The organism is Neobacillus niacini (assembly GCF_046591715.1).
In the GTDB taxonomy this organism is placed as follows: domain Bacteria; phylum Bacillota; class Bacilli; order Bacillales; family Cytobacillaceae; genus Neobacillus; species Neobacillus niacini_L.
This window is the reverse complement of record NZ_JAWVNQ010000002.1, coordinates 173015-230685: the sequence shown is the minus strand read 5'-3', so window position 1 is coordinate 230685 and position 57671 is coordinate 173015. Positions and strand designations below refer to the sequence as shown.

General features: G+C 39.6%; 42 protein-coding genes and 2 riboswitches (2 of these 44 running past the window's edge). Of the genes, 17 read left to right on the top strand and 25 right to left on the bottom strand.

The features are described from left to right. From SFC47_RS08410 to SFC47_RS08385, 6 genes are all read right to left on the bottom strand, one after another. Nucleotides 1–1715, bottom strand: partial view of a cell wall-binding repeat-containing protein gene (locus SFC47_RS08410; RefSeq protein WP_411253832.1) — the 5' portion only. Its footprint begins 367 nt before the window's first position; the window shows 1715 of its 2082 coding nt (coding positions 1–1715); its start codon is at nucleotides 1713–1715; the stop codon falls past the left edge of the window. A 187-nt stretch (nucleotides 1716–1902) separates the two neighbouring features. Next, nucleotides 1903–2916 carry a UDP-glucose 4-epimerase GalE gene (gene galE, locus SFC47_RS08405; RefSeq protein WP_411253831.1) on the bottom strand — a complete coding sequence of 338 codons (1014 nt, stop codon included), beginning with the start codon at nucleotides 2914–2916 and terminating at the stop codon, nucleotides 1903–1905. A gap of 45 nt (nucleotides 2917–2961) precedes the next feature. Beyond that, nucleotides 2962–3831: a UTP--glucose-1-phosphate uridylyltransferase GalU gene (galU, locus tag SFC47_RS08400; protein WP_411253830.1), complete on the bottom strand. Its 870-nt coding sequence runs from the start codon at nucleotides 3829–3831 to the stop codon at nucleotides 2962–2964. A 138-nt stretch (nucleotides 3832–3969) separates the two neighbouring features. Continuing rightward, on the bottom strand, nucleotides 3970–6090 hold the full coding sequence (locus SFC47_RS08395; protein ID WP_411253829.1) for an LTA synthase family protein: 2121 nt from the start codon (nucleotides 6088–6090) through the stop codon (nucleotides 3970–3972). Between the two features lie 114 nt (nucleotides 6091–6204). Beyond that, nucleotides 6205–7353, bottom strand: a complete 1149-nt coding sequence (gene wecB / locus SFC47_RS08390; protein ID WP_411253828.1) for a non-hydrolyzing UDP-N-acetylglucosamine 2-epimerase — start codon at nucleotides 7351–7353, stop codon at nucleotides 6205–6207. Nucleotides 7354–7508: 155 nt separating this feature from the next. Continuing rightward, nucleotides 7509–11837 (bottom strand): bifunctional 2',3'-cyclic-nucleotide 2'-phosphodiesterase/3'-nucleotidase, encoded by a 4329-nt coding sequence (locus tag SFC47_RS08385; protein ID WP_411253827.1) that lies wholly within the window; start codon nucleotides 11835–11837, stop codon nucleotides 7509–7511. Between the two features lie 302 nt (nucleotides 11838–12139). On the opposite strand from SFC47_RS08385, the gene SFC47_RS08380 reads away from it, so the two are divergent. Continuing rightward, nucleotides 12140–13045 carry a nuclease-related domain-containing protein gene (locus SFC47_RS08380; protein WP_411253826.1) on the top strand — a complete coding sequence of 302 codons (906 nt, stop codon included), beginning with the start codon at nucleotides 12140–12142 and terminating at the stop codon, nucleotides 13043–13045. Between the two features lie 333 nt (nucleotides 13046–13378). On the opposite strand, the gene SFC47_RS08375 is transcribed toward SFC47_RS08380, so the two are convergent. From SFC47_RS08375 to SFC47_RS08365, 3 genes are all read right to left on the bottom strand, one after another. Continuing rightward, nucleotides 13379–18751, bottom strand: coding sequence for a 5'-nucleotidase C-terminal domain-containing protein (locus SFC47_RS08375; protein WP_411253825.1), 5373 nt, complete (start codon nucleotides 18749–18751; stop codon nucleotides 13379–13381). Between the two features lie 228 nt (nucleotides 18752–18979). Next, nucleotides 18980–20566 carry a hypothetical protein gene (locus SFC47_RS08370; RefSeq protein ID WP_411253824.1) on the bottom strand — a complete coding sequence of 529 codons (1587 nt, stop codon included), beginning with the start codon at nucleotides 20564–20566 and terminating at the stop codon, nucleotides 18980–18982. 149 nt (nucleotides 20567–20715) lie between these two features. Further along, nucleotides 20716–21615 carry a CPBP family intramembrane glutamic endopeptidase gene (locus SFC47_RS08365; protein ID WP_411253823.1) on the bottom strand — a complete coding sequence of 300 codons (900 nt, stop codon included), beginning with the start codon at nucleotides 21613–21615 and terminating at the stop codon, nucleotides 20716–20718. A gap of 371 nt (nucleotides 21616–21986) precedes the next feature. Here SFC47_RS08365 and SFC47_RS08360 point away from each other — a divergent pair, with 371 nt between their 5' ends. Beyond that, nucleotides 21987–22289 (top strand): DUF4359 domain-containing protein, encoded by a 303-nt coding sequence (locus tag SFC47_RS08360; protein WP_411253822.1) that lies wholly within the window; start codon nucleotides 21987–21989, stop codon nucleotides 22287–22289. Between the two features lie 137 nt (nucleotides 22290–22426). Then, nucleotides 22427–24109 carry a hypothetical protein gene (locus SFC47_RS08355; RefSeq protein ID WP_411253821.1) on the top strand — a complete coding sequence of 561 codons (1683 nt, stop codon included), beginning with the start codon at nucleotides 22427–22429 and terminating at the stop codon, nucleotides 24107–24109. 100 nt (nucleotides 24110–24209) lie between these two features. Here SFC47_RS08355 and SFC47_RS08350 read toward each other — a convergent pair whose 3' ends face one another. Both SFC47_RS08350 and SFC47_RS08345 read right to left on the bottom strand, forming a co-directional pair. Beyond that, nucleotides 24210–24356, bottom strand: a complete 147-nt coding sequence (locus SFC47_RS08350; protein WP_411253820.1) for a hypothetical protein — start codon at nucleotides 24354–24356, stop codon at nucleotides 24210–24212. A 39-nt stretch (nucleotides 24357–24395) separates the two neighbouring features. Then, nucleotides 24396–25073, bottom strand: a complete 678-nt coding sequence (locus SFC47_RS08345) for a copper homeostasis protein CutC (protein WP_411253819.1) — start codon at nucleotides 25071–25073, stop codon at nucleotides 24396–24398. Between the two features lie 256 nt (nucleotides 25074–25329). Between SFC47_RS08345 and SFC47_RS08340 the strand changes: the two genes are divergently transcribed. Then, entirely contained in the window at nucleotides 25330–26337 is a 1008-nt protein-coding gene (locus tag SFC47_RS08340; RefSeq protein WP_411254092.1) for a multicopper oxidase domain-containing protein, read from the top strand. Nucleotides 26338–26622: 285 nt separating this feature from the next. Here SFC47_RS08340 and SFC47_RS08335 read toward each other — a convergent pair whose 3' ends face one another. The 3 genes from SFC47_RS08335 to SFC47_RS08325 form a co-directional block, all read right to left on the bottom strand. After that, nucleotides 26623–26793 (bottom strand): hypothetical protein, encoded by a 171-nt coding sequence (locus SFC47_RS08335; RefSeq protein WP_411253818.1) that lies wholly within the window; start codon nucleotides 26791–26793, stop codon nucleotides 26623–26625. 46 nt (nucleotides 26794–26839) lie between these two features. Further along, a riboswitch (cyclic di-GMP riboswitch) is annotated at nucleotides 26840–26924 on the bottom strand. A 166-nt stretch (nucleotides 26925–27090) separates the two neighbouring features. Then, the gene (locus tag SFC47_RS08330) at nucleotides 27091–28275 is read right to left on the bottom strand and encodes a toxic anion resistance protein (RefSeq protein WP_411253817.1); all 1185 of its coding nucleotides are present in this window, start codon (nucleotides 28273–28275) and stop codon (nucleotides 27091–27093) included. Further along, nucleotides 28272–28928 (bottom strand): 5-bromo-4-chloroindolyl phosphate hydrolysis family protein, encoded by a 657-nt coding sequence (locus tag SFC47_RS08325; protein ID WP_411253816.1) that lies wholly within the window; start codon nucleotides 28926–28928, stop codon nucleotides 28272–28274. Before SFC47_RS08325 ends, SFC47_RS08330 begins: the two co-directional genes overlap by 4 nt. 420 nt (nucleotides 28929–29348) lie before the next feature. Between SFC47_RS08325 and SFC47_RS08320 the strand changes: the two genes are divergently transcribed. The 6 genes from SFC47_RS08320 (at nucleotide 29349) to SFC47_RS08295 (ending at nucleotide 35146) form a co-directional block, all read left to right on the top strand. Continuing rightward, nucleotides 29349–29708, top strand: coding sequence for a hypothetical protein (locus SFC47_RS08320; protein ID WP_411253815.1), 360 nt, complete (start codon nucleotides 29349–29351; stop codon nucleotides 29706–29708). 213 nt (nucleotides 29709–29921) lie between these two features. Beyond that, the gene (zupT, locus tag SFC47_RS08315) at nucleotides 29922–30734 is read left to right on the top strand and encodes a zinc transporter ZupT (RefSeq protein WP_411253814.1); all 813 of its coding nucleotides are present in this window, start codon (nucleotides 29922–29924) and stop codon (nucleotides 30732–30734) included. 234 nt (nucleotides 30735–30968) lie between these two features. Further along, nucleotides 30969–32357: a S1C family serine protease gene (locus SFC47_RS08310; RefSeq protein WP_411253813.1), complete on the top strand. Its 1389-nt coding sequence runs from the start codon at nucleotides 30969–30971 to the stop codon at nucleotides 32355–32357. A 200-nt stretch (nucleotides 32358–32557) separates the two neighbouring features. Beyond that, nucleotides 32558–32779 carry a hypothetical protein gene (locus SFC47_RS08305; protein ID WP_411253811.1) on the top strand — a complete coding sequence of 74 codons (222 nt, stop codon included), beginning with the start codon at nucleotides 32558–32560 and terminating at the stop codon, nucleotides 32777–32779. 200 nt (nucleotides 32780–32979) lie between these two features. Then, nucleotides 32980–33546 (top strand): glycerol-3-phosphate acyltransferase, encoded by a 567-nt coding sequence (locus SFC47_RS08300; protein ID WP_411253809.1) that lies wholly within the window; start codon nucleotides 32980–32982, stop codon nucleotides 33544–33546. Continuing rightward, nucleotides 33539–35146: an aminotransferase class V-fold PLP-dependent enzyme gene (locus SFC47_RS08295; protein ID WP_411253807.1), complete on the top strand. Its 1608-nt coding sequence runs from the start codon at nucleotides 33539–33541 to the stop codon at nucleotides 35144–35146. The genes SFC47_RS08300 and SFC47_RS08295 overlap by 8 nt, the downstream gene beginning before the upstream one ends. A 130-nt stretch (nucleotides 35147–35276) precedes the next feature. On the opposite strand, the gene SFC47_RS08290 is transcribed toward SFC47_RS08295, so the two are convergent. Continuing rightward, entirely contained in the window at nucleotides 35277–36764 is a 1488-nt protein-coding gene (locus tag SFC47_RS08290; protein ID WP_411253806.1) for a YifB family Mg chelatase-like AAA ATPase, read from the bottom strand. Beyond that, nucleotides 36749–37360, bottom strand: coding sequence for a transposase (locus tag SFC47_RS08285; RefSeq protein ID WP_411253804.1), 612 nt, complete (start codon nucleotides 37358–37360; stop codon nucleotides 36749–36751). Before SFC47_RS08285 ends, SFC47_RS08290 begins: the two co-directional genes overlap by 16 nt. 191 nt (nucleotides 37361–37551) lie before the next feature. Between SFC47_RS08285 and SFC47_RS08280 the strand changes: the two genes are divergently transcribed. The 3 genes from SFC47_RS08280 (at nucleotide 37552) to SFC47_RS08270 (ending at nucleotide 38869) form a co-directional block, all read left to right on the top strand. Further along, the gene (locus SFC47_RS08280; RefSeq protein WP_411253802.1) at nucleotides 37552–37995 is read left to right on the top strand and encodes a helix-turn-helix domain-containing protein; all 444 of its coding nucleotides are present in this window, start codon (nucleotides 37552–37554) and stop codon (nucleotides 37993–37995) included. Between the two features lie 112 nt (nucleotides 37996–38107). Next, nucleotides 38108–38557, top strand: a complete 450-nt coding sequence (locus SFC47_RS08275) for a DUF6376 family protein (protein ID WP_411253801.1) — start codon at nucleotides 38108–38110, stop codon at nucleotides 38555–38557. 30 nt (nucleotides 38558–38587) lie between these two features. Beyond that, a complete protein-coding gene (locus SFC47_RS08270; RefSeq protein WP_411253799.1) occupies nucleotides 38588–38869 on the top strand; it encodes a DUF3221 domain-containing protein in 282 nt (93 codons plus the stop codon). A gap of 142 nt (nucleotides 38870–39011) precedes the next feature. Here the strand turns inward: SFC47_RS08270 and SFC47_RS08265 are convergent, their stop codons facing one another. Genes SFC47_RS08265 through SFC47_RS08250 form a run of 4 tightly spaced genes read right to left on the bottom strand, consistent with a single transcriptional unit; the run spans nucleotide 39012 to nucleotide 42325 of the window. Then, nucleotides 39012–40175, bottom strand: coding sequence for an ABC transporter permease (locus tag SFC47_RS08265; protein ID WP_411253798.1), 1164 nt, complete (start codon nucleotides 40173–40175; stop codon nucleotides 39012–39014). Beyond that, complete coding sequence (locus SFC47_RS08260) at nucleotides 40132–40860, bottom strand: ABC transporter ATP-binding protein (protein WP_411253797.1); 729 nt, start codon at nucleotides 40858–40860, stop codon at nucleotides 40132–40134. Before SFC47_RS08260 ends, SFC47_RS08265 begins: the two co-directional genes overlap by 44 nt. Then, the gene (locus SFC47_RS08255; protein ID WP_411253795.1) at nucleotides 40860–42098 is read right to left on the bottom strand and encodes an efflux RND transporter periplasmic adaptor subunit; all 1239 of its coding nucleotides are present in this window, start codon (nucleotides 42096–42098) and stop codon (nucleotides 40860–40862) included. Before SFC47_RS08255 ends, SFC47_RS08260 begins: the two co-directional genes overlap by 1 nt. A 17-nt stretch (nucleotides 42099–42115) precedes the next feature. Further along, nucleotides 42116–42325 (bottom strand): hypothetical protein, encoded by a 210-nt coding sequence (locus SFC47_RS08250; protein WP_411253794.1) that lies wholly within the window; start codon nucleotides 42323–42325, stop codon nucleotides 42116–42118. 213 nt (nucleotides 42326–42538) lie between these two features. Between SFC47_RS08250 and SFC47_RS08245 the strand changes: the two genes are divergently transcribed. Further along, complete coding sequence (locus tag SFC47_RS08245; protein WP_411253793.1) at nucleotides 42539–43273, top strand: C39 family peptidase; 735 nt, start codon at nucleotides 42539–42541, stop codon at nucleotides 43271–43273. 26 nt (nucleotides 43274–43299) lie between these two features. On the opposite strand, the gene SFC47_RS08240 is transcribed toward SFC47_RS08245, so the two are convergent. From SFC47_RS08240 to SFC47_RS08225, 4 genes are read right to left on the bottom strand one after another with little or no spacing between them, the layout of a single operon-like run. Continuing rightward, on the bottom strand, nucleotides 43300–44079 hold the full coding sequence (locus SFC47_RS08240) for an energy-coupling factor transporter transmembrane component T family protein (RefSeq protein WP_411253792.1): 780 nt from the start codon (nucleotides 44077–44079) through the stop codon (nucleotides 43300–43302). Beyond that, complete coding sequence (locus tag SFC47_RS08235; protein WP_411253791.1) at nucleotides 44066–45685, bottom strand: ABC transporter ATP-binding protein; 1620 nt, start codon at nucleotides 45683–45685, stop codon at nucleotides 44066–44068. The genes SFC47_RS08240 and SFC47_RS08235 overlap by 14 nt, the downstream gene beginning before the upstream one ends. Then, nucleotides 45672–46253, bottom strand: a complete 582-nt coding sequence (locus SFC47_RS08230; protein ID WP_411253790.1) for an ECF transporter S component — start codon at nucleotides 46251–46253, stop codon at nucleotides 45672–45674. Before SFC47_RS08230 ends, SFC47_RS08235 begins: the two co-directional genes overlap by 14 nt. Beyond that, nucleotides 46254–46856, bottom strand: coding sequence for a YkoF family thiamine/hydroxymethylpyrimidine-binding protein (locus SFC47_RS08225; RefSeq protein ID WP_411254090.1), 603 nt, complete (start codon nucleotides 46854–46856; stop codon nucleotides 46254–46256). A gap of 90 nt (nucleotides 46857–46946) precedes the next feature. After that, nucleotides 46947–47045: riboswitch (TPP riboswitch) on the bottom strand. Nucleotides 47046–47320: 275 nt separating this feature from the next. Between SFC47_RS08225 and SFC47_RS08220 the strand changes: the two genes are divergently transcribed. Next, nucleotides 47321–49687 carry a penicillin acylase family protein gene (locus tag SFC47_RS08220; RefSeq protein ID WP_411253789.1) on the top strand — a complete coding sequence of 789 codons (2367 nt, stop codon included), beginning with the start codon at nucleotides 47321–47323 and terminating at the stop codon, nucleotides 49685–49687. A gap of 102 nt (nucleotides 49688–49789) precedes the next feature. Here SFC47_RS08220 and SFC47_RS08215 read toward each other — a convergent pair whose 3' ends face one another. Then, nucleotides 49790–55546, bottom strand: coding sequence for a DUF4350 domain-containing protein (locus tag SFC47_RS08215; protein WP_411253788.1), 5757 nt, complete (start codon nucleotides 55544–55546; stop codon nucleotides 49790–49792). Nucleotides 55547–55966: 420 nt separating this feature from the next. On the opposite strand from SFC47_RS08215, the gene SFC47_RS08210 reads away from it, so the two are divergent. Together SFC47_RS08210 and SFC47_RS08205 are read left to right on the top strand one after the other, a co-directional pair. Next, nucleotides 55967–57031 carry a HupE/UreJ family protein gene (locus SFC47_RS08210; protein WP_411253787.1) on the top strand — a complete coding sequence of 355 codons (1065 nt, stop codon included), beginning with the start codon at nucleotides 55967–55969 and terminating at the stop codon, nucleotides 57029–57031. Nucleotides 57032–57209: 178 nt separating this feature from the next. Continuing rightward, nucleotides 57210–57671: the 5' end (the start) of a molybdopterin oxidoreductase family protein gene (locus SFC47_RS08205; RefSeq protein ID WP_411253786.1), read on the top strand. The gene runs 1578 nt beyond the window's last position; 462 of the gene's 2040 nt are visible here — the first part of the coding sequence; the start codon lies at nucleotides 57210–57212; its stop codon lies off the right edge, out of view.

The window sequence follows — 57671 nt, the reverse complement described above, 5'->3', positions numbered from 1 at the left end:
TTTGATCCTCCAAGAATCACCGTTTTCTTACCGCTAAGATAATTTAACGCTTCTTTTGAAATATTATTTTGTTCCGTTAACACAATCGCCCAATTATTAGCCGCTGCAATCGGAGCTGAAGCTAACGCATCAGGGTAACTTCTTGCGGAAGCAACAAATACTCCTTCCACTGAGTCTAATTTTTCAACAATACGTAAATTGGTTTCTACACGTGTTTCGCCAGATATTCTTTCCGTTTGGATCCCAAGTGAGTGAATATCCTTTTCAACGTTAGGAGAAATGGCAACTGGTCCTCCGATGATAATGACCTTCGCTGCACCTAAACGCTTAAGTTCATCTTTCACTTCAGGAAGTAACGTATTGCTATTATTTAAAAGGATTGGCGCTTGTCCGTAAATCGCAGATAATGGACCAGCAGATAACGCATCCGCAGGTTCAACACCTGTTGTTAAAATAACCGTTTTTTCTGTGTTTTCTAATAATCCATTCGGATGCAGCATCTTTGAAATCGACACAGATGTTGCGTAGCGCGTCGCTCCATTCAATCTGTTTGTCTGGATTACCCTTGTCACCTGTTCATTTGGGAAGCTTGTCCAAATAATGTCTTTTGAATCAGCTCTAACCACTCTAGCAGTCTGTTTTTCTTTCGCAAATGAAATGGCTTTATTTAAATCAAAAAAGGTAGTGCTATGTCCTTCTTGATCTTGAACGTCATACTTTTGAGAAAAGAAATTGGCCCAAATGGTTTCACCATTTGCCTTTTCTACTACTCTCGTATTTGCATATCCAGCTGCATAGAAAATAGCCTCATCTTCATTGGCAAAAGTTTTTAATAGGCCTTGTGATTTGTGATAGACTTCAAAGTTACTATTCTCCCAAACATCCTGCTGGGCATCTTTATCAAACACTCTCACATTGCCGCTTAGTGTTTGTGCATAATTTATCGCTTCATTTTTAGTTTTATATGTAGCCTTTTTGGTGTCATTTTGATAGACCTCAAAGACTTTAAAATACGAAATGATTGAATTCGCAAGAGCCTGAGCTGCTTTTTGCTGATAGTCGGCAGTTTTAATTCTGCTTTCCTCTTCTCGATTGGTCATATACCCAAGTTCGACTAATACAGAAGGCATTTGCGCATTTCGAATAACATAAAAGCTTTGATCATTATGTATTCTTCTGTCAATCAGACCAAGTGTATTTACAACATTTGGATGAATTACCTCTGCAAACCGTTTACTATCATTTAGATATTTAACTTGGAGTGGATCATAAGGATACATCGGATCCAAGTTGTGATAATCATAGTAATACGTTTCATAGCCCTTCACATAGGGACTTGTTGGAGAAGCATTATGATGAATAGAAATAAAAATACTATTATCATTATTGCCTGTAATAAATCCGTTAGCAATATTCGTTCTTGCTCTGAGATCATCGCTTGAATTTGAGGCAAAGCCGACGTCACCATCACGTGTCATGAAGACTTTGATACCAGAGGATTTTAGCGCTTCTCTAACCTTCAATCCTACTGATAGATTAACATCCCTCTCACAGAGGTCCTTTCCGCTTTCCTTTGTATACCCGCAGGTACCAGAGAATTTACCGCCATGACCAGGGTCAATAACGACCATCTTCTCGGCAAAAGCACCAGAGGGGAAAAGGAAAATAGCGAATAAAATACACATTCCTAAAAAACTATAAAACTTTTGTTTCATTCCAAACTCCTTCCCATACTTTTACAAATATTTTAATCCTATTACATTATAACAGTAAATTCTACATATTTTTCTAAATTTTGCACATTAAAGGATTATTTTTTCCCCTCTATAAAACTAGCAAAAAAATTTTTTGGCCAAAGAAAAACCTTCCCAGAGAAGCAGGAAGGTTGATTAGAATAATTTTTTAACTTTCATAGCCATTTGGATTTTGACTTTGCCATTTCCATGAATCCCTGCACATTTCCTCAATACCTTTTTCCGCTGTCCAGCCAAGCTCAGTCTTCGCTTTCGTCGAATCAGCATAACAAACCGCTACATCCCCCGGTCTATTCTCGACAATTTGGTAAGGAATATCGATTCCAGAGGCTTTCTCAAATGCCTTAACCATCTCTAAAACACTGTAGCCATTCCCAGTACCAAGGTTATATGCCTCTACTCCCGCTTGTCCCATTATTTTTTCAAGAGCTTTCAAATGACCTTTAGCCAGGTCTACAACATGGATATAATCGCGGACACCCGTGCCGTCAACGGTTGGATATTGATTTCCAAAAACTCGCAGCTTCTCAAGCTTTCCTACCGCAACCTGTGTAATAAATGGCATTAAATTATTCGGTATGCCATTCGGATCTTCACCAATCCGGCCGCTTTCATGGGCACCAATCGGATTAAAATAGCGAAGTAACGCAATACTCCAAGTGGAGTCAGATACAAATAAATCACGCAGAATCTGTTCGATCATAAGCTTTGTGCTTCCATAAGGATTGGTTGTACTGAGAGGGTCAACCTCTGAAATCGGCATTCGTTCAGGCATACCATAAACCGTAGCAGAAGAACTGAACACAATATTTTTCACACCAAACTTATTCATGACTTCACATAGAATCAGTGTGCCAGTGATATTATTATGGTAATAATGAAGCGGTATCGCCACAGATTCTCCTACTGCCTTTAGACCAGCAAAGTGAATAACAGCCTCTATGTTATTTTCTGCAAATACTTCTTCGAGTTTAACTCGATCTAATAAGTCCACTTCGTAGAATTTAAAATCCTTACCCGTCAACTCTTTAACCCGCTTCAATGCTTCTGGTTTACTATTTGAAAGGTTGTCTAACACAACAATTTCATATCCGCTATTTAGCAATTCAACACATGTATGTGTTCCAATATATCCTGCCCCGCCTGTTACTAAAATGGCCATATGGGTAATTCACTCCTGTCCTTGTATTATCTTGATTTACTCTATTTATTTTTCAAGCTTTTGTGCCATAAATCTTAATAAATCATCACGCAGTTCTTCCTTCTGAAGAGCGAATTCAATCGTTGTTTCAATGAAGCCAAGCTTATCTCCAACATCGTACCTTTTTCCTTCAAACTCATAGGCAAAAACACGCTGAATTTGGTTTAATTTCTGGATCGCATCTGTCAGCTGAATCTCGCCGCCGGCTCCAATCTCCTGTTTATCTAAAAATAAGAATATTTCAGGTGTAAAAATATATCTTCCGATAATCGCTAAATTAGACGGTGCAGTACCTTTTTTCGGTTTTTCTACAAAGTTCCGAACTTGGTAAGATCGGTCAAACTGACCAATCGGATCAATAATTCCATAGCGGTCTGTTTCATCTTCTGGAACCTGTTTAACACCAATAACCGAAGAATGAGTTCTGTCATATTCATTAATCAATTGCTTCAAGCAGGGAGTTTCAGCTTGTACAATATCGTCCCCCAATAAAACGGCAAACGGCTCATTCCCAATAAAATTGCGTGCACACCAAACAGCATGCCCAAGCCCTTTTGGCTCTTTTTGTCGAATATAGTGGATATCCACCATTTTAGAGGCTTCTTGAACCTTTTCCAATAACTCGAACTTTTCTTTTTCCAACAGCGTTTGTTCAAGTTCATAGGCATTATCAAAATGGTCCTCAATCGATCTTTTACCTTTTCCTGTGACAATGATGATGTCTTCAATTCCAGATTCAATTGCTTCTTCGACAATATATTGAATTGTTGGTTTATCAACAATTGGCAGCATTTCTTTAGGCATTGCCTTGGTCGCTGGTAAAAATCGTGTTCCAAGTCCAGCTGCCGGAATGATCGCTTTTTTTACATTTTTCATATTGTATTCCAACCTTTCGTCATTTTAAAAAGGGGTATATTCTTAGATAGCTTTCAGATTATTATACCAATGTTAAAGCTCAACATAATTATTACATAGTAAAATAATTATTCAAGAATTTACTTAGATGATGTTACTTCATTTAAAGGTTACTTTTTTTGTATTGGATTCTTCTATGACCGTTTTTCCGTCATCGTCAAGAACGGCAACAGTGACTTCATGGGATGAATCATCACTGACGGAATCTGCTTTTATTGTTGTCGAGATTACGTTCTCATTTATAAATTTGATTTTTTTCTTTTCCCCGTCAATAAAGATAGTTGAGCCAGAAACAAAATTCTCACCGTGGATTTCCAGGTTATATGTTCCATTGCTTTTTTCAACCTGAACAGAATCGATTTTTATTTTCCCATTTCCTAATACATAACCCTCAAATGGTGTAAGCTTTCTGTTAGCATAGCTATACTGTCTGCCCCTTAAGACATCATAATGAAGGAGCTGATAATCACTTAACTCTGCTTCTTTTACTCCCTCTTGCTTATAAAAGGTCTGTTTCGGAATAACGGTCTGTCCTTGTTTATAAAGATCACGGCTTATCTTGAAAATTGGTGACATTTCCTTTTTGGCATGGGCCAATATATAGGATCCTAAAAAGTTAGGAGTCATCCTTAAATCTTCTTTTTTCGTTTCTCCTCCAAAATTATCCCAGACCACTAGTGGTGTTTGATACATCTTTTTGTATTCTTCGTAATTGTTCAAATCACCTTGGAAGTAATCTAGTTCACGATACACCGCATATTCTTCTCCTAAAAACGGCAAATGATCTCCATAGATCACAACCATAGTAGGTTCATCAATTTCCTTAACTCCTTCAATTAATAGGCGAATCGAGTCATCTACATCCTTAAGTAAATTGGTATATAGGTTAATGATATACTTAGATAACTCTGTCATCTTCTTATCGCTGGTTGCTAAGATTGGCAGATCATCATAACGAATATCATTATATGGTCCATGGCTTGCTACCGTAACCACATTTAGGAAGTCCGGACCCTTAGTTTTTTGCAGCTCTTCGAGTGCCTTTTTCATCAAGATCCTATCATCGATATAGGGACCAATATAGCTTGGATTATTGAAAAACTCCATGCTGAAAAATCTCTCAAAACCAATCTCCTCATAAATGTCTTTACGGGTATAATACCAGTTTTTAAAGTTATGGATCGCGGTTGCATGATAGCCTTGCTTTCTTAGTACATACGCCAAAGAATCAATCGGACGATTTACTTGATTATAGTAAACCTCTTCAGGTGAAAAACGCGTCGACAGCCCTGATAAAACCTCCAGTTCTGTATTAAACGTGCCCCCGCCATAGACATGGGTAAGCATATTCCCAGAAGTGTAATTCTCCATTAATGACCGGAAGTATGGCAGCGGATCTTCTTTAAAGTTCGCATTCTTCAACAATAATGGATCCCACATGGCTTCTGCGAGGACCACAATAATATTAGGTTGAAAATTTGGGTCTACTTCATCTTCTCCTGCTGTCCCATTCACTCTTTTAACAATTTTATTTATTTCCTCTTTATCATAATCATCCGGGACAGCAATATTTGTTTTCTCCACTAATGTTAAATAAGCTCCGATAAAGCCAAATTTATCATAGCTTTCAACTGTGGGCACATTTTTTGAAAAGCTTCTAAACGTAAATAATGACGGCTGTGTACTAATAATGGCTAACCCTATAATTGAAATAACAGAAAGTATGAAACGCTTACGAAAAGCTACCCTCTTTTTGTAACGAATAAAGAAAATGCAGAAAGCAACAAGAAGGATTAATGTGACCACAAAACCAACAATTTCCTTCCAGCCAATTAAATCATTCATTAAAGTAGAAATATCTGCCCCTTCATTTAGGGCATATAAATCTGCTGGTGTAAAAAACTCTCCCCTTAATTTGTACTTAATATAGCTTCCAAGGGATAAAACAAACCAAAAAATAACTTCTATTGCTATAAGGGAAATAAAAATAATGGTGGGTAGAAAAAGCAGCGCTCCCACTAAGAAGAAGAGGAACAAGAATGTCATCACAAAGGATACGGTACTTTCATCTGCCCAGTTTATGAAAGCAGCAATCGAACCTCTATGTATTACCTCTATGATCATGAGTGTAAATAACGAAAACAGACTGACAGTTAAAGCTAATAGCAATCCACTTTTAGAAGGTTTTAAGTTCGTAACCAGATGTTTGATATCCTTCATTATTAGGACAATCCCTTCTATTAGATTTTCTTTAAAGTATACCCTTCTGTATGGAAAAAACGCAAAGAAAGCTAACCCTGTATTTCATAGAGTTAACTTTCATTATTACGCTTTTTAAAACTCTCCAAAAGTCTTTGGCTTTTCATCGGTATGTTTAAAGTGATACAGTATCGCATCCACAATTCTTTTCGAAGCCAGACCATCTCCATATGGATTTGAAGCCTTTGCCATTGAATCATGAGCCTCTTTATCTGATAATAATTCATTTGCAAGCTGGAAGATCGTTTCCTCTTCTGTACCAGCAAGCTTTAATGTACCGGCTTTTACCCCTTCAGGACGCTCGGTTGTATCTCTAAGCACTAGGACCGGAACCCCAAGGGACGGTGCTTCTTCTTGAACGCCGCCGGAATCGGTAAGGATGATATACGCTCTAGAGGCGAAATTATGAAAATCTATGACATCTAACGGTTCGATAAGATGAATACGATTATTTTCTCCTAATATTCTATTCGCAATTTCACGGACAACGGGGTTCATATGTACAGGATACACCACCTGTATGTCGTCGTGCTGTTCCACTAATCGGCTAATTGCACGGAACATATTCTCCATTGGCTTTCCTGTGTTTTCACGACGGTGTGCTGTCATTAAAACTAATCGGTCATCACCAAGCTTATCCAAAACCGGGTGAGAATAATTGTTCTTTACTGTAGTTTTTAAAGCATCAATCGCTGTGTTTCCGGTAACAAAAATGGATTCTTCCGGCTTATTCTCTGTCAGAAGATTTTCCTTAGATTGACTAGTTGGGGAAAAGTGCAAGTCTGCCAATACACCTGTCAGCTGCCTGTTCATCTCTTCCGGATATGGCGAATATTTATTCCAGGTTCTGAGCCCAGCTTCCACATGTCCTATCGGAATCGAATTATAAAAAGCAGCCAAGCTTGCTACAAACGTAGTGGTGGTATCACCATGGACTAAAACAATATCAGGTTTTACCTCTTGAAATACTTTATTTAAACCTTCCAAGCTTCGAGTCGTTACATCAATCAGAGATTGGCGGTCTTTCATGATATTTAAATCATAATCAGGCTGGATTTCAAATATTTTCAATACCTGATCAAGCATTTCTCTATGCTGAGCGGTAACGGTCACAATCGATTCTATTTTATCATCATTTTTTGCTAATTCTTTTACTAGCGGCGCCATCTTAATCGCTTCAGGTCGTGTTCCAAAAACTGTCATTACCTTTATCTGGTTCTTCATATAAACCTCCAAATGGATAATCATTACACCGAGTTAACTTCGATATGCTCCAACCCTTTAAATAATACCAAAATACAAAAAGAAAAGCACCTTGGGCGCTGGAGCTGACTCATAAAAAAAGCAGACTCATGTTTCATGAGTCTGCCTTTCTAAAATTACTTCGTTACCTGTTGAATACGGCCTTCTTGCTTGTATTCAAATGGAGATTTCAATGATTTTACAAATGCTACTGTTGCTTCTAGATCTTCAGGACCCACTTCTAAACCAGATGCAAGCGGAAGAATTCCATAGCTGGCATTACCATACATATAGTTGTTTACAACAACAGAATATTCTTTTGCTGGATCAACCTTCTCACCATTTGGTAAGAAAAGATCAACCACTTCACCTTTTAGGTTTGTGCTGTCCCAAGTATATGTGTACTTGAATCCAGCAATATGGAAATCAAGACCTTTTGCTGTAATCTGCTTGTTTAATACTTCTTTTAAATCTGCACCGCTTAAGTTTGTTTTATTTAACACATTACCAAACGGCTGAATAGAGAATAAATCACCGAATGTTACTTCACCAGCATCAAGCTGAGCACGAACACCGCCGCCATTCATTAATGCAAAGTCAGAATTCATTGCTGCCTTCATACCATCAGCTAATAAGTTACCTAGACCATTGTCACCAAATTCAGTTGTAACAGACGGGTATCCTTTTGCTAATGTAGTTAAAGAGTTACCTACAACTTCCGCTTTCATTGGTGCAATTTCATCTTCATACTTCTTCATAATTGCTGATACTGCAGGATCTGGAGTGTACTCATCTTGGTAAACTGTTACAACTTCTGCTTCTTTCTTGATGATTTCACCTGTTACAGGGTGAAGCTCAAGATCAACATCAGAGAATGCAGAACCGTATGAATAAGCTTGTACAATTAACTTATTATCTACTTCTTTATCATTAAAAGCATGGTTATGGGCTGCAAAAATAACATCAACTTCGTCATTTACAGTTTCTGCTATTTTTGTAGCATCATAAAGATCTGCGTAACCGTTTTGGTTAGTCGGGTTATGTGCTAGAACAACAATCGCTTCAATACCTTGAGCCTTTAACTCTGCAGTATATTTGTCAATTGCTTCTACTTCATCGGTAATTTGAAGGTTTTCGTTTCCTTTGGTTACAATCATATCAGGAGTTTCTTGAGTAACAACTCCGATAAAACCAATCTTCTGACCGCCAACCTCTTTAACTGCATAAGGTACGCCTGTAACTAACTTGCCTGTTGACTTATCATAGGCATTTGCTGCAATAACAGGGAAATTCATACCGTCATAGCCTTTTGTACCTTTACCTTGTGGATGCTCACCGCCGCCGATCATCCGCTGCAATTCTACAATACCTTCATCAAATTCATGGTTACCTAGGGTACCAACATCCATTCCTAATGATTCCATTACTTCAACAGTTGGTTCATCTTGGAATAGAGCAGAGATTAGCGGGCTTCCGCCGATCATGTCGCCAGCATTAACGAGAAGCGTGTTTTCGTTTGCAGCTTCACGCTGTCTGATTGCAGCAGCAGTGTACTCCATGCTTCCTGCTAAAACACTTTGACCATCACGTGTAAGCTTTGTATCAGTATCAAGCTGACCGTGTAAATCATTTAAGCCTAGAAGCTGAACTTTTACTGTGTTTAAGTTTAATGAATAGTTAGCAAAGCCAGTTGCTTCATCTTTACTTAAATATTTAATATTTGATGTTTCTTTTGCAAATGCTTCTGCATTCGGGCTAGATTGGAATGTAATATTTACATCGCCGCTGATTGGTGCAATATTCCAGTTGTTATCAGCAGATGGATTGATCACTTTGTTATCACGAATATAGTTCATTACTACCTGACGGTTTTCATCTGGAGAAGCGTAGATGATTTTCTTACCGCCGCCAACAATACCCATTGCTGCACGATAGTTGTTTGTAGCAAGAACAAATTGCATATCGTCTGTGATAGGCTGACCGTTGTACGCAAGGTTAACAATACGGCTGGCTTCTGGATTCACAACCTCTGCACCCTTTGAATCAAATCTTGCTGGCTTTGTAACATCAACTTCATATGTTACGCCATCGATAATATCAAAGTTGTAAACAGGGAAATCTTTATTTAGTAACACTTGTTCTTCTGCTTTAGCTGGGTCAATCTGATTAAAGTTTGTAGTAGTCCATTCTAAGTAATTCTTCAATTCTGCACCGTTCAAAAGAACCGCTTGAACTGTATTAGCATACTTATAAAGGTCTGCTACGTTTTTAATTGTTAGAGTACCTGTTGGAATATTTGTATATTCACCTGCGCCATTTCTGCCTGCTTTAAATGGTGCCGCTGCAGAAATAACTGGCAGATTCGCATATTCTGAACCTGCTAATGCTTTTTCAACATAATCCTTTTGTGCATTGTTAACGATTTGTACAGATGGATCATCTTGTACACGTGAGAAATAACTATTAATTGGTGCAGTGGTTTCCCCTACTGGACTATTAATATATTCAACTGTTTTGCCATGAACACCAGCCAATGACTTAACTAGTTCTTCATTAGGCTTTACATCAGCAACGGAACGAACTTCTGATTGAGACTCTTTTACAACCCAATTTCCATCTTTGTCTTTAGCTAATGTAAGGTCAATAATACCTAGGTGGCTTCCGTCAACCTTTGCCTGAACAGCAGCAACACCATTAATTGTACCTTTCACACTGTCAGTAACTCCTGCAATATTATCAGCAGCATTACCAGTTGGGAACGCTAAGTGTGAATGTCCATAAAGGATTGCGTCAACACCTGGAACTTTACTTAATCCAAGAACAGCGTTCTCAGAGTCTTCAGGATTGTTAACAAAACCTGTATGAGCTAGTGTTACGATAATATCTGCTCCATCTGCTTCCATTTCAGGAATCCACTTTTTAGCAGAAGCTACGATATCCTCGGTTACAACCTTGCCTTCAAGATTTGCTTTGTCCCACTGCATGATTTGCGGCGGTACGAAACCAATAACCCCAACATTTAAGGTTTGTTCCTTGCCTGCCTCATCGACTACAGTCTTTTTAATAATCTTATAAGGTTTTACTAGGTTTTTATTATTTGCAGGATCGTTATCATGATCATCTTTATAAACGTTAGCAGAAACAAATGGGAATTCTGCGCCTTTAATGCTGCTCATTAAGAAATCAAGACCATAGTTAAATTCATGGTTTCCGAATGTTGCTGCATCATAGTCTAATAGATTCATGGTATCGTAGATTGGGTTTGTTTCAGCTTTTACTACGCCTTCAGCTACTACCGTTTCACCGCCAAGAATCGTTACATATTTGCTATCTGTTAATTCCTCAACAGCTGTAGGAAGCTTATCCTTATTTACTAGAATAACAGGAGCTCCTTCTTTAGCTGCAAGCACAGAACCAGTAAGAGCATCAGCAAAGCCCCAACCTGTTGCTAGGAATACTTTTTCTTTCACACTGCCAAGTTCAGTTGCCACTTTTAATGAGGTTTCAAAACGAGTTTCTCCAGCAATACGCTCTGCATTGGTAACAGCTGTTTCTACTTTTTCACTAATAACGCTAGTGCCGCCTACTAAAATAGTACCCGCTACATTTTTAAGCGCTTCCACTGTCACATTAGGGACTGCGTCGGTTCTTGTTAATAAGATAGGGTATCCATTTTGCGCCGCATAAGAAGCTGCAGAAATCGCATCTGGATAGTTAAAACCATTCACTAGAACTGCCTTTTCAGCACTGCCTAATTCTTTAGCAATGGCTGCAGCTGTTTCAAAGCGGTCTTCACCAGAAATTCTCTTTACCCAAAGATTTAAATTAGAAGATAATTGATTGGTTACACGATTAGAGACGACAGTCTTGCCCCCAACCACAATTGCTTTTGTAGCACCGAGTCGTTTAATTTCTTTTTTCGTATCTTTATTTAATTCATCTGTTTGTGTTAATAGAATTGGAGCATCATATTTATAGGCTAAAGGTGCTGCTGCTAGCGCATCACTGAAGTCATCACCTCTTACGATGATTACTGTTTCTGCCTTATCCCAGCCTTGTTTTGATACTTGAACCGCTGTTTCATATCGGTCAAGACCAGCTAAACGATTAACAAACGTAGGACGGTCTACTTTTGCAAGATAATCTGTAAAAGGATTTCCTTGAAGAATGTCACCGTTATCAAATAATAGATTATTAGGATTTTCAGCACGTTCTTCACTAACTGCTGTTGCTACCCTTACTAATCCAGTTTTTCCTGGAACGTCTGAATAGTAATCATGGTCCATTAAACTTCCGTGTACATCGGTTGTCTCCATGAGCTTTAGTTTCACATACGCTTCATTGGACAATACATTCGTTGGTTGATTTCCTTCTGCTAATACGCCCCCATACGGAGTAGCCAGAAGTCCCAAAGCCAATGTAGAAACCGCAAGTCCTTTAAACTTTTTTTGTAGGCCTTTTTTCACTAGGTTTTTCCACCTTTCGACAAAAAAGTATTATTACAAAATTCATTATAACTGCAATTGTCGAAATAGAATATACTTTTTATTGTAAAATTTGTGGTATATTTGTAAATTGTTTATTCTGAATTATTACGTAATTAAGAGAGTACTATTCTACTAGGCATTTGGGGTTTTCTTGTTAGAAAATAAAATATTCTACTAACAAAAATTTCTATTTTTTTTAAATACACAAAAACTTCACGACAATTATTTACCAGGATTCGTTACTATTAGGTTAGTGTTCAATATGGAAAAGGATGTGGATTATGGCATTTAAGGACCGAGTTATGTCAGATGAATTGAAGTTGTTAAGAAGTGTAAACACCCGAATGAAATTGCCCTACCCTGACAGAAAGAATTTTGAGCACCTTTTAAAAGGATTTGAAGGGGAGATACAGTTTGATGCATTAACAGAAAAACTTCAAAGTCCACTTATCATCCTAAACGACCTGTTTCTTGAGGTTAACGGTTCTAAATTCCAGCTTGATTCCGTACTTCTTTCCCCAAATAGTGTTTACCCATGTGAAATTAAAAATTTCGAAGGAGATTATAATTATCACACTGACCGACTCTATATAAAAAATGGCCCCGAAGTGAAAGACCCCTTACAACAAGTGGAACGAAGTCTAACATTGCTTAGAATTTTATTCCAGAAATATGGATTTTCATTCCCCATTGATCCCTATCTAATTTATGTTAACCCTGAATTCACCTTATATAACGCTCCCTTAAACGATTCTATTATTTTTCCAACGCAGCTTAATCGTTTTATGAAAAAACTTAATGGCCTATCTGGAAACCTAAATGGGGAACATAGGAAACTTTGTGACCTGTTAGTTTCTCTTCATATGACAGAATCCCCCTATACGCGATTACCGCCGTATAGCTTTGAGCAGATAAAAAAAGGGGTAACCTGTGGGAGATGCCATTCCTTTTTGAATAATGTGGTCGAAAGGAAATTTGTATGCGGCACATGTGGGGTGATTGAAGAAATGGATTCAGCTGTGATACGAAGCGTGGAGGAATTAAAGTTACTTTTTCCAGATAAACCTATAACTACATCAATTGTATTTGAGTGGTGTAAGGCGGTGGAATCCCCTAAAACAATAAGACGGATTTTAAAACAGAACTATAAGGAAATGGGAAAGTACAGACATACCTATTATGAATAATTTAATGCGGACTCACTCTTATCCAATGTCAGTAAAATGTGACGCCTATGTTACTGTTCTATCGTTTATTTTGCCTTAGCAGGCACATTGGACTCCCCTATGTTACCGTTCTATCGTTTACTTTGCCTTATCAGGCACATTGGACCCTCCTATGTTACCGTTCTATCGTTTTCTTTGCTATTACAGACACATACAACCCGTCTATGTTACCGTTCGACCAATTTTTTTGCCTAGATGGTTACTTTCATTTCTATTCAACTCACATTGATTAGTAATCTCAGGACTTTAACCGCAGAAAAACAACCCTGCAAAATAGCAGGGTTGTCAAACATATTAAGCATTTATTCTACGTTTTCTTATATACCAGGTTACTCCAAAGGCAGCTATTAGGAATCCTAACAGCATGATGTTATAGCTGTTCGTTGCTGTGTTTGGAAGCGGGTTGGATGGTGTAGTAGTTTTTCCACCTTTGGATGGAGGATTCACAATAGTGCCTCCATCTCCAGGTCCATCTGTATCCCCAGGTCCATCATTGTCTCCAGGACCTCCGTTATCAACTGGTTCCACATCGGCAACAATCCTGCCTTCAACACCAGGAGCAACCGGACTATGTTTTCCAAAGTACTCAACGAGGATTTCATAGTCAACGATCATAAGTTCATGAATGCGGCCTTCATCCTTCGCTTGTTTAAACATGGTATACCCATCACCGCCATCAGCCACGAAAGCATTGGTTGCGACAGAGTAAGTTTTGGTTAAATCAAGCTCGGCATAGCCTTCCGCTGTTAATACCTTTACATCCCAAACGCGTTCGCCAGCTGGCTTCGCCGGGTCGTATTTAAATTGAATCCCTGATACTTGCATAAACTGGCCTGCGCCGCTTTCAACCTTGCTGACACTATGTTCGAGTGCAGCTAATATTTCAGCACCTGTCAAATCGAGGGTAACCAGCAGGTTCGCAAATGGCATGACTGTATGAATTTCTCCAAGAGTCACATCGCCTTCATCAATCGATGCACGGATTCCTCCGCCATTTTGCATACCAATGAACGTGCCTGGCACCATTGAATTTGCCTTTTCCACCATTGCGTCCGTGATCAAGTTACCAAGATTTGTTTCCTTTGAACGAACATTTGCACGTTCACCATCAAGGACAACACTAGTTGAACCTACGACAGTCTTTTTCAATTCTTCTAATGGTCCTGTAAATTCCGCAACTTTCGCAGCTGCTTCTTCATCTTCCGTAAAGCTATTCACATCAAGAAGCTCACCCTCATGGGCAATTACAACACCATTATTATCAAATGTTACATCTAGAACACCTAAGAATTTAAGGTATTCATTTGCTTGAACAATGACCGTTGGTTCGTCTTTTTCAACTACAACCGGCTGGTCGAGCTTTGTATGAGTGTGGCCGCCGACAATAACGTCAACTCCATCGACAGCTTCAGCTAATTCTTGATCTTGGCCGTAGCCTAAGTGGGAAAGTACAACTATTTTGTTGATGCCTTGCTCTTCTAATGCAGCAACAGTTTGTTCTGCTTTTTCAATAGCATTTTCAAAAACAATATCATCAGAAGGGCTGGCAAGGAATGTTGTATCTTCTGTTGTTAAGCCAAAGATTCCTACCTTCTCGCCGTCAACTTCTTTAATAATCGCAGGATAGATTTTTCCACCCTCTGAAGCGGTATTTAGTTCGTCGCTGAATAGAGCTCCTAATACTGGATCTTTTGAAACATTCACGTTTGCGCTAACAAATGGGAACTGTGCTTCTTTTATAAAACTTGCCAGCACATTGGAATCCTTATCAAACTCATGATTTCCGAATGTCATCGCATCATAGCCAAGGTTGTTCATAAACCATAAATCTGCTTTCCCTTGGTATTGGTTAAAGTACAGCGTTCCTGAGAAAACGTCACCCGCATCTACTAATAAGGAGTTTGGCTTTTCGCCTCTTACTTCCTTAACCGCAGACGTCAGCTTCGGATACTGTTCAACATTTGCATGGGAATCGTTCACATGCATGATAGACAAGTTGAAAGGCTCTTCGCCCGCAACAATTCTTCCTTCCACTTTAGGGAAAACAGGGCTGTTCTTTTCGAAATATCCTGTCAGAATTTCATAATCCACAATCAACAATTCATGAATACGGCCTTCATCCTTCGCTTGTTTAAACATGGTATACCCATCACCGCCATCAGCCACGAAAGCATTGGTTGCGACAGAGTAAGTTTTGGTTAAATCAAGCTCGGCATAGCCTTCCGCTGTTAATACCTTTACTTCCCAAACGCGTTCGCCAGCTGGCTTTGCTGTGTCGTATTTAAATTGAATTCCGGATACTTGCATAAACTGGCCTGCGCCGCTTTCAACCTTGCTGACACTATGTTCGAGTGCCGCTAGAATTTCTGCACCTGTCAGATCGAGGGTAACCAGCAGGTTCGCAAATGGCATGACTGTATGAATTTCTCCAAGAGTCACATCGCCTTCATCAATCGATGCACGGATTCCTCCGCCATTTTGCATACCAATGAACGTGCCTGGCACCATTGAATTTGCCTTTTCCACCATTGCGTCCGTGATCAAGTTACCAAGATTTGTTTCCTTTGAACGAACATTTGCACGTTCACCATCAAGGACAACACTAGTTGAACCTACGACAGTCTTTTTCAATTCTTCTAATGGTCCTGTAAATTCCGCAACTTTCGCAGCTGCTTCTTCATCTTCCGTAAAGCTATTCACATCAAGAAGCTCACCCTCATGGGCAATTACAACACCATTATTATCAAATGTTACATCTAGAACACCTAAGAATTTAAGGTATTCATTTGCTTGAACAATGACCGTTGGTTCGTCTTTTTCAACTACAACCGGCTGGTCGAGCTTTGTATGAGTGTGGCCGCCGACAATAACGTCAACTCCATCGACAGCTTCAGCTAATTCTTGATCTTGGCCGTAGCCTAAGTGGGAAAGTACAACTATTTTGTTGATGCCTTGCTCTTCTAATGCAGCAACAGTTTGTTCTGCTTTTTCAATAGCATTTTCAAAAACAATATCATCAGAAGGGCTGGCAAGGAATGTTGTATCTTCTGTTGTTAAGCCAAAGATTCCTACCTTCTCGCCGTCAACTTCTTTAATAATCGCAGGATAGATTTTTCCACCCTCTGAAGCGGTATTTAGTTCGTCGCTGAATAGAGCTCCTAATACTGGATCTTTTGAAACATTCACGTTTGCGCTAACAAATGGGAACTGTGCTTCTTTTATAAAACTTGCCAGCACATTGGAATCCTTATCAAACTCATGATTTCCGAATGTCATCGCATCATAGCCAAGGTTGTTCATAAACCATAAATCTGCTTTCCCTTGGTATTGGTTAAAGTAAAGCGTTCCTGAGAAAACGTCACCCGCATCCACTAATAAGGAGTTTGCCTTTTCTCCTCTTACTTCCTTTACCACAGATGTTAATTTTGGATACTGTTGTACATTTGCATGAGTATCATTCACATGCAAGATTGAAAGGTTGAATTCATCAGTTGGTTTTTCGCCGCCAAGATCAAGCTGTGCCAAAATTGGGTCATGGTCACTCACTCGTCCATGCGATTCCATAAAAGGAGAGTTTATATGCACAATATCAATTTCAGCGCCATTGGCAAGGTTGTTCGAAACCAATAGATGATCTAGAACTTGAGAGTTACCTTGATAATTGTAAGTGAATCTTTCTGCAGCCGGGACTTTTTCAATTAAATTTGTTAACACGTCGCCCTTTAATGCCTGCAATGGATTAGAGAATTCAAAATCGTTTAAGTCACCCATAACGACAATATTTGCATCAGGGTTTTTACTCTTTACATCATCAACAAACTCATTAACCACTCCGGCAATGGCCATTCGTTGAGCTTCACTGCCAAGGACAGGAGGCTGATTTTTCCCAAATATAGGCTGGTCTCCGCCTTTAGAGTTAAAATGGTTGTTAATGACGATTACATCTTCACCATTAAAGGTAAATTGTGCTGCTAAAGGCTTACGGCTCTGTGCAAATGCATCGTTAGCCGGGTCAATTCTGCCTGGATTCAATGTTAATGCACCGTCTTCATATCCTACAGCCTGCTCAGCAGTTCCTTTTGTCCCCGCTTTTAAAGTGACACGTTCAGGATTATAGATATACCCAACGCGAATGTTCCCATTTGGAGCACCGCCATCCTGATTGTTTGCCGGCTCGATGTCAGTCCATTTATACGTTGGTCCTCCATGTGCTTTAATAGCATCAATTAGCGCTTGATAGTTTTGGTCTGCGGCAGTTCCACCTGCAGATTCACCATTATTGTCCTGGACTTCAACTAAGCCGACAATATCAGGTATATTCAGGTTTTCTACGATAGATTCAGCTATTTTATTTGTTTTAGCTGCGTTGGCTGAGGTGTAATTTTCCATATTGTATGTGGCAACTGTAAGCTTTTCATCGTCTTTCACGATATCGGTAACTTCCTGTGCATAGTCGCTTTCAACAAGAGGCGGTAAAGCAGAAGTGTCAGTAAGGATTTTGTAATTTTGGAACGTGTAAGTAATGACACCTGTTACCGTTCCATTGAATGTATCCCCTGTTTTAGAAACAAAGGTTTCATCATCAAATAATAGATGAAGTCTTTCTGGATTCATATTATTCTCTGATATCGGCACACCTCCTGGAGTGGTGTACGTCTTCCCAGCTATTTTCCCAGCAATTACTGGAACTTCTCCATATTTTTGCGGAGCGACAGCTGTTGGGTTTTCTACGGCAACACGCATTCCCTCGATACTCTCATAAAAATCAATTGCATCCTCATTGGGATCGAATACCTCAAACTTGTCATTATCAACGATTTGAGTCGGAGGGTTGATATCTTTCCCAATTACAAGGGCAGGAGGTAAGGCATGTCCGCTTGCTTTCTTTGTAATCGTTCCATTTTGTGCATTAATTTCTGTTGAAGGAAGGTCTGTTTCAAGTTTGTCGTTATAACCAGCAATGACCCATTCCTTAACGAGACCATTTACAGATACCAAATCCCCTGGAACTAGCCCATGACTAGGTTTATATACTAGAATTCCTTCAGATGTTTTAGGGTTGTTATCCGGATTAGGATCTTGCATATAGAAGTTCGCACTATCCATGACTTGTGTTACAACACCTTCTACATCTTTAACATTTTTATCCTTGAATGGTGAAGTGTGCGTTTCGCCTTGAATACTACTGATTCTTACACTTTCACCCGGAGGGTCTACAGGAGGATCGACTGGTCCAGCCTCACCGTCAAAGCTCATTAGTGATGGGGATTTTAAACCAGGTACACCAAAATATTTTTCTAGTGATCCTGTAACAAATACTTCTTTTCCTAAATTGCCTGGATTACTCTTTAAGCCGAATTCAGCTCGGTATCCTGATGTAATCTGAACTGGAAGGATCTTTGTTGAATCGGTTTCAGTTGCGCTGTCGGCAATACCAAAGTTTGTATCGTCCTTAAATGGTGCAACTGTTTCATAACTTGATCCTGATTTTGCGTAGCCTACGATATAACCCTTCACTGTTGCTGTGCCTGAATTATTCGCAATCGCTTCCGCTACTGTTATGTAAGGTGCAGCTGCTACACCACTACTGAAGCCCGGCAGTACCAAGCTGAGCAGCAATGTAAAAATGGTAGTTAAAAGTAACCACTGTTTCTTTGCAAATCGCAATTTTCCTACCTCCTAAAATTGTTTTTGGGTGTTTATACCACTATGAAAAAAACCTATACAATCCCTCCTATGAACTTTTTACGACATACAATTCCATTTTAATATATATTTTCCTATTAATCTCAGAAATTCACAAAAATTACAAAAATTTAACAAGTAGTCTACTAAAAAGGCTGCAGCACAGCCACACAAACAAATAGGTCAGACCCAGTCTGACCTCCAAAAATCTTACTCAATGATACCAACATAATCTTCAATTTTACTCATATCAACGGTTGTGTCGATGCCTGTTTTTTTAAGATATTTTACTTTGTTATCTATTAGTTTTTCTACGATTGGACTGGTTTCTCCTTTGATTTCTTGTAACAGCTTCCTTGTATATAAAAGGTCGTAATAAGTGACTAATTTATAATCATTGGATTGATAGGTTCCGTCCTGGTTTAACTGGTAAAATAAATTGCCATCCGGATTAATCCAGGCATCCCCCGTATCCTTTAGGGCTTGATACATTTGATCGGCCGCTATGAGATATTTTTTATCTGCTGATTTTTGGAAGGAAAAGTATAAATAATTCATTAAACTTAAACCATGATTTAATGAAACATGTGTTAGACCTTCGTCTGAATAGTAATCGACAAGAAATTTTCCATTCTTTGTTTTTATAACAAAGCCTTCATCCATTTTTCTACAGAGGAAATCTGCATATACTTTATAAACATCTTTGTAATACGTAATTCCAAGGTTTTTCGCTCTCCTATCCTGAGCTCGAAATAAATTATCATTATGTCTAGAATCTACATAATGTGTTCGAATACCATAGGATGATTCTAACCATGTACTCGTATAGTCGGAATACCATAACCCATCAGAGTTTCTAATTTGCTCAAGCTGTACAAACGAATTCCAGTTAATATCTTCGAAGAATATATTATGTGTGTCTTCAAGAGCAATAATTGATTTTTTTGCACTTTGCCGGACCAATGAACGGACAAAGCCATTTTCTGGTTTAGGGAAAATACTATCTACACCTTTTGCAATCACATCGGTTGGTGTTAGCCATTTGTATTCATCAATACCGATATTTTGTGCTAAGGTAAACTCTGCTTCATTTGTAAATAAAGGATGGGTGCTCATCAAATACCACGATTCTCCTGAACTTTTGTTAGCATAGGTGGTGATTGAAAAAGTATAATGCTGGTTTTGCTTTTCATTGTTGAAATCTCGGTTTTCTGATAGCATCCCATACACGGTACTCGTTCTCCCCGTATCTGGATAGGTATGTGCTAGTTTTTTGAATAAATATTGACCGCCAATAAAAACACTGCCAGTCTTCTTATCTGAATCACTAAATTCTATGTACGTAAACTGGTTGGAAGTAGGGTCACTATATTCTTTTCTGTTAGGATATACTTCAGCAGTGGATTGATTGAGCTCCCTTTTTTTATACGAATTCCCGGGAAAACGCTGCTCGAGCGTAAGTTTAATGTTTGCGACTTCTGAATCAACATGGACGAAAACAAATACGTCCTTAGTTGGAACCTTGCGAAAGGTAATTGTCGCTGCCCCAGCTTGCTCATGTGCATGATTCATAATTCTAACAAAATAACTTTCATCCTTTACACCATACATAGTCTTTTTTTCAACCTTTTCAAGGGCTAATTTATGATTCTCAGAAAACGCTATGACATTAAATTCTTTGTTTAAAAGAAGCTGATCCTGCAGGGATTTAGAAGGATTTGCTGCACCCGCTTGATACGGGGTATTTGAAATGATAACAATCAGAATAACACAGATTCTTCTCCAAATTTTCGGCATTTTCCTACCTCGCTCATTTGAATGAAATGACGGTTTCCATCACGGTTATTGTTTTCAAAAAAGGGCTTGTTTATCAAACTTATTGAACTTCTTTTGCAATTTTACTAGATGCAAAAAGGAGGTTACCATTTTTCGGTAACCTCCTTTTTTTAATTCGCTATATCCGTAATTATTACTTCTTTTGAGTTTTTCATACTTTGATTCAAATCGATTGACTTTAGAATTAGGTAAATAGGTACTAGAATCAATGCCGCTAGTTCAACAATAAACTCAAAGTAATACCAAGACAGAGTTGCCAGGATATCGTACACACTATGCACCACAACGGTCACCCATAGGTTTCTTGTCCATAATAAAATTAACCCAAATAATAATCCCATATTCGCGAAGGTGACAATCGCCCCCACTTCATATTTCCATGATTGAACCGAGTTTAAGGTATGATCAATGCCGAATAGTACCGAGGTAATAAAAAGCGCAAGCATAACAAAGATATCTCGCCGGCCGTTTTCCCAGCTTTGCGGGAAGATTTTTTTAAAAATAAGAAGAATGAGGATGATATACGCCAACCGCCAAACCTCTTCTAGTCCAGCAAGGATGTCTGTATAAATATCGTAACCAATACTATCGATCTCGCCGACCACATCCCACATAGGATCAACAGGCTCGACCTGTTGAGCAGGTTCAAGTTCTGGCTCTTCGTACGAAACTACTTCGGTATACTCTTCCACATATTGCTCATAATCCTCGCTAAAATCCACAAAGGCGTATGATGAGTAAATATTAATCATCGTACTGCCAAGAACAAACAGCAAAAATGCTCCAATAAATTGGCGGAAGATCTGATTCTTTGTTTTTTGAATTCCATCACTTAATCTGGTCTGCAGCTTTAATCCGATAAAAAAGGAAGCTACCATAATGGCATCATATATGGTACCAGCCAAGAGACTGAAACCGCTTAAATAAAGGACAACTTCGACCCCTATTGTGATTGTCAGCAGTGCAAACAAAAGCCTTCTCGAAACAGGCTTGGTTAAATTAGTACTCATGATTATCAGTCCCTGTTCTATGAAATTACTAGTTTTTGATTATCTATAGGCTGTGTTATAGGAAACTATTGATTTTAGAACCTGTTGATTGGAGCGGAAATCAACAGCCTAGTTTAACACAGCCAGCTTATAATAACTTTACGGCCAAAATTCCTATGCCATTTAGTAACAGCAGGAAAAGTAAGCACCCAACAATCCATTTCCATATCCTTGACACGGACTTATCCCCTTTAATGTTAATTAGTACTAATTTATCATATTCAAAGCAATGAGGCACTTGGAGAATATCCCAATGTATATTTACAATCATAATCTATCGATTTATACTTAACTTGTGTAAATATTACCAATTATTAGAATGGAGCTGAAAAGTGAAAAAGGTCATTTCTATTATCCTATTGATAGTCATTGTATTCGTATTATCCGAAACAAACCCTGGCCGTTCGGAATACATAGAATGGATTACCCATGAAGCAATGGATCAATCTTCGAATATCCTTGAAAAAGGGATTCTTTCACTAGCAGGAGAAGAGGTTTTCGATATGGGAACAACGGATAAAGATTACTTCATATTTTCAGTCTACAAAACCGATTTTTCCGAAATCGGCCTCAGTCAGGTTACCTGCATCGGGGTCTTCAATTCATTTATTCCTATTTCCAAAAATGAAAAATAAGAAGACCACATAAGGTCTTTTTATTTTTCATCCGAACAAGTTTCAAGTGAATAAGCAGATAAACTTTTTTAGAGAAACTGATAAGGGAGACATGAGGATTGAGTGATTTCTATGAGAATAATAATAAGGCATATATAATGGACACTTTTAAAGCTGTGCTTGTATCTAACGAGAATGATCTAAGTGATGAAGGCCTTGCCTTTATTCTTAACACTCTCGAGTATTACCAGAATCAATCAGTCTTTCATGAATTTTGGAAAAAGGTGGAGGACCACGAAAGTATTTATAATTATGTAATGGAGTTCATTCCTCAACACCAGGATTATAGTAATCTGTTAACGTTAATTCTTGAGAATAGATTTAAACTTGAATCTGTCGAAGAGATATTAGCTGAGATTAATACTTTGCTTGAATCTTCACCCGCTTTACTGAGAAATCGCAGCTTTCAGATTCTAGCAATTCACAATACAGCAAATGCTGTTGCTAATTCTCCTGACCCCTATAAAGCTGCCAGTGTGATCCAAGCCTTTAATCTAACAAACCCTGAGATTGATTTTTCAAAGTTAAAAGAAAAGCTGCGTACTTTTACAGAAATTGCAATAGTAGATAAGATTGAATTACATACTATAACTCTCGATGCTATCCATAATTTAGCACTTCTAGCGACAGAGAAGCTGACACAGATTGAACGAGAGGATAAAAAGGTCATTCGCAAGTACAAGATTTTGAAGGTTCTAGATGAACTGTTTAATACATCTGTTGTTTCTGTTGGATTGGTCCTTCAGCATTTATCTTCTGCAGAACGCGAAGAACTTCAAGAGGTTTTAAAGAATGTATTGGTGAACAATTTGTCTGAAAGGTATTTTCAGCATATACTAGCTGCTTTTGCTAATGAAGAAAACGGTTATCATTATCCGCAGCTTTTTGGGTATTTGAGTAAATATGCTAATGAGGAGCAAATGTTATCCTTTATTAAATGGACTGCGAATACCCTTCAGCTCGATCATCATTACCACCGGGCACTGAAGACCTATCTAAAAACACATCCAAGGTCAATTTGGAAGAATAAAGATGCTAGAAACGAGCTCCAAATGATTGCATCACCCAACTTTATTCGATTGGTAAAAGAAGTTCAGAAGGACAAAGCTAGTCCTATGATTAAATTCTTCAAAAGATTTGGTATGCAAGTATCCATCGTGCTGATTAGTGTTGGGGCTTGCGGAAGCGGGCTTTTTCTCGGATATGATCTTCTTTTTGACCAAAAAGAAAAGACGGCCTATTCTAAAACTGGTAAACCTGTAGATGATGTTCAAGGTCAAGTTCAAGTAGAGGTCCCTAATGAAGCACCTTCATTAGAACAATTCAAACATTGGGACAGAGGAATGGCTTATGTTTTTCAAGTAAACGGAGAACAACAGACAATAACCTTTGGGCAGGCAAATCCAACCGGAGGAAAAAGTCTGGTATTATCCGGAGGGGAAAATAGTGGAACACCGTTTGAATTGGTAATTGATTCAAAGACTTCCCCTTTCAATGAGAAGGGATTATTAAAAGATGAGTTTTCCCTTTATCATGCAGAGCACGATTTCGATATAAACGGCACCCCTGAAGTGGTGATTATGGCACTCAGTCAAACCTATGAATCGTTTGTATGGGTGTACAGTCTTGTTTCCGAAAATGGAAATACAGGCTTGCGAAGAGACCTAGCCATAAACGGCATGTCTGATGCAAAATTAGCTGAAAACACCCTAGCACTCCTTGGTATCCAAGGGCAATCCGAAACATACACATACACTAATCAGCAGTTTGAAAAGCAATAAAACCCAAAAAGACCTCAAACCCTGGCATAGTTTGAGGTCTTCTTTCAGTTCATCTGTCCGCCTGAGGCGGACAGTGTCCACGGGTGGTGACAGGCACCATTTATGCATCCTGTGTATTTTTTTCTGTGGAATTTGATTCGGTATTATTTTGGATTATTTGATTGAGTTCTCCTTCGTCACCTTTGGCGTTGATGATTTCGAAGATTTGGTTGAGTCCTTGGCTGGTTTGGTCTTTTTCTTTTCCCATTGTTTCCTCCAGGTGTTTCGTTTTTTTTAATATGCCCATTTATTTCAATGTATGAACGATTTCGGTTGCTTTTTCGAGGGAAACACTTTTCAGGATGCTCTGATCTATTCTTACTGCCGTACCGAAGTGATAGCAATTGGTTCCTACCTTGGTATGTACTTCACGAATATTTTCTTTTGACAGCCCGCTGCCAATTAGAATTTCTGTATCCTTACAAAGTTCTTTCATCTTCTTTAGGGTTTCCATTCGTGTTTGCCATTCACCATGACCACCAGAGGTTAGAATCGTTTTAATTTCTTGATACTGATCTAATTTCTCGGCATTCTGTACTATTGTTTTGGAACTGTCAATAGCGCGGTGAAATGTTACTTCCATGCTGCCTATTTCGGTTAGCAGCTCCTCAAGCTGTTTGAAATCTACATTCCCTTCTCCATCGAGCATTCCTAATACCACACCATTTGCCCCTAAGTCTCGTATAACACGTATATCATTTTTCATAATCGCAATGTCATCATCGGAATAACAGAACGACTGACCATGCGGTCTAACCATAACGTTAACAGGAATGGAAACACTATTAACTACTTTTTCGATTAGTCCATAGCTGGGTGTTAAACCTCCCTCAGTTAAACCTGATACCAGTTCAATTCTGTCTGCACCTGATTTTTCAATTAATTTTGCATCCTCTGCAGTAACAGCAATAAATTCAATTAACATCGTTTGTTCCTCCTTCATAGTAATGAGTTTTTCCATTCAACCTCAATTAATTACTTATTTTACTTAATTACCTTATGAATATTATAAATTGCTCAACAATTCACAAAGTGTTCAAACAATTCCGAAAAACTAGTGATTCTAATCACTAGGAGATTTTTCAGAAAATTTACAATGTAAGTGTAAACAATTTAATATAAAGGGGTAGAATCAAATGAAAAGGTTCTTGAAGTTTGCAAGTGTTATTGTCACTTCTGTAATGGTTTTAAGTGCTTGTAATTCTGCCAATCTCTCCGACGATCTACAGTCAAAAAAAGTTGCGAAAGCTAATACTGCCTCACAAGTTATTGAACCTCATAAAAATCTCAATCAACAGCCAATTCCAGTCAACATCGAACGTGTCAGCGAGCATGAAGTCAATGTAGAAATGACCTCACAAATTACCGATATCGAAATTACCAAAGGCAATATGTACAAAGCATGGACATTTAATGGTGAAGCACCTGGACCTGTCATTGTAGTCAATGAAGGCGACACGATTAACTTTACTCTAAAAAACATGGATCCAGCCATCCCTCACAGCATGGACTTTCACGCCGTACACGCCTCCCCATCACAAGACTTTATTGATATTATGCCAAATGAATCTGGTAGCTTTACCTATCCAGCAAACAATCCAGGAGTTTTCATGTATCACTGTGGGACAAAACCTGTTTTAGCCCATATCGCCAACGGAATGCACGGCACGATTATTGTGAAACATAAAAACGGCTACCCGACAGATAGTGAAGTGGATCGTGAATATGTCATCGTTCAAAATGAATGGTACAAATACAACGACTTAGATGATTTTACAAATGGAGTTCCGAGTCAAGTGGTCTTCTCCGCTAAAGCCCTTAAAGAAGGTGATTTGAATACTAACGGAACAGTCGGCGCGCTAGTAGATACTCCGCTCTTCGCGAAGGTTGGCGAAAAGGTCAGAATTTACATTAACAATGTGGGGCCAAATGAAGTCAGCAGCTTTCATGTAGTCGGAACAGTTTTTGACAATGTATATATCGATGGTAATCCATTTAACCTCATGAAAGGGCTGCAGACGGTGATGCTGCCGGCAAGCGGCGGGGCTGTAGTTGAATTCACTGTTACAAAAGAAGGCAGTTATCCCATTGTGACACACCAGTTTAACCATGCAACTAAAGGCGCTGTTGGAATCTTAAAGGTAACAAAAGATGGACTCGAAGATGGGAGCCAAACCATGTCACACTAAACTGACTGAAAAAAGCATCGGGCTCGTACTCCGATGCTTTTTCGCTGGGAATCTAAAAAGCTATAAGTTATCAACAAAGCTTTTGAAGATCACAGGTTCTTCAGAAACTTATCCACAATAACTGAGGTGTTTTTACCGTTCGTATTTGAAATATCCACAAAAGTCAAATAATTATCCACATTATAAACATACTTATTCACATCTGTTGATTATTTACTCACATTCACCTTTATTCTATCCACATTTTATCCCCAAATGAAAAAGCCTGGAGATCCAGGCCTTATTTTATATTCTAGCACCTAATTCAATTGCTTTACTATTATGATACAATGACTTGACCTTAAGCTCGCACTTAAGTTCCTCGCATAAACAATCATTTTGCATCATTTCCATATGCCGATACTGAAATACATGATAATAATACTTACCCAATAATAATACATTTTTCAACAACACAAATAAAACCTCCTCAATTGATTGACATAAATCGCAGAGGATCGTGTTCGGTAACTGGCTGGCATCGTCCTAAAACATTAGCCCCTGTAGTTTTGCGTCACCATTTTTCAATAGTTTTGCCGTTTCGTACGATTTATGTGTTTAATAGAACTATATGATACAACCAAGTTATAAAAAAGAGTCTTAGGTCCTGCTTTATTTACGTTTACTTTTTTCCCAATAGGCTGCTATTCCTATTTTCAAAGAAAAGATGCACAAAAAAAGCGTCAAGTTCCTCAATAGGAACTTGACTCTATTTTATTTTCCTTTGATTTCAAGGAGCTTTAATCTTAAGTCGTTTTCCATATTAGCCAGTTCTTGTTCAGCCAGCCTGCGTTTATGACGCCCTTCTTCTTGAATGCGCATCGTTTCTTCAAGCGTGGTGATTAAATTTTCCTGTGTCTTTTTTAGAGTCTCAATATCAACAAGGCCACGCTCATTTTCTTTAGCCGTCTCAATGGTGTTCGTCTTGAGCATTTCTGCATTTTTCAATAGCAGTTCATTGGTAGTTTGTGAAACCTTTTTCTGAGCTTCAACTGCATGACGCTGGCGGATAAGGGTTAATGCAATCGCTACTTGGTTTTTCCAAAGCGGTATAGCCGTCATGATCGAAGATTGAATTTTTTCCACAAGTGCTTGGTTCGTGTTCTGAATCAGGCGGATTTGCGGAGCACTCTGGATGGTAATTTCTCTGCTCAATTTTAGATCGTATAAACGTTTGTCCAAACGGTCTGCAAACTGAATCATATCGTTTACTTCTTGGGACTTCATTTGATCGTTCGTAGCCTCAGCGGCCCTTTTCATTTCTGGAATGATTTTTTGATGAAGTTCCTCAAGCTTAATCTCACCTGCTGCAATATACACATTTAATGCATGGAAATATTCTTTATTTGTTTCATAAAGTTGTTCGAGTAATTTAATATCTGATAACAGCACGTTCTTGCTCCGGTCTAGTTTTACACTAATCCGGTCAATCTGTGCACCTGTCTTTTGATATTTGGACAGAACCTCTTGAAGAGAATTAGAGATTTTCCCAAACATACGCCCAAAAAAGGATGGCTTACCATCCTTTAGTTCATCCGGGTTGACCTCATCAAGGCGCTTCATCAAATCACTGATAATTTCGCCAACCTCACCGATGTCCTTTTTCTGTACATGCTCAAGCATGGTATGTGAAAAACTCAAAAGCTTCCCCTGTGCTTGCGTGCCATACGTAATCATCGCCTGGTGATTTTTTGGGTCGATTTGTTCTGCAAGCTGGTAGGCTTTTGCACGGTTTTCCTCAGGTATCACATCAATCAGCTTTACCGGCTTTGCTTCTTGAAGCTGCGGTGATGGCTGTGCCTGTGGAGCAAGTTCCTGATTTTCTCCAAACGGATTAGCCAGAATATCATCTAATAAATTTCCAGTTTTCTTTAATTCGTGTGAGTTATTTTCGCTCATTTCGGCCTCCTGCTTTCATCTATGATTTTAGGGTCATTGAGTTTCTTTATGGAATGCTTAGCAACATCAATTTCAAAATTCAAGGAATCTAAATCATCTTCCACTACATGATAGAGATCTTCTTCTAACGCCTTTGTAAGGTCGGTTAGGGTTTGGCGCGTCTCGTATAAAGAAACATCAATCTCACGGCTTTTCTTAGGCTGCTGTGCTAAAAACCGATATTTTTCGGTGAGCTCAACAACGGAATCTAAATGCGAAAAATAAAACTTTTCGGCTTTATAAAAGCGCTTAGGTTCTGCTTGTGTCATGCTTTGTATTTTTCGGGTAACCCGGAGAACTTCAAGTCGCTGCTTTAAGGTAGAAAGATCGCGAATGGAAAATAGAGACTTATTTAGACGATTAATTTTATGTTTGGCTTCATCTAAGTTTTTCTTTATATAACGATATTCTTTTCGAGTAAGCTGTTGCTTTTTTAAAAAGCGGGACGTCATGACACCTGATGTAATATTGTAAACAATGACTCCGCCTGCTACCGAAATGGCACTTGAAATCAAAAAGGTTAAATCGAATGCAAAATAGCTTAAAAACCATGCCATGACGGCAGTTGGAACCGTCACTATACTTTGGACTAAAAACGTTACAAATCGGTTCATCTTAATCGACTCCTGACTAAAAAATCCTTTATATTCATACGAATGAACTACCATAATGTTTCAACCGAAACCAAATAACAAAAAAAGGAAAGACTTCCTTCATTACTTCAACAATACACCATAAAAATCCTGCTTTCCATAGACCACAAACGTAAACATGACTAAGACTTAAGACGTATTTTCGGGGGTACTTGGATACGGTGGCACATGTTAAGTTGACACAGATACGGTGACAGGCACCGCTCGTGGACACTGTCCACCTGAGATGGACACTGCCACAATTCATTCTGGAAAGTGCTCCTCCTCTTTCCGCTGTTTCATGTGTTACTTGGGCTTTAGTCCAAGAGGAAAACCCAGATATACATAGGATATGAAGGTAAGACATGAAAATATTTCAAAATTAATAGATAGAGGAGTGCGATGAATCAAATGTATCAATCATTCGGAATGCCCTTCGATTATCGATTTGGACAACAAGGAGGCCAACATGGCGGTGGACACCATGGCGGCGGGCATCATGGCGGTGGACATCATGGCGGCGGATTTAATTTAGGTAATGTAGGTGCAGGACTGCTTGGCCTTGGGTTAGGTTATTTAGGTTCAACTCTTGGCGGGGGTTATGGTCCGGGTTATGGATATGGTGGATATGGTCCAGGATACGGTGGTGGATACGGATATCCTGGAGGATACCCTGGGTATGGTCCGGGTTATGGCATGTATGGACCGGGTTATGGTCCTGGAATGGGTGGCTATGGCGGCGGTTTTGGCCAAGGATATTAATCTTATATAAAAGACAAAACGTGTGGTCGATAGGTAAAATAACCTGGACCTCACGTTTTTTTTTATATTATTTAATTATTTTTAATGTTTTTTTGTTTCAGCAGGTGTAAAATGTTTCTCAAAGGAAACATTTCTGTATACGTGCATATATAATACTATTCAAAACATTCAAATTCAAATACAAAAACATAAAAAATAAAGGGAGAAGAGACTATGACGGAAAATCTGCTATTAGCGTTTGGGCTGACCTTATTTGCCGGCCTTGCTACAGGTATAGGAAGTCTGCTTGCATTTTTCACCTCACGTACAAATACGAAATTTCTATCTGTTACCCTTGGATTTTCTGCCGGGGTCATGATTTATGTATCCATGGTAGAGATTTTTGTAAAAGCAAAGGTAGCACTTGTGGATGCCATGGGAGTTGTTCCGGGGAACTGGTTAACCGTGGGCGGGTTTTTCGGGGGTATGCTTTTGATTGCTGCCATTGATAAATTCATTCCAAAGCAATCTAACCCGCATGAATTGAAAACAGTAGAAGATATGAATCAGCCAACCCTAAATGACGGTAAAAAGCCTGACTTATTAAAAATGGGAACATTTACAGCTCTAGCCATTGGTATCCATAACTTTCCTGAAGGAATTGCTACCTTTACTTCAGCATTACAAGACCCTGCTCTCGGGATCGCAATTGCTGTAGCAATCGCCATCCACAACATCCCTGAGGGCATTGCCGTTTCCGTACCTGTATATTTTGCGACAGGTGATAAGAAAAAGGCTTTTAAACTTTCATTTTTGTCCGGCTTGTCGGAGCCGATTGGGGCGCTAGTGGCCTATTTATTCTTAATGCCTTTCTTGAACGATATCATGTTCGGAGTCATCTTTGCAGCTGTTGCGGGGATCATGGTGTTCATCTCACTCGATGAATTACTACCTGCTGCAAAAAGATACGATGAATCCCATCTAGCAATCTATGGCCTCATTGCCGGTATGGCCGTCATGGCACTTAGCCTTTTACTATTCATCTGAAATACATTTAATATTTATATCTTAAAAAACCAGCAGACTGCTGGTTTTTTTGTCAACTTATCGAAAGTGTCCGCCTGGGGTGGAAAATGACCAGGAGTGGTGAACTCCTTTGAGGAGTCACCTTGGTGACAGGCACCAAGCTTCTTTATTTTAAGGTACAAAGTTTCAAGGTTAAGTTTGGGGCATATATTAGATGGAAATTTCCAAAATTTATGGAAGAGGGTGAATTTATTGATGAAAAGGGCCCTTTTTACAATTCCGCTTTGTTTGATACTTATTGGCGTGATCGTTACTTCTTTTGTTCTGATGGGTATTAAGCCAAGTTCTTCGAATATTTCTCAGGCTCAAAAGCTAGCGGAATACACGAAGCCTGCGGTTGTTCGGATTCTTGGCTACTCTGTCGTCCAATGGCAATTCAATAATCCAAATGATCCAGAGGTTGAGGCCATCTTAAGTCAATTAAACTACCAGTCTGTTGTAGGGGGCTCTGGTTCTGGGGCAATTATCAGCTCTGATGGATACATTGTTACAAATGCCCATGTAGTGGAAGCTGCACAGATGGAAGATCAAGATATTGCCAATGCTGCGTTTGATCAGCTTGTTTCGATTATTGCCGATTATTTTCAGATAGACTACGAAACGACGTATGATTATATGCTGACTTATACGCAATATACCGCGATTCAGAAAGTTATTAAAGTCATTTTACCAGGCGGAGACACTCTTGATGGTGAAGTAAAAAGCTATGGCGCCCCTGTCAATGAGGGTAAAGATGTAGCGGTATTAAAGATTGAGGGGAAAAACCTCCCTACCTTAAAGCTGGGGAATTCTGATAATATTCAAAACCAGGATAACATTTGGGTAAGCGGCTACCCGGCTGCAGCCGATTCTGATTTGCTGTCACCTGATTCCTCTCTTGTATCCTCCATGAATGCCGGCCAAATCTCTGCTACGGATAAGAAAACAGAGCAAGGAAGCCCTGTTATTCAAATTAATGCAGCGGCTACACATGGTAACAGCGGCGGACCAGTTATTAATGAAAAAGGTGAAATCATTGGACTGCTCACCTTTAGAGGTGATACCGTAAACGGCCAAGAAGTTCAAGGCTTCAACTTCTCTGTTCCGGTGAATACCGTGAAAGAATTTACAAATCAGGCCGGGGCGAAAAATAGTTCAAGCAACACAGATAAACTTTATAAGGAAGGGCTGGAGCTATACTGGGGCGGCTATTATGATAATGCCTTAGAAAAGTTCGAAGCCGTCCAAAGACTTTATCCGAACCATTCCGAAATCAAAAAGTTTATCACAAATTCAGAACAGCGTGCTGGTGACAGTAAAACCCTATGGTCGGATTATAAGACAATCTTCTACATCGTAGATGGCGTGGCTGCCTTACTCATTATTCTGCTACTAGTATTCACCTTTGCTTTTAAACCGAAAAATAGAACTGCAGCTGCCGCTGCAGCACCACAGATTCCGCCAGCAGCACCACCGCCGCAGGTCCCGGAAAACACCATTCCAGACCTAAATAACGATGGCAAAATTGACGTCCAAGACATCATCCTCGCCCTCCAAGAACAGCAAAAGAAACAACAGAAAAACGACGAAGAAAATAATAACTAGAATCCTGCTGTATTATGAATGTATAAATGGATGTATAAATGAAGGAAAATGAATAAATGGTGACAGGCACCAAGGGATTCCCTTGGTGTTTTATTTTGGTTACAATTCTGGATTCAACGTATAAAAAGTAATAGGAGCTAATATCTATTAATAAACGTTAACTTTAGGAGGAGGAATGACTTCTGAGAGGGATTTTACGGTTGGTTGGTTTCCTCATTTTTATCTTAGGGGTTTATTTGATTTTTACTGAGCAAGTATTTTTCGGGGTTTTATCTATTATATTAGCATTTTTAATTTTCCCTAACCGAAGTAACAGCAAAAGCCACCATTATGATTATGATAACAACTATAGCAGTGATCATTCCTACAGCTCTGACAGTGATTCTGGAGGCGCAGATTCCGGCGGCGGCGGCGGTGATTAATAGAAAAACATCCTCGGGTGAGGATGTTTTTAATTTAAGATTTGGCCGTAATCACTCTTATCGCTTATGTACGCCTTATTCTTCTCTTTTTTGAGGGTTGTTTTCACAAAGTCTATGTGAATAATACAAGAATCATATTATAATGGGAATAAATGCATTTTTTCCTTGTATAGCCAGAACCCACAAAGGTTGTGTTTCGAATGATTTGGTTATATTTTATTATTTCTTATTTTATCGGCAGTATTATGTTTGGCTTTCTTGTCTCGAAAATCATTTATCGTGAAGATATTCGTGTTCAAGGAAGCGGTAATGTCGGTGCAAGAAATGCCGGCCGCCTTCATGGCAAAACGGCTTTTGTACTAATCTTTCTTGGAGATGCACTTAAAGGGGTCTTTGTGATCTTAGCTGCCCGTTACTTGCAATTCTCTGAATCTATTCAACTCCTAGGGCTTGCCCTGGCCATATTGGGCCATATTAAGCCGGTCACCCTGAAATTTAAAGGAGGAAAAGGGATTTCCACCTTCATTGGCGGGATCATTACCTTTGAACCATTACTTGTTCCAGTAATTATCCTGGGTTTTTGCGTCCTCTATCCTTTTATGAAAAGCTTTACTTTAGCCGGATTAGCGACCTTTCTTTTTATCCCAGTGGTACTTTTTATAAAAAATAATGATTGGCTCAGTTGCCTCATAGCATTAGGTATTATCGCGATGCTTTACGCAGCACATGCAGAAAATCTCAAGGAAAGGCTGAAACCTAATGAGTAAGCACGATTTCTTTTTCAAAATTGCCACCACCCCTGATGAATTCGAACAAATCCATCACTTAAATTATCAAACCTTTTCAGAGGAAATTCCACAGCATCAAAAAAATGAGGAACAAAAATTAGTGGATGCTTTCCATACTGAAAATACATATATCATTTGTGTAAAAGACAATGAAGTCATTGGGATGGCTACGGTTCGCGCGAATCGGCCATTTTCCCTAGATCGAAAAATTGGTCCTGTTGAGCAGTCTTTGTCATTTCCAGTTAACTCACCATGTGAAGTTAGATTATTATCGGTCAAAAAAGAATACCGAAATGGCAGAGTATTTTTAGGACTCGCGCAGTTTCTAATTAAATATTGCATAAAAAAGGGTTATGATATTGCTTTTATCTCCGGAACCGTCCGTCAATTAAAGCTTTACGGTCAATTAGGATTTCAACCCTTTGCTCAATTAACGGGAAGTGATGAAGCACTCTTTCAGCCTATGTACTTAACCAAGAAAACATTCGATGAGTCGATAGCAGGAAGAATCCTGCCTCCCTCCATTCCCTTTTTGCCAGGACCAGTCAAAATTTCAAGTAAGGTTATGGATGCATTAGGCAAAACCCCGATTTCTCATCGGTCAGATTTGTATAAAGAGAAGATAGAGAAAGCAAAAAGTATTCTTGGTGAATTGGTAAATAGTAAGTATGTTCATATTTTTCTAGGCTCTGGAACACTTGCCAATGATGTTGTGGCAGGACAGCTGTCCTTAGAAACCGGGCAAGGGTTAATACTGGCCAATGGGGAATTTGGCAATCGTTTAGTACAACAGGCAAAAAGATTTGGACTGCAGTTTGATGTTCTTCAAAAGGATTGGGGACAGGCCTTCACACATGATGAGATTACGGCTAAATTATCGGAAAAAACGAGCTGGATTTGGGCTGTCCATAGCGAAACCTCCTCTGGTATGCTTAATGACCTAGATTTGTTGAAGGAGATCTCAAAACAGCATCAACTCAAGCTTTGCTTGGATTGTATTAGTTCGCTTGGGGCTATAGAGGTTGATTTAGATGGTGTATTTTTGGCAACAGGTGTCAGTGGTAAAGCGATCCGTGCATTAACCGGACTTTCGTTCGTTTTCCATCACCACGTGGTGCAGCCGTCATTAACACTTCCGAAATACCTTGATCTAGGAACCTATATGTCAAAGGACAGCATCCCTTTTTCACAGTCATCAAACCTTTTAGAGGCTCTACTTGCAGCTCTAGAAGATATTACTAGTGAAACCTTTGAAAAAGTAGTGCAAACACACGCTTTGTTACACAATCTTCTTAAACAATTTGGCTTTACCATAATTAGCGAGGAGAACAGTTCACCTATTATTCTCACGATTGAGGTCCCAAGTTCAATTTCTTCCGTTGTGATTGGGGATATATTGTACAACCATGGGTACCAGCTGCACTACGAAAGCGACTACCTGCAGCAAAGAAACTGGATCCAGATTGCCTGTATTGACGACTACGCATCCTCAGATTTGGAAAAAATGGCTCACCTGTTAAATAGAGTCATAACCTATGAGCAAAATGCAATTCAACAAACATTGGTGAATGGTCAATAGAATAACAGATTGAGTCACTGCCAGAAGAATTACTGGCAGTGACTTTTTATTTGATGTCCGCCTGGGGTGGACAGTGTCCACGGGTGGTGCCTGTCACCAAAAATTTTTCATCATTGTTCCGCCATTTTTATCATCGGAGAGTTAAGGCTTCCTGAATGCTTTCATTTGTAATATCCGTTTCTCCCTCTAGGTCGGATATACTTCGAGCTAGTCGGATGATTTTTATTTGGGTACGATTGCTCCAGTTTTTCTTGGATGCAAGTTGGTGGATTAAGTGTTGTTGTTCACGGTTAAGTGGAGTAGTTTTTTGCAGTATGTCGTAGCTGGCTCTGCTGTTGCATAGTTCTTTTCCATACCGCTCATATTGCCTGGTCCGGGCAGTTTCCACTCTTTGCTGAATGGATATTGAAGATTTCTCTCTTTTTTTAATTTCAATTTCTAAATTTACAGGCTGAATTTTAAGTTGGATATCAAATCTGTCACGGAGGGGACCAGATATTCTATTGGTGTATGTTTGAGTCTGCCTTGGCGTACAGGTGCAATAATGTGTATTAGAACCTGCATAACCACAGGGACATGGATTCATGGCAGCAATTAAGATAAAGGATGCTGGATAAGTAAGTGTTGCATGTGTACGACTAATTGTAATTTTGCCATTTTCAAATGGCTGCCGGAGCATATCTAGTGTTTTTTTCGGAAATTCAGCAATCTCATCAAGGAATAATACACCTCGGTGGGCTAAGGAAATCTCTCCTGGCTTAGGATAAGTCCCTCCACCGATTATGGAGATGCCTGAAGCTGAATGATGGGGATTTCGGAATGGAGGATTATTTGCATTTGGATAACTAGTCCCGCTTAATTGATGCAGCGCAATCATTTCTAATTGCGCCTCCTTTGACAATGGAGGCAAAATGGATGGGAAGCTCTCTGCCAGCATACTCTTACCACACCCAGGCGGTCCTGTCATAAGGACATGGTGTCCCCCTGCTGCTGCCACTTCTAATGCTCTTTTTATTCCTTGGTGTCCAATAATTTGATTGAAATCTATAAAGCTTTCACTATGATGTATATCAACCTCAACTGCTTTTGGAGTAAAAAGTGATTTCCTCCTTCCTTCTAAGTTTTCTATCACTTCGTTTAATGTAGATATGTAGAAGATTTCTAGACTTTCAAAGTGGAGGACTGGGAGCTTTGAGTCATATGGTAAGTAAAGCCTTTTTATACCTAATTTTTTCGCAGCCAAAACAGCAGGGAGCATACCTTCAACTGGCACAATACCCCCGTCTAATGAAAGTGCACCTAGGAACCCATGGTTTTCCGGTATCGATATGTCCAGTTCATTTAGACTTAATAGAACACCTATCGCCATAGGAAGATCGAACATTGGACCACTTTTCTTTTGTTCAGACGGTGAAAGATTAATGATTATTTTTTGCCCATTCACGGTATATCCTAGTGACCGAAGTGCAGAAAGAATACGTTCCTTCGATTCTTTTACCGCAGCATCTGGAAGACCAACAATTCGAATAGAATCATTTCCTATAAATGTCCTCACTTCAACATGCAACCGATACCCCTCCATCCCCTTTAATCCAATACTCGTTACTTTTGCACACATGGATTTTCCTCTTTTCTAGAAATCATTAAAACTTTACCAGTGTCGAGTAAAAATAAATCAGCTAGGGGTGATTTTACGTATTCCTCATAATGCTTGGATGCAGGGGAAGGAAAATAGGAAAGCAGATGCTTTGTATCAACTAGATGGCTTGTTTCACCATTCACATAAACGTTGTAACTGCTCCATGGATAGTCCTCTAACTCATCTGCTATTCCAGCTTTTAGTGGATTGAGATGAATATATTTGCTCACATCGAATTCGTAATCAAGGGAATCCAGCAATTCAGCCCCATATCGTTTTTCAAAGACATGTCCGCTGTAATCGTATTTTTTATTGAAGTATTTGGCGTATTTTGTATTGAGGTGACTCATAAGAATGGTAGGAGAAGTGTCTGAAGTTTGAATCTGGAGGTGTGTATGGTTGGTCATTAAACAGTAGGCATGCAGTGTAAAAGGAAAGCGATCCATTGTCTCTTTTAAAAAGCTAAGATACTTTATTCGATCATCGTCATCATAAAAAAGCGTAGATTTCCTATTCCCTCTGTTTGTAATATGGTACTTTGCACCTTGGTACCAAGCACGTCGTTTTCTGCCCATTGTGGTCACTCCATTTCGTTGGATTTTGATTGGTGAAAAATTGATGAGTTGAAAAGCGGGGAAACAAATTACATTAAACTATACCATTCGACACCACCTTCCAAAATCCTCCTTCCTTAGACTGAGAATTCTCATTCATTACACTTTAATGGAAGTTATCTGTATAATTAAGTTAGGAAGGTGAGTTAAGAATGTATTTAGGAAAATTAGAACATGGCAAAGTGATACGCAGATTAAGAATGGAAAGGCAGCTTTCAATTGAGGATGTTGCTGAACGTATTGACATAGAGGTCAAATTTCTTCGGGCGCTAGAAGAAGAGAAATACCCCGATATAGAAATTGGAATCTTTTATTATCTCGCTAAGATTTTTGGAATGAAATTTGCCGATTTATATACAGAGATTGAAAAGGAAAATATAGATTATTTTAGTAGAATTTCAGAATATCCTCGTGGTAACATTAAATTAACAAAACGAAGAGACACACAAAGGAACTTAGTTCTACAAAAGAAAGTTTCATATAACTTCAAAAATAAACTTCCAAAACGTCAACTTAAAAAGAATAAAAATACCATTAAAAATAAACCAACAGCCTCCATTCTGAACGTATGTATTAAATATGACATATTACCTTAAATAAATTCCGTCTAGAATTCAACTGTCCACTCCACACGGACAAATAGGTTCATTTGTCCACGAGCGGTGACAGGCACCAAAAGTGCCACCAAAAGTAAAAGGAGGTATTGTTTTGAAAAAATTATTAATTGTACTATCTGCCAGTATGTTATTTTTTCTTGGAGGATGTTCTTTCCTTAATGACGCACAGGATACGATATCTTATATTAATGAAGCAACTGATTACTTGTCGGCGGCGACTGATTTTGCTAGTGATGCCCCTGCTCTTGCGCAGCAAGCGGTTGGTGACCTTCAGGCTGCTGAGGATCTAAAGACTATGCTTGAGCAAATGCAGGAAACCGTTCAAACCTTTAGTGAAATAGAAGCACCGGATATTGCAGCTGAGCTTCATCAGCAAATTATTGAACAAAACAGTATCATTGTCACTGAAATTGAAACATTTTTAAACAATTTCAAGGATGGGCTCCTTGATCCCGCAATACTTGAAAATACCGAGCTGTTTCAGTCCGTTCAAGATATCACCAGCATTATTGATCAAATACAGCAGCTTAGCGGCGAATAGTTCGTCTCCATATAAAGGAGGAAGAGCTGCATGAAAAAACACCTTATCTTTTCGTTTAATTTATTTTTCATCTTACTAACAGGCTGCAATGTTAAAGGTGAGTACGATATTAAAGGTACAATTATCGAGATTGAAAACAGCAGTATTTTAGTAGAAGATGAGAAATTGGGACTAATCTGGCTCTCTTTACCCGATGGAACAGATGGCCAAGACTTCGAAAAAGGTCAAAGGGTTACAGTCTGGACAGATGGAAAAATTCGAGAGTCCTATCCCTTACAGGGAAACGCTTTGAATATTGAGGTTATTAAATAGGAAAACAGGCTGACAAAATCGAGCCTGTTTTTTTCTATTTAACTATTTATTTGCCATGCTTCAATCAAACACTGATTAGCTGCCTTATTGGACTAGTAACTAAAACAAAGCGCTCTTTAGCACAGAGCCGCTTTGTTTCTTCCTACTCATATCGAAGCGCTTGTATGGGATCAAGCTTAGACGCTTTATTCGCTGGAAATACACCAAATACAACTCCAATAAATAAAGAGAATACAAATGATAACAGCATGACAGGTACAGAATACGCAATGACTGTTCCTGTTGCTAAAGTAAATATTTGAGCACTTATTACTCCAATTCCAACCCCTATTATTCCGCCTAATGAGCTTAAAACCATTGATTCAATGAGAAATTGAAGAAGAATATTTCCCCGTTTTGCTCCGATTGCTTTTCTGATACCAATTTCTTTGGTACGTTCTGAAACGGATACAAGCATTATGTTCATAATACCGATTCCGCCAACGATAAGAGAAATAGCAGCACTTCCGCCTAACATGATTGTCATGGTTTCATTAACGGATGTTGCTGTTTCCATTAAATCTTCTTGACTGGATACACTATAACTATCAGCATCCCCAATAATTGTATACATGGTTTGTTCGATACGACGTGATGTAAAATTAATCATATCTTCATTTTCTACCTTTACATAGACTGACGCAATTTCTGTTGTAGAGGCTAAGCGTTGTCCCGTGCTAAGGGGTACAATAATGGTACTGTCTCCGCTTGTTCCTAATGAACTTCCCACCGATTCAAGAACCCCGACAACTTTATAAGACGTTCCATTCACCTGAACAGATTCTCCAACCGGATCACCTAAGCCAAATAATGTTTGTGCTGTGTCTGAGCCAAGTACTGCTATTTTTGAATGGTTTTCATTATCCAAGTCAGCGATGAAACGCCCTGATTGCAGCTGCAAATCACGAACATCTAAGTATGAAGAAGTGGTTCCGGTCATTGACACCTGTGCATTCGATTGTCCATTTTTCACAGTTACTCTTCCAGAAATAGTTGGAGCAATTGCCTCTACGCCATAAACATCCTGAATTTGATTGGCATCCTCTTTTTTAAAACTAACATCTGCACCCGTTACACTTACGGTTAATACGTTTGTACCCAGGCTGCCAATTTGATCTTGCACTTCTTTCGTTGATCCTTGTCCGATCGCAACCATGACAATAACAGAGGAAACACCGATAATAATACCCAGCATCGTCAGGAATGCTCTTACTTTGTTTCCTTTAATGCTTTTCAGTGCCATTCTGATTGTCTGCAAACCATTCACCTCCATCCTCATATAATTGACCGTCGTGTATACGAACGACACGATTTGCTCGTTTTGCTACTTCTAAATCATGTGTAATGAGAATAATCGTATGTCCCTGCTCATTTAACGAACTCATCGTCTCCAAGATTTCCTTACTAGTTTTACTATCTAGTGCACCAGTTGGTTCATCTGCTAATAAAATAGGAGGCTGTCCAGCCAGCGCGCGCGCAATGGCGACACGTTGCTGCTGGCCCCCTGATAATTGAGCGGGTAAATGTTGAGCTCTATCTGTCAATCCTACTTTTACTAACGCCTCTAAAGCAATTTCTCTTCGTTCCGCACGCTTCATTCCGCGATAAATGAGAGGAAGCTCTACATTTTCCACCGCTGTTAGCTTTGGTATAAGATTAAAGTTTTGAAAAATAAACCCTATTTTTTCATTTCGAATGGCCGCAAGCTGGGAGCTCTTCATTTTCCCTACTTCTTCATGATCTAACATGTATTCACCTGAATCAGGTCGATCCAAGCATCCAATCATGTTCATAAATGTTGATTTTCCGGAACCTGATGGACCTATGATAGAGATAAAATCACCCTTTTGAATATCCAGAGATATATCTTGAAGAGCCATTACCGTTTCGCCGCCAAGTTCATACATTTTCTTCATGTTTTTAATTTGAATAATCGGCTCGAGTATAGTCATCAGTTTCCTCCTTGTCCGCCGCCTGATGGAGCTCTGTCACTTGATGGAGCTGCGCCTCCATTTCTTCCTCCAGTGTTACCGCCTGGGAAGCCGCCGCCTTGAAAGTCCCCGCCTGGCATCATCAGACCTCCTCTAGAAGAATTACCACTAGATTGGACTCTCGGTATTTGAACAGAATCTCCTTCTCTCAGCCCACTTGTAATTTCTACAAACGTATCATTTGAAATCCCCGTTTCTACTGTTATTTTGCTTGTTGATTGTGTTGAATCATCTGAAGATGCAGGAACGAGTACATATTTTTCATCTCCACTTGTATACACTGCTTCTACCGGAACGTATAGGGCATTCTCTTTACTCTCAATTGAAATACTTGCTTCTGTTGACATACCCATTTTCAAGTTCTTTGGATCTGTAATTTGAACGGTTACGTCAAATGTAGAAACTCCATTTGTTGATGTACCTGACGTTGCTACTTTCGTTACAGTCCCTTCGAATGTTTCATCTTCAAAGGCACTTGCTGTAATTTTTACTGCTTGTCCTTCTTTTACTTTTGTAACATCTAATTCATCAACACTAATGGTTGTTTGCAATGTGCTGTAATTTGTTATGTGCGCAACTGTCGCTGAACTTTGTACAGAATCACCGCTTACAACAGAAAGACTTGTAATTGTCCCTGCAACTGGAGCTTGTAAGATGCTTCCATCTGTAAAGGTTACAAGTGTTGCACCTGCTTCTACAGCATCTCCTTCTTTCACGCTGACAGTATCCGCTGTTAAGCCGCTTCCACCGCTTGCCCCATCTGAACTTGCACTACTGTCTCCTCTTGTTACAGGTAATACAACTTCATCTTCATCTTCCATACGAAGCAGGATTGTTCCTTGTGAAGCACCACTGCCGCTTTGCACACTAACGGATGTGATTTCTCCATCGTAAGCTGCTGTCACAACATCACCATTTTTAAAAGTTACAAGCGTGTCACCTTTATCTACTGTATCTCCAGCTGCTACACTAACACTTTTTACAACAAGAATGGTATTGGCTGCTGTTACATCTTGATCTGTAATGGCTGTAACTGAACCCGAACCACTAACGGCTACCTCTAATTTTCCTTTTTGTACGGATGTTGTTTGTGCTGCTGCCTCAACACTTTGAGTTTGATCTGATTTACCTAATAAAAACCAGGCACCAGCGAAACCTATTACAACAATAATGACCGAAATAATAATCCACTTTTTCAAATTTATCTTCCTCTCTATTATTGAGTTTGGCCAGATTGATCTTGACCCGGTTGGAATTGATTATTACCCGGGGCCATCTCACCGCTGCCTCTTCGTCCCATTTCTGAAAAATCGGGGGTCGTACTTTGTCTGTAAGCTACATACCCTACTCCAATCGCTGCGCACGTACTTATTGCCAAATTCAAAATGAGTAAAATATTGATTAGACTTTGTTTGGTTTTCTCCATTTTTATTCCTCCTTGTTTCATGTTGATAAGTATTATGGATTCCGTTCCTTAAACTTTCCTTAAAAATTCAACATGTCATATTTTTTTAACATTTGCTTATTTGCTTAATAGAATGGTCCTATTCCATTCATAATTTATTCATACTTATCCCTTATTCTTGATTTAGAATAGTGCCTATCCTCTCTTCTAGAAAGAAATACAGGAGGTATATGTATGATAAAAATAATAAACCTTATCTTAGTTGGGGTTTTAGTAATAACAGGATTTTTCTTTTTTTCCAAAAATAAGACTTCGGAAGATGAGGTTATTACAGGCGTGGCAGAAGAAAAGCTTCTATCAGAACAAACCACTGTTTCAGAGGATCAAAAAATTCCAGAAGAAATGCTGCTAGACGTACCCCTGCTTAATCAAATGGATTCGCCTCAGCTCTATAATGGTTGTGAAGTGACCAGTCTAGCGATGATTCTCAATTATAAAGGAATTTCCGTTACAAAAAATCAACTAGCTCAGGAGATTACTAGAGTTCCATTGCAATATAGTAATGGAGAAAATGGGAATCCCAACACGGGATTTGTGGGTAATATGGAGGATGGACCAGGTTTAGGCGTTTACCATGAACCTATTTTTGAATTAGCCGAGAAGTATCTGAATGCTGCCGACTTAACCAGTTCGTCATTTGACCAATTAATAGAAGAAGTAGCAAACGGAAATCCCGTTTGGGTGATCACAACTTCGACCTTTGCACCTGTTTCTGAATTTGAAACATGGCAGACACCAGAAGGAAATATAGATATTACTTATAACATGCACAGTGTCGTGATAACTGGTTATGATTCTACGAATATTTATATTAACAATCCGTATGGTACGAAAAATCAAAAAGTAGACCGGAAAAGCTTTATCCAGGCTTGGGAACAAATGGGGAAACAAGCCGTTGTTCTATATTAAAAAGGGGTGTCGTTTTGACACCCCTTTTATAGTTCACGATTATAAAATTGTAAGTATCCTAGTTTCCAAGAGATAAATGCGCTGAGAATGACGGCGCTAATCATGAGAATGAAAAACAGCCAGTCAATTCGGGACACAGTAATTTCACGGTAAAATATCCGATTTTTTTCTCCAGTAAAGCCTTTTGATTCCATTGCCAGTGCAGTTCTCTCTGCTTTGCGAATCGCTCCTGCAAGAAGTGGTATAACGTATCGTTTCAGCTGCTGTACTTTTTCAGGGATGGTTCGTGCCCGTGCTACACCCCGCACTCGATGCACATTTTGCAAAGTTTGAAACTCTTCCTTGATTAACGGCAGGAAACGATATCCGGCCATGATTCCATAGGCGAGCTTTGGCGGCATTTTGCATTGCTGCATTAAACTGAGGAGAAAATCGGTTGGCTTTGTCGTTAACGTAAACATAATCGATAACGTGGCAAAGCTTAATACCCGGAGGCCGAGTGAAACACCTCTACGAAATCCTTCAGCTGTCAGCGTCAAAAACCCCCATTGCCATTGGACGTTATCCCCGTCTTCTAGCCGTGGAAACAGCATGGTAGTCCAGACATATATCAAAGCGATAAATAAAAACGGTGCGAGTAACAACAGCCATTTTTTAAAAGAAACCCGCCCGAATAGAATGGTCAACGTCACAGACCATAGTATGGTTAATAGCGGTGTAATGGGATCGAAAAATATCGATAAGATCAAGATGGAAATGACAATAGCGAATGCTTTTATACTCGGATTTACCTCATGTAGCAACATGAATCTCTCTCCTTACGCTTTCAACTTCCAGCTGTTTTCTAAAAGGCAGCTTTAACCTTGCCGTATCTACCACTTCATGGTTTTCCCACAAGCTCTCTGGCGGCCCGGAGAAAATCAACTCTCCTTTATTTAACACATGAACAGTATCCGCGTATTGGTCAACAAGTTCCATATCATGGGTAATCATAAATACGGCGCCATTTTTTTCATCAAGGACTCTCATAATTTCATAGGCTGTGTTTGCATCCTGACCAAATGTCGGTTCATCAAGGATCAGCAGGTCCTGTTCATGAACCAGCATGGTTGCAACACTCAACCGCCGTTTCTGGCCTTGACTAAGTGTAAAAGGATGAGAATTTGCATGTTTTTCCAATCCTAATTTCTCAAGAATTGCAAGAACGATTGATTTGTCTTCTAGACCAAAGGCAATTTCCTCATAAACACTATCTGCGATAAATTGGTGTTCAGGATTTTGAAAAACATAACCTAATGCCTGATATAAATCCTTCTCCTTCCACTTAGAAAGTGAAAGGCCTTTAAAATGAATTTCACCTTGCGTTACAGGAATTAATCCCGCTAAACTTTTTGAGAGAGTTGTCTTCCCTGAACCATTTGCGCCAACAAGTGCTGTTAGTTCTCCTTGATGAATACGTAGATTTATATTTTTCAAGTAACCACGCGCAGAAAGTCCATTGACTTCGAGAATGGGATCCCTTTTGGTAATGGTTTTGATTTCTTTTTTAAAGAAATCAGGTGAATTCAAAAGCCCTGACAATAATTCATGATGACGTAATGGAAGTCTCTCCCCTTTAAACAGGCCAGCACTCTTCGCCTTAATTCCTGCTTCCACTACTTTTGGCAGCCAAATGCCTTCCTTTTGTATGTAAGGAGCAAATTCTCCAAAACATTGTTCAGGGGTTCCATCAAAAAGGATTCCCCCGTCAGAATCAAGGACAAGACAGCGATTAATCAACTCGATCCAATCATCAAGCTTATGTTCAATAACAATCAGCGTAAAGTGATGTTCTTTTTTTAAAGCAGTAATCGTCTCCACTAGTTCTGCGCTAGACAGCGGATCAAGATTTGCAGTCGGCTCATCGAGGATGATCACTTCTGGCTGAAGAGCCAAGACACAAGCAAGCGCAAGCTTCTGCTTTTGTCCACCAGATAGGGTATGGATGGTCGTCTTTCTTTCAGCTTGCAAGCCTACCATCTCTAGTGCATTATCAATCTTAGCTTCCATTTGGGCCCGCGGTATATGGAAATTCTCCAGTCCAAACGCAACCTCTTCCTCAACGGTCAGCATGCAGAATTGACTTTCGGGATCTTGAAAAACGATCCCGATTTTTTGATTGAGCTCACCAGGTTTAAAATCATCCAGGTTTTGACCCTCAAAAGTAAGGGTCCCTTTCAATTCTCCTTCCACTGCTTCTGGATATAACTTGTTGAGGCAGTACGCAAGCGTACTTTTTCCAGAACCGCTGGGACCTAGTAACAGGACAGATTGATTTTTGATAATCGAAAACGTTAAGTCGGTAAAAATATCACTATCTTCGTAGCTGAATCCCAATCCTTCCGCATTAATCTGATGTTTAAACGGTAACATTGCGCTTATGTTCCTTTCCTAATGGAAAACTGTTTAAGGCCCCTGTTTTTGCGAGTCCTTCACTTAAATATTTGCCAAGTAACCCTGCCAGTAATGCTCCACTTACTAACCGAACAAAGAACATTGCAGTTACATACCCCGGCGAAAGGGCAGCATATCCAGAAACATAAAAGCCCCAAGCAAAGCTAAATACTGACGAACCCATACCTGCAGCCATTAATACCCAGGTTGAATAATTTTTCCACTTTGTGGCAGCAAAAGCTGCCTCCGCACCTAAACCTTGAATTATGCCTGAAAGGATTAACTGCGGTCCAACGGCGTTTCCAAGCAATACTTCAACCGTGGCTGCTACGGTTTCCGATAGAAAAGCTGCTCCTGGCTTGCGGATAATATAAGCAGCAATAATCGAGACGATAAACCAAATTCCAAAAATAATATCATAGCCAATTAAGCCGAAAAAGCCGAAAAGAACATTACCGAGTTGGACAAACAACAGATAGACGACTGCAAAAACAACAGCAAGTACCGATAAAACAATGACTTCACGGAGCTTCCATTTCGCAAGCATTTATTTTCCCCCCTTTTTTGATGGGCTGTTAGCTGACATCGCTACTGTCATCACAATATGGGTTGAATCGCTATCGTGAGCACCTTGAAATGCGTCCTCAAGCGTTTTGAACACCTTATTCGCATCACCATCAAGTCTTGAGGCATAGTGAACGCCTTTTGTGAAAGTTCCCTGGTCTTGAGCAAGTTTACACTGATCCATAATCACATTCATATATGTAGGAATTCCCATTGGATATAGCGCAAATTGGACTGCAACATCTTGTTTGATTTGCAGTGATTTTTCTTCATTTAAGCGATCAGCGTTTTCGGAAAGATACACATCACCAGCGGAATCTCCAGGACAGCCATTCGAAAAAGTTGCCTGAAGCACAACATGGTCGCCGTTTTTCGACGACTCTAGGAAAATCGCTTTTACGACGTCAAACACATGCTCAGAGCGGCCCCTGACACATGTACTGACATCGTCAGTTTCCATCCAAACTTTACTTGTATCCACCTGTTCTAATGCTGATAGAATAATATCTACAAATCTATCGGACATCGGATAAATCGAAAAACGCGCCCCTGTGATTTCACTTGTTCCACAAAAATTAGTCATAATACAATACCCCCATTGATTTTTTGGCAACAAAAAAACTGCATCCCATGGGAATGCAGTCGAATCATATCAACGTAAACGTAAACTAAACGATAATCTTCTCCTGCACTTCCCCACGCTAGTATTATCTAGATCGGGTCATAAGGGTCGGACAACGTCCTCTCAGCCACAAAAGCTCCCCTAGTGCAAAATCCATATGCAATTTTAATTGTTGGCTTAATCTTAAGATAAAATTTCCAATCTGTAAAGGGTGTTGTTTTTCGGTGCCTGTCACCATAGCCGTTGGCTATGGTGACAGGCACCGCTCGTGGACAGTGTCCACCTCAGGCGGACAGTGTCTAAAGCTGATGGAATATATCTGTCGAAACCCCGCATTAATTGCATTGAAACCCTTTCCATAAAGCTACAATTTTCACTTTAAACATGCGTTATAGTGAACATGTATTTATATGATAGGAGGGATTTTTTTGAGAAGGAAACGTTTTTTGTCCGTTTTATCCACCACCTTCATTGCTGCTAGTTTACTAGCTGTACCTGCCCCAGGAATGGCAAAAGCAAAGCCTCCGCTGCCAGCATCTCATGTGGTTCAGATTGAATCTACTAAACTATTAAATCACCAAGGACAAGAAATTAAGATTGTCCGAGAGTCCTACGGTGTTCCCCACATTTATTCTGAAACAGACTCTGCCTTATTTTTCGGAGCTGGATATGCAACAGCTGAGGACAGGCTCTGGCAGGCTGAACTTTCGCGGATCGTCGCCAGTGGAAGGATGGCAGAGGTATTTGGAGGAGCCGCTAATATCGCACAAGACCAAGTGGTACGCCGTGACGGGTACACGGATGAGGAAGCTCTTGCACAATTTGAGCGTCTTCCTAATTATGTAAAGCGTGGATTGCAGGGTTATATCGATGGAATCAACTATTACATAGAAAACACGGCCGCTGCTGCTCTGCCGCCAGAATTCCGGGGGCAAAAGCCTGCAAAATGGACCATTGTGGATTCATTAAAGGTTCAGCAGTTAATGGTGCGAAGATTTGGAGAAAGTGGCGGGGCTGAACTGGACCTTTATACCCAATTAACGCTGCTGCAACAGAAATTCGGTCTAGAGGAAGGATTGAAAGCCTTTGAAACGGTGGCTTGGAAAAACGATCCTACTGCTCCTGTTTCACTTTATACCGATAGTGATAAGGCGGTAAAGAAAGCAGGTAAACTAGGTTCATCAACATTCCCGAACAGTGAGTTAGTTGCGAAACAACTTAAAAAAGAACAGCAAATGAAGCTAGACATTGAAATGGCCTACGGTTTCCCACATAAAGGCGGCAGTAACGCCTGGGTTGTCAGTCCTTCACGCAGTACATCCGGTGGAACTCTCTTGCTCGGCGGACCACAAATGGGCTTTACTGCTCCGCAAATTGCCCATGAAGTTGGAATTCATGGCGCAGGCTATAACTCTGTTGGAATGGCCTTTGCCGGTGCTGGACCCATTCCACTTATTGGCCGCGGTAATGATTTTGCTTGGACAACCACTACAGGATATGGAGATCAGATTGACACCTTTGTACTAGAAGTAAACCCTAACAATCCAAACCAATATAAGTACAAAGGAAAATGGGTTGATTTTGAGACTAGGATAGAGGTAATTAAAAGAGCTGGCCAAGCTCCATTAGAACAAGTAGTTTACCGCAGTGTCCATGGTCCTGTCATTTTTAAAGACAGCAAAACGGCATATACACAGAAACGCTCCCACTGGGACAGGGAAATCGAAGCGATGATTGGCTTCTATGATTTTAACAGAGCAAGCAACATTAAGCAGTTTGAGAATGCAGCCAAAAAAATCCCTACCTCCCATAACTTCTTATACTCTGACAAACAGGGTAACATTGGCTACTGGATTACCGGGCAAAACGCAATAAGAGCAGCCGGGACAGACAACCGCTTGCCAATGGTCGGAGATGGTTCACAGGATTGGAAGGGAATCGTACCATTTGAGGCATTGCCTCATGCGATTAACCCATCGCAAGGTATTGTTGCGAACTGGAACAATAAACCAAGCCCAGATTGGGAATATACAGAGCAGTTTTTTGGACCAACGCACCGCTCCGGCTTTATTTTGGATCAGCTTAATTCTCTTAAAAAGGTCTCCTGGTCCGATATGGAGGAGATTAACAAAAAGGCTGGACATATTGAGTTAAATGCCTATTTCTTTAAAGACTTACTTTTATCAAAAATAAACAGAAGCGAAGCCCTTCCTGCAGACATTAAGCAAGCTGCCGAACTTGTTACTAAGTGGGATATGTACCAGTGGGATGATAATAATGATCAATATTACGACGACCCTGGTCTTACAATTTTCCGCAGCTGGTTCAATAAAGTAAAAGGGAGCATTTTCGCAGAAATAATGGGAATTGACGTGGACTCTAACGATTTACTTTATCATGTTCTCAATGCTGATGAAGAAGAACTCCAGAGCACCTACAGTTTTCTTGGTGAACTTAACCTTAACCAAATTGTTTTGGATAGTCTGGAATTCGCAGTAAAAAATCCTACAGAATTGAACAAAGGCAGAAGCTTAGAGGATTGGCAGACACCCATTTCAAGAATAAACTTCTCACCACTAGGTGCAGGTAAGGTTGAACCGATCCTAAATATGAACCGAGGAACCTATAACCAAATTGTTGAGTTTTCAAAAAGCAATACGAAAAGTATGAACATCCTGCCTCCAGGTCAAAGCGGCAATCCGTTTTCACCGCATTTTGACGACCAACGACTTTTATATGCCAATTGGGAATATAAACCGATGATTTTAGACATTTTAAAACCGAATAAAAAATGATTTATAGCCCCCTTCATTTTTTTGCAGGGGGCTCTTAAAATTCAAAAAATACCAAAAAAAGGTGGAAAGAGTAAATCTCTACTCTTTCCACCTTTAACCTTATTATTTATTCCCTTTACTAGGATCTACTGTAAAGGTCTTTTCTTTTTGAACCTCGAAATAGCTTGCTGTGGAACCATTGTTAAATTGATCTTTAGCTAGAACAATAACTTTATACGTTCCAGGCTTTTTAGGCGTCCATGTCACTGTATTGTTTACCCCATAATCCTGCAATAGAGTAATACCTCCCTTTTCATCCTTGAGTATGAAACGGTAGACTGCATACCTGCTCCCCTCTGATGCCGCAGTGAAATGATACGTATTCTTAAATGCATGGGTTCCGACTACTTCATAGTCAACATTCACATTTGTCACTACTTCATCGGTAACTTTCACTTTCGTTTCTGTACTTTCATTACCCGCAGAGTCTGTAGCAGTAATATGAACTTCTACTCCTGCTTTCTGCTTTACAATTTCAATGTTGAAATGGCCATCTGCCTCGCTTACTGCTCTGCCAATCTCTTCACCATTAACCTCGGCAATTACAGTGGAACCTGCCTCTGCTGTACCACTAATCAAGGTGTCATTATCGTTTACAGCATTTACAACCGGCATTTCAGGAATACTAGTATCCGTACCAATCAACTCTTTCGTGTCTCGAACACGGATACGCGTACCTTCTGCAAATGAACCTGATAAACCTACTGCTTCTAAAGTATCTCCCACTTTAAGAACCGGCACCGGACCACTTTGGTTCACAATGTAACCGTCAGTAAATACTAACACGTCGTTGTTTGTCTCAGATTTCCCATCATTGATGACATATGAATTATCGTCAAAAATTTGGGTTACCTTACCTTTTACCTTAACAAGAAGACCTTGGTTCGCTTCAGATGTTGCTTCACCAGTCGTTACTTCTTTTGGCGCTAAAGGTTCACCGGAACCAATTTTTATCACATCTTTGTCAAAGCTAGTAAACTCAATTTCTTTGTTATTATCAAAAGTAATAATGTGTCCGTAAATCCGAACCTTATCCCCTGGTTTAATGCTTCCAGCCGGCACCTCTTGGAAGGCCATGATTCCGCCAGTTTCATCTTGGACATAGAATGCGTCGAAGAATACTCCGGCACCGGTTGTGACTGTACCTTCAATCACTGTTTGAGAATCTTCTGCAAGCTTACGGGCATCACCGATGTTTGTCACTTTCGTTTCGCGCCCTGCCAGCCAATTAACCGCATTTAACGAGAACTCATCATTTCCTTTTGGCTCGTATGATTCATCCATTTGCTTATCATTGAAAATGTTCATACCAGACACAATGATACGGCCATTTGCACCGATTTCTTCTGATGCAATTAATGGAATCGCTGAACCGCCTGTGGAATCGGAAACGGCGTCATACGTGAATCCACCTTTAATATTACCTTGATAAGTGGTTTCATTTCCTTTTGCTAAAATGGTAACCTTGCCGCCGTTCGTTAACGGCTGGTTATTAGCACCTGATAAACTTACGCCGCTATAGTAATCTAAGAATGATACGCGGTCGGTAATATAATTCGAAACTAAGCCTGGGAATACACGGACAGCAAATGGGCTTACCTTTGGATCACTCCAGAAGTTACCTTCTTTACTATCATCAAATACCCCGTCATTGCCCATTCGAATACCTGAACCAATTTCTTCTAACAAGGAGTTATTGATGGTAGGATCCGTACTGTTATTGCTCTTACCAGCAAACAAGACTGAACCGCCATTTTTTACAAACTTGGCGATCGCTGCGCGTTCCTCTGTTGAAAACGCAACTCTATTGTGTGTAATCATCAATACCTTCACGCTGCTTAAAACTTCATCCGTAATGGTTTCTTTGTTTTCAACAACGGTATATCCTTCTTTTTGTAAAAGAAGGGTAAAGGCCTTTAAATTATCCTTATACGTTCCGCCATCTGAGCTTGTATTTTCATTGTTGTGTTTGGCATCAATCATCACTTTAATGCCTAATGGTTCTTTCACATTTACATCAAGGGAAAATTCAGTTTTGCCATAATCTGAAGAAACAACCGCAATCAATTTATGGTCTCCCTTTGTTGTATTGTTCCATGTAAACGCTGCTGTACCAACACCCTTAGAAACAATAGATGAAAGGGTTTGTGTGCCAATAAGGTTTGCATCATTAACCACATCGTAGTAAAGATCTACCTTCACGTCTTTAACATCCTGTGTTCCGTTATTGCTTACATTTGCTTTAATAGAAGCTGGATTTCCTTCAAAAATTACTTCACCGACTACGTCGATTCCGTTTACTTTCACATCCACTGCTTCTTCTTTTGACCAGATTGGAGCAGAATACATTTGTTCGCCATCCATTTGCGTTACTTTTACCACGAACCATTGCTGGCCGCCAGTTACCGTAAACGCCGGCTCCCAAGTGAAGTCTTTTTCCATTGGGGAGATGGAATCCACAACCACTCCGCCGTTTGAGATCAATTCTACTTTTTTGATTCTGTCATCTGATTTATAGTCCGCAGGTAAGTAGCTGAATTCACTCATCGTGCGGGATTCTGCTGTTAAGTCGCTTCCCGAGATTTGGAACTTAAGCTCCTTGCTGTCTACCGTTGATCCCATATAATATCCATTAGCGAACACATCTAACGTAAAGTTAGGATCTTCAACCATGTACACACGCATATTACGCATAGAATGCAGAAGTGATTCTTGAGTAAGATCGTCGGATACGATTACCGTACGAGCTCTTGTTTGTCCCCAAGTACCTTCATGGTTGTCCTCACCATAGGTTGGAGCAACATGCCAGCCAAGGTCTAGAACGGAGAAGAATTTCTTCTCTGCATTCGCATAGGCATAATGTCCTGACCCGTTACCAACCTCAAGCATAGTGAACAGTTTATCTGCTTCTTTGTTATATGGTTTAAAGCTGTTAAATGCGTTATTTGACATATCTGGGTGGTTGAACTGTCCTACGATATCGTCATACGTCATGACCCATGCATAATATTGATTTAGATCTTGGTATTGCTTGCCGTTAATATTACGGTCGATAAAGTTTTCTGTTCCAAAGATGTTTGAATGTCCCCATGTCGTTGAAGTCATTTCAAACGCAGGGAAAACAACAAATTCATCATTCGTATATTCAGCTGCTAAATTCTTGGTCAGCTGCCAATCCGCTCCACCTGAACGCTCTGGTGTAGTGCCATTCTCAACGGTATCAGTACCTAGCAATTCTCCATCAATATCATGAGAGTGGTCAGAGAAAGCGAACCAATCATAACCGTATCTTTTTCCTGCTTCTACAGCATTTCTTGGAGTTCCCGCACCATCATGTGAAATATTCGTATGATTATGGGTTGTCCCGCGGTAATGGTTACCTCCATCGAAACGAGGGACAGATACAAATGTCCATTCTTTTTCGCCCATGTTCCCTTTTAAGTCATAAGCGATCACTTTAACTGTATGACTATCATTTGTTAAATCTTCAGCTGGTGTAAATTTGACCTGTTTTTTGCTGATAACTGCATTGCTGACAGGCTCACCATCAAAATAAACTTCTACTGTTGTTTCGTTTACTTCACTTGGATCTTCCATAACAACAGAAATTTCCGGACGCGGGCTTTCCGTTCTTGAACCGTCCGCAGGAGTTTCACTTAAGAATTCTGGGCCAACTTTATCTTCAATCAATATTACTTGATGAGGCTCAGCACTTGTACCAGAGACTTCAGTCTTCTCTCCTGATTTTGCTTCAATATAATACGCGAAGCCGTTTGCAGGCACGTCTTGTGCATTAAGCGTTGCTGTATAACGTCCTTCTGTTGTAGAAATCATTGGCAGCGTATTATATTCTGAATTCTCCATTGTTGCGCGGTAGTACACTGTTACAGATTCTGCACCGCTTGCATTTGCAACGAATTCAATATTTGTATCTTCATATGCTTCTGTTAATGGAGTGTGGCTGATGTTCAACATCGCCGCAATATCTTGTACATCACGCGGGAATACCTGATATCCATTCAAATGAGATGCATTTGTTGTGTATTGACCAACAATACCTGTAATGGAGTAGTTGTTTCCAACAACAAGATCACTATCTGGTTTAATTTCTGTACCTTCCATTACCCTGATGGTAGTGGATTTATTATTTTCATCTACCAAAGTTACATTGTAATTGGCGCCAGTTGCTGCAACAGCTGATACTTTACCGCTTACTTTTACAAGACTTCCTTCAAGAGGTTCAGCTGCTGTAAAAGTATTTAAATCTAGAATTGTAATATCCTGAACAGCTGGAATTGGATTACCTTCACTGATTTTTACAATCGCTGTTGGTTCGAACTCGGTTAAACCATTATAAACAATGACCTTACCAGTTACCTTAAGCTTGTCGCCGCGCTCAATTTTCAAACCAGAGTCATAGTATCCAAATACGTTGATTCCGCCCGTTGCATCTTGGATGTAGAAGTTGTTTTTCTGCGTTCCTAATACACCATTTTGAACGGTTACGACTCCTTCAACGGTATAAAAGTTATTGAGATTTAACAAAATCCCTTTAGAATCTGTTGCTTTTACTTCGTTTAAAGATGTGACTACATCCAACACAGCTTTTTCAATCCCGACAGGAATGCTTTCTAACATTGTTCCTTTATCGCTTGTTGTCTTCTGTGTAACATAAACAGTATCAGGAGCATTGTTAATCGTAATGTTGAAATCTCCTGAAGTACCTGCTTTTACTTCAGCTGCAGTTAATTTTTGAGTTGCAGCTTCATCAGCATAAACATTGATGATGGCTTCCTTAGCCGCTGCACCCGCACCGCCGATTAAGGTTCCTTTACCCGCGGTAACCATATAGCTTAACTTATCAAAAATAACATTGCTGCTTGGAGCAGCTTTATTTATTTGTATCGCAGCACTTTCATCAAGCTCTGTCTGTTTAGCAGAAATATAGACTGCTGTCAGTGATTTTTCAGATGTAAAGCTGAGATCAAAGGAACCGTCTTCTGCTGCTGACACTGTTGAAAGAGGAGTTCCCTTCGCTGCCGTTTCATACACATTAATCGTTGAATTTCCTTCAACTGCTTCAGGACCCCCTGTTACTTTAAGGGAAGTACCTTCTTGTAAAAATTGAATATGGTAGCCTTTTGGCTGTAAACTAATTTCTGGAACCATTGGTTCTTCAGGAGTGCTTGCAGTGTTCTTAGGCACTGGGGTTACAGCAACAAAGTCTGTTTTGTTGTCATTGGAATCCCAAGCATTTCCTTTACCTGGAGCAGGTTCAGTGTTGGCATATGGTCTCCGCTGCACACTCTTTGTCGTCGAAGGTGCTGGAGTTGGACCTGATCCCTCGTATGCGCTTGCTGTTCCAAAACCTACATAATCGACTTCTACTGATTCATTATTTACTAATTTAACCTTACCTGCACTAGCAGACATGGAAGTCGAACCTGTTGCATCAGGAGCTGGTAAGGCTTCTCCGTTAGAACCGCCGGCTTGTGTAATTAAATAAAATCCATATGCTGGAATTTCACCTGATAAAGGTGTGCCTGACCAGCTTGTACCAGCTGCAGAAGCGTACTCAACCTTCCAGCCATCTAGTGAGATTTCTTGGTTGGTTGGATTGTATAGCTCAATAAAGTCCTTATTGAGCGGTGCGCCACTGTTACCACCGCCGCCATAAACCTGGCTGATAACAACATGCTGCGCCATTTCTGCATTGGCTTTCCCTACTAAGCCGCTAGGTAAAAAGGTACTGACTAATAGAAGAGACGCCATAAAACTACTTGTAAAGCGTTTATACTTTTTTGAATTGCTCCGATTCATCTCTGTACCACCCTTTTACATATAGATTCTTTTATCTAGAAAAAAAGTCCCCTTTCTTTCAAATATATATCTATTACGCTAGTATTCTACAAAAATTTTAGAACTAAAGGAATAGCTCAAATGATGGAAAAATACAGATTATTGTTTACAGCATAATCATTTATGTATATAAAATAAGGTAGTATGTGACTATAGTAAGAAGGAATTCTTTTATTTTCCAGCGTGCATTGACCATACTGCCATACTAATTCAGGAGGTTATTCAGTGTCTTCTTTTTTCATCAACTCTAGACAAAACCATACTTCATCCGCTAATAGCAGAATTATATTGAGATTTATCATCACTTTTTTATTATTTCTTATGATTTCTCCTTCTTTCGTGCATGCCCACGCTTATAGCACAAGTTATACCAATATAATAATGGATAATAAAAAAACCGAGTTCACTTTTTCTATCGATACATTATCCATTATTGAGTTAATTGAAGGTATTGATGAAAATGAGAATAAAGACCTAGAAAAAACAGAGGTACAAAAAAATGAGGAAGAGTTAGAAGAGTTAATCCATCATGTATTGTCATTAGATAAGAACAATCAGCAACAAGAGCCTGAACTAAAAAAGATGGTGCTCGAGAAAAAGGAAGGTAAGAATTTTCTCACCTTTCATATGAATTACCCTGTTTTTGTGCCTGGTGATACCATCAGCCTAAATGACGGGCTGTATACAAACGATCCCGATACCAATTATGCAAATTTCATTTCCTTTGAATATGAGGGGGCAACTGGTACATCCGTCTTGCAAGGCAAGGAAAGAACATGGACCATTCTCCTGACTGAAAATCAAGAAGAACAGTCACCAGATGGTGAGGTTCAACCTGGTGGTGATCAATCGGCACCCGATCAAGAGCAGCCCGAAGCAGCGCCAATCGTAGAAACCTCTACGTCATCGTGGTTTTCCTTTTTCAAGCTCGGAATGCTTCATATCCTAACCGGTTATGATCATTTGTTATTTTTATTGGCATTGTTATTAAGAAAACAGACATTTAAGCAATATGCAGCAATCATTACTTCCTTTACGATAGCCCACAGCATTACTATAAGTCTCGCTGTGTTAGGTGTGATAACGTTGCCGTCACGGTTTGTTGAGTCTGTCATTGCCTTTAGTATTGTGTATGTGGCGCTTGAAAATATTTTTAGAAAAGAGATACGGCACCGCTGGGGCTTGACCTTCCTATTTGGTTTAATCCATGGGCTTGGATTTGCGAATATCTTAAAAGAAATGAATATTCCTAAAAGCGATTTGGCTCTCGCTTTAGTAAATTTTAATATTGGAATTGAAGTTGTCCAATTAGCACTAGTATTACTCGTTCTACCACTGCTAACTTATATGTTCAAGCTCAAATCCTCGGGATTGATTATCAAAGCAGTTTCAATCATCGTAGCAGCACTAGGGGGCTTCTGGCTAATAGAAAGAATATTCTCCTGAACAAACCTGAGACCAGGACGATTTTGATTTCCTTTTATGGAAGGGAATCAAGATCGTCCTTTTCCTTTTATGCACTTGCTACACTCAAAAACCTGTCATATGATGGTATAAAATATACAGCGATGTATAAATGGTGACAGGCACCGAGATAGTGCCACTGAAAGGGGATGGACTTATTATGGAAAGAGATGGGATTGTTAAGGCTGTTTGCCCGCTGGATTGTCCAGACCAATGTGGTTTGCTTTTACATAAGGTGGACGGAAGGGTTGTTAAGGTTGAGGGCGATCCAGAGCATCCGGTAACGAAGGGGAATATTTGTAACAAGGTTCGAAATATGACGCGCAGGATTTATGATGAGAACCGATTAAAGTATCCGATGAAGCGGGTTGGTGCAAAAGGCGAGGGTAAATTCGAACGAATCAGCTGGGACGAAGCAATTGAAACGATTACTTCTCGGTGGCAAAAACTTATAGAAACTGATGGACCCGAGAGTATTCTGCCTTATAGTTTTTATGGAAACATGGGGCTGTTGAACGCCGAGGGAATGGACCGCCGTTTTTTTCACCGCTTGGGAGCATCGCAGCTTGATCGAAGTATTTGTTCTTCTGCCGGTACAGTCGGCTACAGATATACGATGGGG

Excerpts from the sequence above, each read along its gene's own strand:
- SFC47_RS08210 (WP_411253787.1), top strand. The coding sequence starts at position 55,967 with ATGGATAATAAAAAAACCGAGTTCACTTTTTCTATCGATACATTATCC.
- SFC47_RS08270 (WP_411253799.1), top strand. The coding sequence starts at position 38,588 with ATGAAAAAACACCTTATCTTTTCGTTTAATTTATTTTTCATCTTACTA.
- SFC47_RS08365 (WP_411253823.1), bottom strand. The coding sequence starts at position 21,615 with ATGAGTACTAATTTAACCAAGCCTGTTTCGAGAAGGCTTTTGTTTGCA.
- SFC47_RS08325 (WP_411253816.1), bottom strand. The coding sequence starts at position 28,928 with ATGAACCGATTTGTAACGTTTTTAGTCCAAAGTATAGTGACGGTTCCA.
- SFC47_RS08320 (WP_411253815.1), top strand. The coding sequence starts at position 29,349 with ATGAATCAAATGTATCAATCATTCGGAATGCCCTTCGATTATCGATTT.
- SFC47_RS08340 (WP_411254092.1), top strand. The coding sequence starts at position 25,330 with ATGGTTTTAAGTGCTTGTAATTCTGCCAATCTCTCCGACGATCTACAG.
- zupT (WP_411253814.1), top strand. The coding sequence starts at position 29,922 with ATGACGGAAAATCTGCTATTAGCGTTTGGGCTGACCTTATTTGCCGGC.
- SFC47_RS08230 (WP_411253790.1), bottom strand. The coding sequence starts at position 46,253 with ATGCTTGCGAAATGGAAGCTCCGTGAAGTCATTGTTTTATCGGTACTT.
- SFC47_RS08310 (WP_411253813.1), top strand. The coding sequence starts at position 30,969 with ATGAAAAGGGCCCTTTTTACAATTCCGCTTTGTTTGATACTTATTGGC.
- SFC47_RS08290 (WP_411253806.1), bottom strand. The coding sequence starts at position 36,764 with ATGTGTGCAAAAGTAACGAGTATTGGATTAAAGGGGATGGAGGGGTAT.
- SFC47_RS08250 (WP_411253794.1), bottom strand. The coding sequence starts at position 42,325 with ATGGAGAAAACCAAACAAAGTCTAATCAATATTTTACTCATTTTGAAT.
- galE (WP_411253831.1), bottom strand. The coding sequence starts at position 2,916 with ATGGCCATTTTAGTAACAGGCGGGGCAGGATATATTGGAACACATACA.
- SFC47_RS08380 (WP_411253826.1), top strand. The coding sequence starts at position 12,140 with ATGGCATTTAAGGACCGAGTTATGTCAGATGAATTGAAGTTGTTAAGA.
- SFC47_RS08245 (WP_411253793.1), top strand. The coding sequence starts at position 42,539 with ATGATAAAAATAATAAACCTTATCTTAGTTGGGGTTTTAGTAATAACA.
- SFC47_RS08300 (WP_411253809.1), top strand. The coding sequence starts at position 32,980 with ATGATTTGGTTATATTTTATTATTTCTTATTTTATCGGCAGTATTATG.
- SFC47_RS08295 (WP_411253807.1), top strand. The coding sequence starts at position 33,539 with ATGAGTAAGCACGATTTCTTTTTCAAAATTGCCACCACCCCTGATGAA.
- galU (WP_411253830.1), bottom strand. The coding sequence starts at position 3,831 with ATGAAAAATGTAAAAAAAGCGATCATTCCGGCAGCTGGACTTGGAACA.
- SFC47_RS08355 (WP_411253821.1), top strand. The coding sequence starts at position 22,427 with ATGGACACTTTTAAAGCTGTGCTTGTATCTAACGAGAATGATCTAAGT.
- SFC47_RS08345 (WP_411253819.1), bottom strand. The coding sequence starts at position 25,073 with ATGTTAATTGAATTTATTGCTGTTACTGCAGAGGATGCAAAATTAATT.
- SFC47_RS08395 (WP_411253829.1), bottom strand. The coding sequence starts at position 6,090 with ATGAAGGATATCAAACATCTGGTTACGAACTTAAAACCTTCTAAAAGT.
- SFC47_RS08350 (WP_411253820.1), bottom strand. The coding sequence starts at position 24,356 with ATGGGAAAAGAAAAAGACCAAACCAGCCAAGGACTCAACCAAATCTTC.
- SFC47_RS08280 (WP_411253802.1), top strand. The coding sequence starts at position 37,552 with ATGTATTTAGGAAAATTAGAACATGGCAAAGTGATACGCAGATTAAGA.
- SFC47_RS08330 (WP_411253817.1), bottom strand. The coding sequence starts at position 28,275 with ATGAGCGAAAATAACTCACACGAATTAAAGAAAACTGGAAATTTATTA.
- SFC47_RS08370 (WP_411253824.1), bottom strand. The coding sequence starts at position 20,566 with ATGCCGAAAATTTGGAGAAGAATCTGTGTTATTCTGATTGTTATCATT.
- SFC47_RS08215 (WP_411253788.1), bottom strand. The coding sequence starts at position 55,546 with ATGAATCGGAGCAATTCAAAAAAGTATAAACGCTTTACAAGTAGTTTT.
- SFC47_RS08240 (WP_411253792.1), bottom strand. The coding sequence starts at position 44,079 with ATGTTGCTACATGAGGTAAATCCGAGTATAAAAGCATTCGCTATTGTC.
- SFC47_RS08285 (WP_411253804.1), bottom strand. The coding sequence starts at position 37,360 with ATGGGCAGAAAACGACGTGCTTGGTACCAAGGTGCAAAGTACCATATT.
- wecB (WP_411253828.1), bottom strand. The coding sequence starts at position 7,353 with ATGAAGAACCAGATAAAGGTAATGACAGTTTTTGGAACACGACCTGAA.
- SFC47_RS08235 (WP_411253791.1), bottom strand. The coding sequence starts at position 45,685 with ATGTTACCGTTTAAACATCAGATTAATGCGGAAGGATTGGGATTCAGC.
- SFC47_RS08260 (WP_411253797.1), bottom strand. The coding sequence starts at position 40,860 with ATGACTATACTCGAGCCGATTATTCAAATTAAAAACATGAAGAAAATG.